This window comes from Arthrobacter sp. P1_B9, from assembly GCF_056406495.1.
Window position 1 is genome coordinate 56,239 of record NZ_JBFUAA010000009.1, and the last position, 56,571, is coordinate 112,809.

Annotated in this window: 51 protein-coding genes and 1 pseudogene (2 of these 52 cut by a window edge); 29 read left to right on the forward strand and 23 right to left on the reverse strand. The window is 66.8% G+C overall.

Annotated features, from left to right (window positions below):
- The 4 genes in view from AC1D1A_RS13685 to AC1D1A_RS13700 are tightly spaced (at most 5 nt apart) and all read right to left on the reverse strand, a layout consistent with a single transcriptional unit that may run on beyond the window.
- A protein-coding gene (locus tag AC1D1A_RS13685) for a sulfate/molybdate ABC transporter ATP-binding protein (RefSeq protein ID WP_476947936.1) crosses the window boundary here: on the reverse strand, nt 1–517 show its 5' portion. It extends 533 nt beyond the left edge of the window; the window shows 517 of its 1,050 coding nt (coding positions 1–517); the start codon lies at nt 515–517; the stop codon falls past the left edge of the window.
- Nucleotides 514–1,335: an ABC transporter permease gene (locus tag AC1D1A_RS13690; protein WP_476858115.1), complete on the reverse strand. Its 822-nt coding sequence runs from the start codon at nt 1,333–1,335 to the stop codon at nt 514–516. Before AC1D1A_RS13690 ends, AC1D1A_RS13685 begins: the two co-directional genes overlap by 4 nt.
- Before the next feature lie 5 nt (nt 1,336–1,340).
- A complete protein-coding gene (modA, locus tag AC1D1A_RS13695) occupies nt 1,341–2,159 on the reverse strand; it encodes a molybdate ABC transporter substrate-binding protein (protein WP_476858114.1) in 819 nt (272 codons plus the stop codon).
- Nucleotides 2,156–2,566 carry a TOBE domain-containing protein gene (locus AC1D1A_RS13700; protein WP_476858113.1) on the reverse strand — a complete coding sequence of 137 codons (411 nt, stop codon included), beginning with the start codon at nt 2,564–2,566 and terminating at the stop codon, nt 2,156–2,158. Before AC1D1A_RS13700 ends, modA begins: the two co-directional genes overlap by 4 nt.
- 263 nt (nt 2,567–2,829) lie before the next feature.
- Here AC1D1A_RS13700 and AC1D1A_RS13705 point away from each other — a divergent pair, with 263 nt between their 5' ends.
- Nucleotides 2,830–3,414, forward strand: coding sequence for a hypothetical protein (locus tag AC1D1A_RS13705; protein WP_476858112.1), 585 nt, complete (start codon nt 2,830–2,832; stop codon nt 3,412–3,414).
- Between the two features lie 141 nt (nt 3,415–3,555).
- On the opposite strand, the gene AC1D1A_RS13710 is transcribed toward AC1D1A_RS13705, so the two are convergent.
- From AC1D1A_RS13710 to AC1D1A_RS13730, 5 genes are all read right to left on the reverse strand, one after another.
- Nucleotides 3,556–4,677 carry an NAD(P)/FAD-dependent oxidoreductase gene (locus tag AC1D1A_RS13710; protein ID WP_476858111.1) on the reverse strand — a complete coding sequence of 374 codons (1,122 nt, stop codon included), beginning with the start codon at nt 4,675–4,677 and terminating at the stop codon, nt 3,556–3,558.
- Between the two features lie 68 nt (nt 4,678–4,745).
- Complete coding sequence (locus tag AC1D1A_RS13715) at nt 4,746–5,801, reverse strand: Gfo/Idh/MocA family protein (RefSeq protein ID WP_476858110.1); 1,056 nt, start codon at nt 5,799–5,801, stop codon at nt 4,746–4,748.
- Nucleotides 5,801–6,607 (reverse strand): amino acid ABC transporter ATP-binding protein, encoded by an 807-nt coding sequence (locus AC1D1A_RS13720; RefSeq protein WP_476858109.1) that lies wholly within the window; start codon nt 6,605–6,607, stop codon nt 5,801–5,803. The genes AC1D1A_RS13715 and AC1D1A_RS13720 overlap by 1 nt, the downstream gene beginning before the upstream one ends.
- A complete protein-coding gene (locus AC1D1A_RS13725) occupies nt 6,604–7,392 on the reverse strand; it encodes an amino acid ABC transporter permease (RefSeq protein ID WP_018775513.1) in 789 nt (262 codons plus the stop codon). Before AC1D1A_RS13725 ends, AC1D1A_RS13720 begins: the two co-directional genes overlap by 4 nt.
- 142 nt (nt 7,393–7,534) lie before the next feature.
- The gene (locus AC1D1A_RS13730; RefSeq protein WP_223913949.1) at nt 7,535–8,380 is read right to left on the reverse strand and encodes an ABC transporter substrate-binding protein; all 846 of its coding nucleotides are present in this window, start codon (nt 8,378–8,380) and stop codon (nt 7,535–7,537) included.
- Nucleotides 8,381–8,585: 205 nt separating this feature from the next.
- Here AC1D1A_RS13730 and AC1D1A_RS13735 point away from each other — a divergent pair, with 205 nt between their 5' ends.
- The 3 genes from AC1D1A_RS13735 (at nt 8,586) to AC1D1A_RS13745 (ending at nt 11,715) form a co-directional block, all read left to right on the forward strand.
- Complete coding sequence (locus tag AC1D1A_RS13735; RefSeq protein ID WP_476858108.1) at nt 8,586–9,668, forward strand: LacI family DNA-binding transcriptional regulator; 1,083 nt, start codon at nt 8,586–8,588, stop codon at nt 9,666–9,668.
- Nucleotides 9,669–9,874: 206 nt separating this feature from the next.
- Entirely contained in the window at nt 9,875–11,170 is a 1,296-nt protein-coding gene (locus AC1D1A_RS13740; RefSeq protein WP_230008941.1) for a cation:proton antiporter, read from the forward strand.
- 365 nt (nt 11,171–11,535) lie between these two features.
- Entirely contained in the window at nt 11,536–11,715 is a 180-nt protein-coding gene (locus tag AC1D1A_RS13745) for a hypothetical protein (protein WP_018775517.1), read from the forward strand.
- Nucleotides 11,716–11,798: 83 nt separating this feature from the next.
- On the opposite strand, the gene AC1D1A_RS13750 is transcribed toward AC1D1A_RS13745, so the two are convergent.
- Both AC1D1A_RS13750 and AC1D1A_RS13755 read right to left on the reverse strand, forming a co-directional pair.
- On the reverse strand, nt 11,799–12,770 hold the full coding sequence (locus tag AC1D1A_RS13750) for a PAS domain-containing protein (RefSeq protein WP_476873417.1): 972 nt from the start codon (nt 12,768–12,770) through the stop codon (nt 11,799–11,801).
- Nucleotides 12,767–13,582, reverse strand: coding sequence for an alpha/beta fold hydrolase (locus AC1D1A_RS13755; protein ID WP_476947937.1), 816 nt, complete (start codon nt 13,580–13,582; stop codon nt 12,767–12,769). The genes AC1D1A_RS13750 and AC1D1A_RS13755 overlap by 4 nt, the downstream gene beginning before the upstream one ends.
- A 399-nt stretch (nt 13,583–13,981) precedes the next feature.
- Here AC1D1A_RS13755 and AC1D1A_RS13760 point away from each other — a divergent pair, with 399 nt between their 5' ends.
- Together AC1D1A_RS13760 and AC1D1A_RS13765 are read left to right on the forward strand one after the other, a co-directional pair.
- The gene (locus AC1D1A_RS13760) at nt 13,982–15,241 is read left to right on the forward strand and encodes an NYN domain-containing protein (protein ID WP_476947938.1); all 1,260 of its coding nucleotides are present in this window, start codon (nt 13,982–13,984) and stop codon (nt 15,239–15,241) included.
- Nucleotides 15,242–15,343: 102 nt separating this feature from the next.
- Nucleotides 15,344–15,736, forward strand: a complete 393-nt coding sequence (locus AC1D1A_RS13765; protein ID WP_476873420.1) for a VOC family protein — start codon at nt 15,344–15,346, stop codon at nt 15,734–15,736.
- Between the two features lie 153 nt (nt 15,737–15,889).
- Here the strand turns inward: AC1D1A_RS13765 and AC1D1A_RS13770 are convergent, their stop codons facing one another.
- Nucleotides 15,890–17,065 (reverse strand): zinc-dependent alcohol dehydrogenase, encoded by a 1,176-nt coding sequence (locus tag AC1D1A_RS13770; RefSeq protein ID WP_476947939.1) that lies wholly within the window; start codon nt 17,063–17,065, stop codon nt 15,890–15,892.
- Between the two features lie 497 nt (nt 17,066–17,562).
- Between AC1D1A_RS13770 and AC1D1A_RS13775 the strand changes: the two genes are divergently transcribed.
- Complete coding sequence (locus tag AC1D1A_RS13775; RefSeq protein WP_476947940.1) at nt 17,563–18,039, forward strand: hypothetical protein; 477 nt, start codon at nt 17,563–17,565, stop codon at nt 18,037–18,039.
- A 68-nt stretch (nt 18,040–18,107) separates the two neighbouring features.
- On the opposite strand, the gene AC1D1A_RS13780 is transcribed toward AC1D1A_RS13775, so the two are convergent.
- The 3 genes from AC1D1A_RS13780 to AC1D1A_RS13790 form a co-directional block, all read right to left on the reverse strand.
- Complete coding sequence (locus AC1D1A_RS13780; RefSeq protein ID WP_476947941.1) at nt 18,108–19,112, reverse strand: PDR/VanB family oxidoreductase; 1,005 nt, start codon at nt 19,110–19,112, stop codon at nt 18,108–18,110.
- A gap of 35 nt (nt 19,113–19,147) precedes the next feature.
- Nucleotides 19,148–20,245 carry an aromatic ring-hydroxylating oxygenase subunit alpha gene (locus AC1D1A_RS13785; protein ID WP_028277775.1) on the reverse strand — a complete coding sequence of 366 codons (1,098 nt, stop codon included), beginning with the start codon at nt 20,243–20,245 and terminating at the stop codon, nt 19,148–19,150.
- Between the two features lie 171 nt (nt 20,246–20,416).
- Nucleotides 20,417–20,998, reverse strand: a complete 582-nt coding sequence (locus AC1D1A_RS13790) for a PadR family transcriptional regulator (protein ID WP_476849676.1) — start codon at nt 20,996–20,998, stop codon at nt 20,417–20,419.
- A gap of 267 nt (nt 20,999–21,265) precedes the next feature.
- On the opposite strand from AC1D1A_RS13790, the gene AC1D1A_RS13795 reads away from it, so the two are divergent.
- The gene (locus AC1D1A_RS13795; protein WP_043436471.1) at nt 21,266–22,609 is read left to right on the forward strand and encodes an MFS transporter; all 1,344 of its coding nucleotides are present in this window, start codon (nt 21,266–21,268) and stop codon (nt 22,607–22,609) included.
- 329 nt (nt 22,610–22,938) lie between these two features.
- Here AC1D1A_RS13795 and AC1D1A_RS13800 read toward each other — a convergent pair whose 3' ends face one another.
- Together AC1D1A_RS13800 and AC1D1A_RS13805 are read right to left on the reverse strand one after the other, a co-directional pair.
- Nucleotides 22,939–23,421 (reverse strand): hypothetical protein, encoded by a 483-nt coding sequence (locus tag AC1D1A_RS13800; protein WP_476947942.1) that lies wholly within the window; start codon nt 23,419–23,421, stop codon nt 22,939–22,941.
- Between the two features lie 178 nt (nt 23,422–23,599).
- Nucleotides 23,600–24,379, reverse strand: coding sequence for an SDR family NAD(P)-dependent oxidoreductase (locus AC1D1A_RS13805; protein WP_476947943.1), 780 nt, complete (start codon nt 24,377–24,379; stop codon nt 23,600–23,602).
- Nucleotides 24,380–24,462: 83 nt separating this feature from the next.
- Here AC1D1A_RS13805 and AC1D1A_RS13810 point away from each other — a divergent pair, with 83 nt between their 5' ends.
- Together AC1D1A_RS13810 and AC1D1A_RS13815 are read left to right on the forward strand one after the other, a co-directional pair.
- Nucleotides 24,463–25,080: a TetR family transcriptional regulator gene (locus AC1D1A_RS13810; RefSeq protein WP_476947944.1), complete on the forward strand. Its 618-nt coding sequence runs from the start codon at nt 24,463–24,465 to the stop codon at nt 25,078–25,080.
- A 102-nt stretch (nt 25,081–25,182) separates the two neighbouring features.
- Nucleotides 25,183–25,851, forward strand: a complete 669-nt coding sequence (locus tag AC1D1A_RS13815) for an alpha/beta fold hydrolase (protein ID WP_476849681.1) — start codon at nt 25,183–25,185, stop codon at nt 25,849–25,851.
- Between the two features lie 16 nt (nt 25,852–25,867).
- On the opposite strand, the gene AC1D1A_RS13820 is transcribed toward AC1D1A_RS13815, so the two are convergent.
- The 3 genes from AC1D1A_RS13820 to AC1D1A_RS13830 are packed head-to-tail and all read right to left on the reverse strand — an operon-like array spanning nt 25,868 to nt 29,519.
- Nucleotides 25,868–27,745 carry a cytochrome b/b6 domain-containing protein gene (locus AC1D1A_RS13820; protein WP_476947945.1) on the reverse strand — a complete coding sequence of 626 codons (1,878 nt, stop codon included), beginning with the start codon at nt 27,743–27,745 and terminating at the stop codon, nt 25,868–25,870.
- A gap of 2 nt (nt 27,746–27,747) precedes the next feature.
- Entirely contained in the window at nt 27,748–28,731 is a 984-nt protein-coding gene (locus AC1D1A_RS13825; protein ID WP_230010901.1) for an electron transfer flavoprotein subunit alpha/FixB family protein, read from the reverse strand.
- Nucleotides 28,732–28,742: 11 nt separating this feature from the next.
- Nucleotides 28,743–29,519, reverse strand: coding sequence for an electron transfer flavoprotein subunit beta/FixA family protein (locus AC1D1A_RS13830; RefSeq protein WP_476857587.1), 777 nt, complete (start codon nt 29,517–29,519; stop codon nt 28,743–28,745).
- 226 nt (nt 29,520–29,745) lie between these two features.
- On the opposite strand from AC1D1A_RS13830, the gene AC1D1A_RS13835 reads away from it, so the two are divergent.
- The 10 genes from AC1D1A_RS13835 (at nt 29,746) to AC1D1A_RS13880 (ending at nt 40,319) form a co-directional block, all read left to right on the forward strand.
- The gene (locus AC1D1A_RS13835) at nt 29,746–30,768 is read left to right on the forward strand and encodes a LacI family DNA-binding transcriptional regulator (RefSeq protein WP_476947946.1); all 1,023 of its coding nucleotides are present in this window, start codon (nt 29,746–29,748) and stop codon (nt 30,766–30,768) included.
- Between the two features lie 143 nt (nt 30,769–30,911).
- On the forward strand, nt 30,912–32,207 hold the full coding sequence (locus tag AC1D1A_RS13840; protein WP_476871411.1) for a sugar ABC transporter substrate-binding protein: 1,296 nt from the start codon (nt 30,912–30,914) through the stop codon (nt 32,205–32,207).
- 83 nt (nt 32,208–32,290) lie between these two features.
- Nucleotides 32,291–33,250, forward strand: coding sequence for a carbohydrate ABC transporter permease (locus AC1D1A_RS13845; protein WP_476947947.1), 960 nt, complete (start codon nt 32,291–32,293; stop codon nt 33,248–33,250).
- A gap of 1 nt (nt 33,251) precedes the next feature.
- Nucleotides 33,252–34,139 carry a carbohydrate ABC transporter permease gene (locus AC1D1A_RS13850; protein WP_439954127.1) on the forward strand — a complete coding sequence of 296 codons (888 nt, stop codon included), beginning with the start codon at nt 33,252–33,254 and terminating at the stop codon, nt 34,137–34,139.
- A gap of 36 nt (nt 34,140–34,175) precedes the next feature.
- Nucleotides 34,176–35,723, forward strand: coding sequence for a glycoside hydrolase family 32 protein (locus AC1D1A_RS13855; protein WP_476947948.1), 1,548 nt, complete (start codon nt 34,176–34,178; stop codon nt 35,721–35,723).
- A 174-nt stretch (nt 35,724–35,897) separates the two neighbouring features.
- On the forward strand, nt 35,898–36,905 hold the full coding sequence (locus AC1D1A_RS13860; protein WP_476947949.1) for a DUF6454 family protein: 1,008 nt from the start codon (nt 35,898–35,900) through the stop codon (nt 36,903–36,905).
- 81 nt (nt 36,906–36,986) lie between these two features.
- Nucleotides 36,987–38,696, forward strand: a complete 1,710-nt coding sequence (locus AC1D1A_RS13865; protein WP_476947950.1) for a phospholipase C — start codon at nt 36,987–36,989, stop codon at nt 38,694–38,696.
- A gap of 207 nt (nt 38,697–38,903) precedes the next feature.
- The gene (locus tag AC1D1A_RS13870) at nt 38,904–39,317 is read left to right on the forward strand and encodes a hypothetical protein (RefSeq protein WP_476947951.1); all 414 of its coding nucleotides are present in this window, start codon (nt 38,904–38,906) and stop codon (nt 39,315–39,317) included.
- Between the two features lies 1 nt (nt 39,318).
- Entirely contained in the window at nt 39,319–39,714 is a 396-nt protein-coding gene (locus AC1D1A_RS13875) for a PEP-utilizing enzyme (RefSeq protein ID WP_476947952.1), read from the forward strand.
- 20 nt (nt 39,715–39,734) lie between these two features.
- Nucleotides 39,735–40,319: a hypothetical protein gene (locus AC1D1A_RS13880; protein WP_476947953.1), complete on the forward strand. Its 585-nt coding sequence runs from the start codon at nt 39,735–39,737 to the stop codon at nt 40,317–40,319.
- 40 nt (nt 40,320–40,359) lie between these two features.
- Here AC1D1A_RS13880 and AC1D1A_RS13885 read toward each other — a convergent pair whose 3' ends face one another.
- Nucleotides 40,360–41,817: an MFS transporter gene (locus AC1D1A_RS13885; protein WP_476857596.1), complete on the reverse strand. Its 1,458-nt coding sequence runs from the start codon at nt 41,815–41,817 to the stop codon at nt 40,360–40,362.
- 293 nt (nt 41,818–42,110) lie between these two features.
- Here AC1D1A_RS13885 and AC1D1A_RS13890 point away from each other — a divergent pair, with 293 nt between their 5' ends.
- The 4 genes and pseudogenes from AC1D1A_RS13890 to AC1D1A_RS13905 all read left to right on the forward strand — a co-directional run bounded on the left by AC1D1A_RS13890 (nt 42,111) and on the right by AC1D1A_RS13905 (nt 47,800).
- Complete coding sequence (locus AC1D1A_RS13890; protein WP_476947954.1) at nt 42,111–43,871, forward strand: zinc ribbon domain-containing protein; 1,761 nt, start codon at nt 42,111–42,113, stop codon at nt 43,869–43,871.
- Between the two features lie 3 nt (nt 43,872–43,874).
- Nucleotides 43,875–45,524, forward strand: coding sequence for a serine/threonine-protein kinase (locus AC1D1A_RS13895; RefSeq protein ID WP_476857598.1), 1,650 nt, complete (start codon nt 43,875–43,877; stop codon nt 45,522–45,524).
- A gap of 11 nt (nt 45,525–45,535) precedes the next feature.
- Nucleotides 45,536–45,742: pseudogene (locus AC1D1A_RS13900) on the forward strand (FHA domain-containing protein); the annotation flags it as partial.
- A gap of 147 nt (nt 45,743–45,889) precedes the next feature.
- Nucleotides 45,890–47,800 (forward strand): ATP-binding cassette domain-containing protein, encoded by a 1,911-nt coding sequence (locus AC1D1A_RS13905; protein WP_476948002.1) that lies wholly within the window; start codon nt 45,890–45,892, stop codon nt 47,798–47,800.
- A 69-nt stretch (nt 47,801–47,869) separates the two neighbouring features.
- On the opposite strand, the gene AC1D1A_RS13910 is transcribed toward AC1D1A_RS13905, so the two are convergent.
- Together AC1D1A_RS13910 and AC1D1A_RS13915 are read right to left on the reverse strand one after the other, a co-directional pair.
- A complete protein-coding gene (locus AC1D1A_RS13910) occupies nt 47,870–49,873 on the reverse strand; it encodes a vWA domain-containing protein (RefSeq protein ID WP_476947955.1) in 2,004 nt (667 codons plus the stop codon).
- A gap of 25 nt (nt 49,874–49,898) precedes the next feature.
- Nucleotides 49,899–51,287 (reverse strand): sigma 54-interacting transcriptional regulator, encoded by a 1,389-nt coding sequence (locus AC1D1A_RS13915; protein WP_476849697.1) that lies wholly within the window; start codon nt 51,285–51,287, stop codon nt 49,899–49,901.
- A gap of 148 nt (nt 51,288–51,435) precedes the next feature.
- Between AC1D1A_RS13915 and AC1D1A_RS13920 the strand changes: the two genes are divergently transcribed.
- The 5 genes from AC1D1A_RS13920 to AC1D1A_RS13940 all read left to right on the forward strand — a co-directional run.
- The gene (locus AC1D1A_RS13920; RefSeq protein WP_476849698.1) at nt 51,436–52,110 is read left to right on the forward strand and encodes an MSMEG_4193 family putative phosphomutase; all 675 of its coding nucleotides are present in this window, start codon (nt 51,436–51,438) and stop codon (nt 52,108–52,110) included.
- Nucleotides 52,111–52,153: 43 nt separating this feature from the next.
- Entirely contained in the window at nt 52,154–52,855 is a 702-nt protein-coding gene (locus tag AC1D1A_RS13925) for an SCO1664 family protein (protein ID WP_476947956.1), read from the forward strand.
- A 151-nt stretch (nt 52,856–53,006) separates the two neighbouring features.
- Entirely contained in the window at nt 53,007–54,497 is a 1,491-nt protein-coding gene (gene pdxR / locus AC1D1A_RS13930) for a MocR-like pyridoxine biosynthesis transcription factor PdxR (protein ID WP_476857603.1), read from the forward strand.
- 66 nt (nt 54,498–54,563) lie between these two features.
- Nucleotides 54,564–55,694, forward strand: a complete 1,131-nt coding sequence (locus AC1D1A_RS13935) for a sugar phosphate isomerase/epimerase family protein (RefSeq protein WP_476947957.1) — start codon at nt 54,564–54,566, stop codon at nt 55,692–55,694.
- On the forward strand, nt 55,691–56,571 hold the 5' portion of the coding sequence (locus AC1D1A_RS13940) for an MFS transporter (RefSeq protein ID WP_476947958.1). It continues 442 nt past the right edge of the window; 881 of the gene's 1,323 nt are visible here — the first part of the coding sequence; its start codon is at nt 55,691–55,693; the stop codon falls past the right edge of the window. The genes AC1D1A_RS13935 and AC1D1A_RS13940 overlap by 4 nt, the downstream gene beginning before the upstream one ends.

Consider the following 56,571-nt stretch of genomic DNA (forward strand, 5'->3'; position numbering starts at 1 on the left):
GCGGGGCGGCATGGATGTCGAGCGCGGCCATGGGCTCGTCGAGGAGCAGCAGGTCGGGGTCGGCGGCGAGGGCGCGGGCCACGGCCACCCGCTGGGCCTGTCCGCCGGAGAGCTGTCCGGGGCGCCGCGAGGCGAGGGAGCCGGCGTCGACTTCGGTGAGCCAGTGCATGGCCGTTTCGCGGGCCGCGGCGCTGGAGGCGCCGGCGCTGCGTGGCCCGAACGCGACGTTGTCCAGTGCGCTGAGGTGCGGAAACAGGAGGGCTTCCTGGGCCAGCAGCGCCGTGCCCCGGGTGTGCGGGGCGCGCCAGATGTTGGTGTCCGCGCTCAGGTCGAAGAGGACTTTTTCGCCGATCATGGCTTTGCCGGCATCGGGGCGCAGCAGGCCCGAGATGATCGAGAGGAGCGTCGATTTACCGGCCCCGTTGGGCCCGAGGATGGCGATTGTCTCGGCCGGTCCGAGGCTGAAGGAGACCTCGAAGCCCCGCGCGGCAAGGGTTGCGTCCAGCTGAAAGGTCACCGGAGTGCTCCTTCCGGTGCCACGCCAAGGCGCGGGCGCCGGTAGGAGAGCCCGACGACGGCCACCGCCACGGCGACCAGCAGGAGGGAGAGCGCGACGGCGGCGTCGGCGTCGGTTTCTCGCTGCAGATAGATTTCCAGCGGCAGGGTGCGGGTGACGCCCTGCAGGCTGCCGGCGAAGGTCAGGGTGGCACCGAATTCGCCCAGGCTGCGGGCGAAGGACAGAACGGCGCCGGAGGCCAGGCCGGGGAGCACCAGCGGGATGGTCACCCGGCGCAGCACCGTGCCCGGGCGCGCCCCGAGGGTCGCGGCGACCGCCTCGTACTTGTTGCCGGCGGTGCGCAGGGCGCCTTCGAGGCTGACCACCAGGAACGGCAGGGCAACGTACGTCTGGGCGAGGACGACCGCGGTGGTGGAGAAGGCGATCTGGATTCCGGCCAGTTCCAGGCTTTTGCCCAGCAGTCCCTGGCGGCCGAAGGTGTAGAGCAAGGCGATGCCTCCCACCACGGGGGGCAGGACCAGCGGCAGCAGGACGAAGGCCCGGAGCAGGCGCTGGCCCGGGAACGGGCTTCGGGCCAGGATGAGTGCGAGCGGCACGCCGAGGACGATGCAGGAGGCGGTGCTCGCCGCGGAGGTACGCAGGCTCAGGCCGAGCGCGGTGAGTGAGGATTCGGAGGTGATCAGCGGGATGAACTGGGACCAGTTGACCTTGGCGACCATTGCAACCAGCGGCAGCAGGACGAAGAGTGCCCCTGCTGCCGCGATGGCGTAAATCCATGCCGGGATGCCTGTGTACCCGGTGCCGCTGCGCCTGTGCATGCCGTTTACGGGGTGCCGAATCCGGCGTCGCTCAGCACCGTCTTGCCCTCGCCGCCGGTGACCGCGGCGATGAAGGCAGCGGCGAGCTCCTTGTTCTTACTCGTGCCGACGGTGGCGATCGGGTAGGTGTTTACGGCCTGTTCCGACTCGGCGAAGGGGATGCCTTTGACCTTGTCGCCGGCGTTCCTGACATCCGTGACATAGACCAGCCCGGCGTCGGCCTCACCCGAGGTGACCTTGCCCAGGACATCCGTGACGGACGATTCCTCGCTGACCGGCGCCAGGGTGGTGCCGGTGGCTTTTTCGACGGTCTCGGCAGCGGCGCCGCAGGGAACCTGCGGTGCGCAGACCACCACCTTCACACCCGGTTTGGCGAGGTCGGCGAAGGAGCTGATCGATGCCGGGTTGGACGGCGGAACCGCGATCTCCAGGACGTTCGTGGCGAAGTTGGCCGGGGCGCCGTCGATCAGTTCCGCATCGGTCAGCTTGGTCATGTTCTTGGTGTCGGCGGAGGCAAAGACGTCGGCCGGGGCGCCCTGGGTGATCTGCGTGACCAGGTCCGAGGAGCCGGCAAAGTTCAAAGTGATTTTGGTGCCGGGGTTCTTCGCCTCGAAGTCGCTGGCCAGCTTGGTGAAGGTCGATTTCAGCGAGGCCGCGGCGTACACGGTGATCGCTCCGGACAGCGTGGGGGTCTCACTGGCCCCGGCGCTGGAGTTGGAACCGGTTCCGGCTGCCCGGGGCGTGCCGGCGGCACAGCCCGCCACGCCCGCGGCCAGGGCGCCGGCCGCCAGCAGTGCGGTGACGTGCTTGCGGGCAGTCCTCATATGATGCTCTTTCCGTGGGGCGTTTCGATGATGACGGTGGTGGCTTTGACCACGGCGGTCGCCACGGATCCAAGCTCCAGGCCCAGTTCCCGGACGGCTTCGCTGCTCATCAGGGACACGACGCGGAAGGGCCCGCACTGCAGCTCAACCTGTGCCATGACTTTGTCAGCGGTGATGCCCGTGACCAGGCCGACGAACCGGTTGCGGGCGGAGCGGCCTATCTTGGTGGGGTCATCGGGAAGCTGTGCCTGGTCGCGGGCCAGGTGGGCAAGTTCCAGGCCGTCCACGGCCAGCCGGCCGGAGTCATCCTTGACCGGGGTCAGGATCCCATTCTCGGTCCAGCGCCGGACGGTGTCGTCACTGACCCCGAGAAATCGTGCTGCTTCGGAGATGCGGATTTTCGGCATGACTCCATAATCACCTATTTGCGGCAATTATGGGGAAACTGATCCGCAAATCAGTAAAGAATCCTCGTTTGGGGTCATCCGAAGTGCAGCCGGGTCCGGCCCCCGGGATCCTCGAACTCAAGGCGCATTTCAGGCCGGCCGGTGGCGCCGCCGCCGGGCGCCGCCCGCTGGGTGGCCACCAGGAGCGACGGCGGGTCGATTTTCCCGCCGCCCGGGACGATAATCGGAGGTGACCGGACAGCTTCTGCCGAGAGGAGCCGGCCGTGGCACCCACCACCCTGCTGGCAGGATTCAGATCTGCGATCGCCGCCCTCACGTTGGGGGTGCTGCTGCTGACCGGAACCGGCTGCTCCTCCGACAACCCCGCGGAAACCACGAAGATCACGCCGGCGACCAACGGGATCAACACCGTGGTCGGTCCGATGAAGCTGGCGGACATGCTCATCCTCTCCCACGGAGCGGACCAGCCCGGACGGATCATGGGCACCGTATTCAACACGTCCGCCAAAGACGCGGTTGTCACCATCTCCGGCGCTTCCGGATCGACGGTATCGATTCCGGTCAAGGCCAACGGCGAAACGTCTTTGGCCCAGCCTCCGGCCATGATGCTGGACCCCACCACGGGATCCCCCGGGTCCCTGGTCACGGTCCGGGTGAGCGAGGACTCCACAGGTAAGTCGGCCGAGCTGCAGCTTCCGGTCCTCGACTCCACGCTGCCCGAATACCAGTCGTACATGCCCGCGACGCCCGGATCCGGGACCGCCTCCGCCAGCCCGTCACCCACGCTGCCCGGGAACACCACCGCTCCATCCGGGACCGGGTCCCCCAGCCCCTCCCCCAGTCCGTAGCCCGAAGCCCGGCCCCAAGCGCCCGACAACCATGGATCTGGCCCCAAAGGCGGCCCCGCCGGCGCAGGAGCAGGACGGGGCTTAGGCAGGCAGGGCCGGTGAACGCCGTCCCTGCCTGCCTGGCAGTCTCGGTGGCTCTGGCTAGGAGAAGCGTCCCGGCCGGAAGGTGGCCAGCATCGGGTGCTTCGTGCCGGTCATGATCTCGCCCGCGAGAAGTTCTCCTGCGATGAGGCCCAGCGTGGCCCCCGAGTGTGTGAAGGCCACGAAGCAGCCGGGCACCTGGCCGAGTTCGCCGAGGACCGGTTCGCCGTCGCCCGGGATGGGCTTGTAGCCGATCTTCCAGGAGGCCGGTTTGAGGTCGGGGTTGCCGCCGATGAGCTTGGATGCTTCATCGGCGAGTTCCTGGACCACGTCATCGGGGATGCTGAAGGAGCCGTCGGCGTGTTCGGCGATGTGCCCTTCATACCAGTCGTGGTCCAGGGCAAGGGTGTTTCCGGGGTTGGGCCGGACGGCGGCCCGGGGGGTGTTCAGCACGGCCTTCAGCTCGTGCTCGACGGGTTTGGTCAGCACCAGCATGGAGACCGGGGATCCGTTGGGGATCTCGACGCCGAGGGAGGCGACGACGGCGGGAGTTGCGGCACCGCATGCCACGAGGACAGCGTCTGACTCGTGGGTTTCGCCTGCGGCCGTCTCGACGCCGGTGGCCCGGCCGCCGTCGACCGTCACGGACACCTTGCCGGCGTTGAGTACGAGTTCACCGCCCAAGGCGTGGAACTCCTCCATCAGGAAGTCCACCAGATCGGGCAGGCTGACCCAGCCCTCACCGGGATTGAAGATGGCGTTCTCCGGAACTTCGGCCGGATCGATGCCGGGGGTGGCTGAAGAAACCCGTCCGGGCGTCAGAAGCTTCGAGTCATAGCCGATGGATTTCTCGTAGCGGTGGCGGGCTTCCGTGGCGGCTTCCTGGCCGGCGGGATTCCACATGAGGCCACCGCCGAACTGCAGCCAGTCCCGGCCGGGGTCCGCGGCGAAGAGCGTGCGGTAGCGGTCCACGCCGGCGACCCGGAGCTGGTGGTACGGTGTGGACCGTTCTCCGGCGGAGTTCAGCCAGGAGAGCGAGCGGCCGGTGGCCTCGCTGGCGAGGCCGTGTTCGGTCAGGAGGATGACGGAGGCGCCGTCGCGGAGCAGGTGGACGGCCGTGGAGACGCCGAGGATGCCGCCGCCGATGACGGCGATGCGCTTGGTTGAGGGCGTGGAGGACATGGGTCTGCCTTTCCTAAAGTAGAGGTATCTGGGGTGTCCGTGAGGGGCACTGGGAGCCGGTGTGCGGGCTATGCGAAGGCGCGGATATTTTGGATGACGCTCAGGACGTCGAGGGACTCTTCGGGGTCGACCGGAAGTGGGCCCTTGCCACGGAGGGCAGTCGCGAGCTCTGCATAGAACAGCGGATAGGCGCCGGGTTCAGATGCGACTGGCCGCAGGTCTCCGTCGACACCCACGGTCCCCCAATGGGTTTGGGGTTCGACGCCGTAGCCCGGCTCCGTGGGTATCGTTCCGGCCGCGAGGGCCGGTTCCTGGCCGTCCAGGCCCCACTTCGTGTAGCCGGACTGGGAGCCCAGGACGTGGAAGCGTGGGCCGACCTGCGCCGTCATGCCGTTCATCCACAACCGTGAGCGGACCCCGGATTCGTGGAGCAGGGACACGAAGGCCTCGGTGTCGGCACCGGCCGGATCCGGGCCGCGGTTCGCCGTTTCGCCGTAGCTTTCGGTCACCGGGCCAAAGAGCTGGATGGCCTGGTCGATCAGGTGGGCACCGAGGTCGTTGAGGATGCCGCCGCCATCGGGCACGGCGGCGGTGTCCCGCCAGTTTCCGAAGCCCTCCGGCCGCCACCATTCGAAGCGCGACTCGAAGCTGCGGACCTCGCCCAGCGCTCCTTCCCCGATAAGCTTCTGAAGCGTCAGGAAATCGGCGTCCCAGCGCCGGTTCTGAAATACCGTGAGCTGCACGCCGGCGTCGGCCGCCCGGGAGATGAGCTCCTGCCCCTGGCCCGGCGTGGTGACGAACGGTTTGTCCACCACCACGTGGAGGCCATGGGCGATGGCCGTTGCGGCGAGGTCGAAGTGGGTCAGCGGTGGCGTTCCGAGGACCACCAGATCGAGGTCACCGGACAGCGCAAACAGGTCCTCCGGCGTCGGGACGATCCGGGTGTCCGGGTAGAGCCTTGCCGCCTCCGAGGCGCGGTCCTGATCCGCCGTGACGATCACGTCCAGCGAGTAGTTGGCATCCGCCGCGATCAGCGGTGCGTGGAAGACTTTGCCCGAGATGCCGAACCCCACGACGGCGGTGCGGATGGGTGCTGCCGCGGTGTTTCCCTTCAGGGTCTCCATCAGAGCACTTCCGAGAGGAATCGCTGGAGGCGTTCGCTTTGCGGGTTGTCGAAGAGGTCGGCGGGCGTGCCGGACTCGACGACCTCGCCTTCGTCCATGAAGACAACCTGGTCGGCGACTTTGCGGGCAAAACCCATCTCGTGCGTGACCACCAGCATGGTCATGCCGCGGCGGCCCAGGCCTGCCATGAGGTTCAGCACGCCCTTGACCAGTTCCGGGTCCAGGGCGCTGGTGGCCTCGTCGAAGAGCATGACTTCCGGTTCCATGGCCAGGGCTCGGGCAATCGCGACGCGCTGCTGCTGTCCGCCGGAGAGGTCGCGGGGGCGGTGGTCGGCGCGTTCGGCAAGACCGACCTCGGCTAGGCGGCGCCGGGCGCGTTCCCTGGCTTCGGCCTTGGGCATGCCCTTGACGCTCCAGAGGGCCAGCGCCACGTTCTCGAGGGCGGTGTGGTCCGGGAAGAGGTTGAAGTGCTGGAACACCATGCCGATGCGGCTGCGCAGGAGGTCCGGTTTGACCTGCAGGGCGCTCTCGCCGGCCAGGAGCACGTCCCCGCTCTTGGGTTCGTGAAGCCGGTTGACGCCGCGCAGGAGAGTGGATTTGCCGGAGCCGGAGGGCCCGATGATGCAGGTGGTGGTGCCCGGGGCGACGTTGAGGCTGACATTGCGGAGCACCTCGACGTCGCCGTAGGCCATGGTCAGGTTCTTCAGTTCCAGGCTGGAGCCGTGGAACGTCTCGATGTCCGGGACTGATTCTTTGGCATTGCTGGCGGTGTTGGTGCTGCTTGCGGTGTTGCTGGCGAGGCTCATGTGTTGCTCCCGGTGGTCAGCGGTGAAGCCGCGGCGAGTTCTTTGACTTCCTTGAGACCGCTGCTGGGTGCGGCGGGGCGGCGTCGGCCGGTGCGGAAGCGGTTATCGAAGTAATTGACCAGATGGGTCAGCGGAACCGTGATCAGCAGGTAGAAGATGCCGGCCATGACCAGGGGCGAGAGGTTGCCGGAAAGCACGGCGGCGTCCTGGCCCACGCGGAAGAGCTCGCGTTCCGTGACCAGCAGGCCCAGGAAATAAACCAGCGAGGAGTCCTTGACGATCGCGATGAACTGGTTCACCAGCGCTGGCAGGACCCGGCGGACTCCTTGCGGAACCACCACCAGGGCCATGGACTTCGCGTAGCTCATGCCCAGCGCGCGGCAGGCCTCACCCTGGCCTTTGTCCACGCTCTGGATACCGGCGCGGAAGATCTCCCCGATGTAGGCGCTGGCGATCAGGCTCAGGGCGATGATCCCCAGGGGGTAGGGCGAGGGACCGAAGATCGATTGGCTGAAGCGGGCGAAACCCTGGCCGATCAGCAGGATGGTCAGGATGGCGGGGAGTCCGCGGAAGAGGTCCGTGTAAATCCGGGCCGGAACCCGAAGCCACCGCGAGGGAGATATCCCCATCACGGCGACGACCATGCCGAGGGCAACGCCGATGATGGTCGCCGCAACGGAGATGATGAGGGTATTGAGGAGACCGACTCCCAGAAGCTGGGGCAGGACCTCGGCCATTGCGCCGAAGTCGAAGAAGGTGCGGGTGATGGTGCTTAACCAGTCCATGGTTGCTCTCAGACGTAGATAGCTTGTGGAACCCGGCGGGCCGCGCAGTGCGGCCCGCCCGGTCAGGTGGCAGCCGGGCTATGTGCCGACGTGCCGATGGTTCGGTGCCTGTTGGTTGCCGGCCGCTTACTTGCTGGGCCGTTTACTTGCTCGGCGCAGGCGTTGCCGTCTGCTCAGCTTTCGGCAGGTACTGCTCGGGCATCGGGGAGCCCGGGAACCACTTCTGGTAGAGCTTCTTCCAGGTGCCGTCCTCCATGGCTGCGGCAAGGCCCTTATTGAGGGCGTCCTTGAAAGCGGTCTTGCCCTTGGCCACGGCGAAGCCGGCGGGAGCGTCGAAGGACGGGATGTCCGCGGCGCTGATCAGCCCGTACTGCGTTTCATAGGCCTTGGCGGCCTCGTAGTCCAGGAAGTGTGCATCAACGGATCCACTGTTGACGGCGGCGATCGCGGTGTTGTTGTCCGGGAAGCGCACCAGGCTCGCGGAGGTGAAGTTCTTGACCGCGTAAGCCTCCTGCAGCGTTCCCTGCACGACGCCGAGACGCTTTCCGCCGAGGCCGTCGGCGCCGGTGATGCCCGAGGTTTTCGTGGTGATGACGGTCAAGTAGCCGGCCAGGTAGCCATCGGAGAAGTCGACGGTTTGTTTGCGCTTGTCAGTGATGCCGATCGCCGCAACGCCGGCGTCGAACTGGCCGTTGGAGACGGCCGCGAGCAGCCCGGAGAAGTCCTGTCCGGTGAAGACGACCTTGTCCACTCCGGCGCGGTGGGCGACGTCTTTGAAGAGCTCGACGTCGAAGCCGGTGAAGTTACCCTGGGCGTCGGCAAAGGTATAGGGCTTCGAATCACCCAGGCTGGCAACGCGGATGGTGCCGGCTTCAATCAGGCCGTAGGGGTTGTCCGCCGGCGAGGACGAGGCGGATGAGCTGCCTCCGCAGCCGGAGAGTGCCAGGACCGCGGCAACAGCAGCGGCGATGAGCGCCCCGGGGCGCATTTTGTTTCCTGTGTTCACAGCGTTTCCAATCGTGGGGGTGAGCAGCGGGGCAGGCAGGCAGTGGGCCCCGTGGAGTGGGACTTTATCGATGGAAGTCTTGCTGAGTCCGGTCTCAGTCCCTAGGATTGAGACCGGACTCACATCGATTGCTAGAAATGTAATCGAAGCCACATCAGGCGTCAAGGGTCCGCTACGAAAGGCCGTAATGAATAGTGATGCTTCCCGGCGCCGCGATGTCACTGTCGCCGACGTCGCCAAAGCAGCCCAGGTTTCCAAGGCCCAGGCCGCCCGCGCCCTGGGCAACTACGGGGCCGTGAGCGACGACGTGCGTGAGCGGGTGCTGGCTGCCGCCGAGGAACTGGAGTACCGGCCCAACGAGCTCGCCCGCAGCATGAACACCGGGAAATCGCACACCATCGGGGTGGTGGTCGGCGACATCGAAAACCCCCATTTCGGCCTGGCCACGCGGGGCATTACGGATACCGCCAAGCGGAGTGGATTCAATGTCATCCTGATCAATACGGACGAGGATACCGAGGCGGAAATCGACGCCGTCAGGGTGCTCCTCGACAAGCGCGTTGACGGCCTGATCGTGGCACCCGCGTCTTCCGTGGAAACGCAACATTTACGGCGCGTTTACGAATCCGGCCGTCCGCTGGTCCTTTTGGACCGCAAGGCGCCAGGGCTCGACGTCGACACCGTGGCGGTGGACATGGAGGAAATCTCCCATGAATCCACCAGCTATTTGCTCAAGTCCGGCCACCGGAGGATCGCCTTCGTCTCCACGCTGAAAACAGCCGGGCCGTACCACGACGGCATGCAGCTGGACTCGTCCCAGATCTCGGACCGGCGCGACGGCATGAAACGCGCATTCGAGGAGGCGGGGCTGGACCTGCCCGTCGATCTGATCCGCCTCAACGCCGGCGACGACGAGTCCATCAAGAAGATCACCCGCGAGCTGGTGCAGCGCCCTGACCCGGCGACGGCGATCATCGCCTCCGACGGGCTGATCGGCCTCAGCGTGGTGGAAGCGATCCACGAGCTCGGCCTCTCCATTCCGGGTGATGTCTCCTTCCTCATGTATGACGACTTCGCCTGGACGCGCCTGACCACGCCCCCGCTCACGGTTATCGCCCAGCCTGTCTACGACATGGGCGTAGCGGCCGCGTCAGCCCTGATCCGGCAGATCGAAGGCCGCAAGGCACCGGCGGCCGCACCGACATTCACGGCCGCACTGATCCGCCGCGGCTCGGTCGCGGCCCCGCGGGCGGCCCGCGAGCACACTTAGTCCGCTTGCGGGCGCCATTGGGCGCCTCGACCCAAAGGACAGGGCTTAGTTCTCTGGCGCGGTCCCGGGCCGGCGGATTCACTGAACTGCAGGGGAACGTTTGGTGCAATCGGCGGAGGGAGCGTGATCCCTGTGGGCGGACCCATCCGACTGCTGGAATCGGGCCGCCCTCACGCTGCGCCCACGGAAACGGGCGCCGATCCGCCATGGAGCTGACGGTCATTGTCCTCATCACCGCCCTCCTGTTCGCGTGGGCGCTGGTGTCGGCGCGGCTGCAGCAGGCGGACCTGACCGCTCCTATTGTGTTCACCGCTGTCGGCGCAGCCCTGGCCTGGTCCGGGCTGGTTAGTGGCCCGTCGCCCTTGGCGAGTATCACCCCGGTTGTCGAGGTCACCCTGGTGTGGGTGCTCTTCTCCGACGCCGCCCGCTTGCCGCTCCAGCAATTGCGCCAAGACGTGAGCCGCTACGTGCGGCTGCTGGGAGTCGGTCTGCCGCTGACGATTGTGTTCGGGTGGGCCCTGGCCGCTTGGTTCTTTCCCCAGTTCGGGTTCTGGCTGGCCCTCCTCGTCGGTGCTGCGCTTGCCCCTACCGACGCCGCACTCGGAATACCCGTGGTGACGAATCCGGCGGTGCCGTCGCGGATCCGCCAGCTGATCACGGTCGAAAGCGGCCTCAACGACGGCATCGCCACCCCGGTCGTCATGCTCGCCATCGCCGGCGCGGCCGCCGCAGCAGGCCTGGAGAGCGCCGAAGGCCCAGGCAGCGCGGCCATGGAGCTGCTCATCGGCGCCGGTGTCGGCGCAGCGGCCGGCGCCGCGGGAGGGTGGCTGCTCCAGCTGGCCCGCCGGCGCGGGACCGCAACCGAGGATTTCGCCGGCATCGGCGTCCTGGCCCTGAGCCTGCTCTCCTACAGCGCCGCACTCGCGGTGGGCGGCAACGGCTTCGTCGCCGCGTTCTGCGCCGGGCTGGCGTTCGGCACCTGCGCCGGGGAACGGGGGCCGGCCGAACTGGCTTTCGTTGAGCAGATGAGCGGCCTGGTGTCCCTGCTCGTGTGGCTGGCCTTCGGAGCCATCACCGTGCCGATCATGCTGGAGCACTCCCTCCCCCTGACCATCGCGTATGCCGTGCTCAGCCTCACGGTGGTGCGGATGCTGCCGGTGGCGCTGGCCTCAATTGGCGCCGGCCTCGACCGGAAAACCGTCCTGTTCGTGGGCTGGTTCGGCCCGCGCGGACTGGCGTCGCTCGTGTTCGCGCTGCTGGCGCTGGAAGCCCTTGGACCATTGTCCGATCAGGCTGTGGCCGTCATTGCCGCCACCGTACTGCTCAGCGTCCTGGCCCACGGCTTCAGCGCCGCACCGTTGGCTGCCCGCTACGGACGGGCCGCTGCCGCAGCGGGACCGGAGCCCGGCGGACCGGTGCCGGTCTCTCCGGCCCCCGCCCGGGGGCTGAGCCGCATGCACATCCACCCTCCGCATTTTCGGTCGAAGCGGTCCCGTCCCTAGACCGCACTGAACCGTCCGCGCCGGACTCGGGTGCCGTCGTCGCCGTCCACGTTCCGGCACAGCGGCTGTGATGAGTCTCACGCGCAAATTTCGCCATCTGGCTTGAGCCTCCCGCGCGGCGCTGTGCACTATGGAAAGGCAAGGCAGGGACTGCGACGTTCCTGCCGGTGCAGCCTGACGAATTTCTGCGACGTTCCGCGTCCGCAGTAAACGCCGGGCACCCATCCTGGTGGACGCAATGAGGCCAAACCGGTGAGCTCGCAGAGCTGCCCACGGTCTCAGGCGTTCCTGGTTTGGCCCCTACGGCGGCTCCGCATCGGTGCGGCAGCCGGACATCCGGATTCATGAAATGGAAGCACTGAACAATGACGTTTGAAACTGCCAACTCTGTAACCCACAAGCTCTGGGACCGCTCCACCATGCACCACGAGCTGGACGCGCTGGTCCACGAGCTCTCCGAGCGCCACAACACAGCCAAGAGCAACATCGCGGTCCACGCCAGCGGCCCGAACACCTTCACCCTCAGCCTGAACCACGGCGCCTAAAGCCCGGGTTCCAGGCAGCAAAGCCAAACGACGACGGCGGGAGCCGCCTCCCGCCGTCGTCGTTTGGCGTTTAAGCCCGCGGATCAACCGGCGCCCACGGCCCCGCGCATTTCCGTCTTGACCCGGTACATGTCCTGATCTGCGGCCAGCAGCAGGGCCGTGGCCAGTTCTTTGTGCGCGGCCGGATCAGCGTCCGCCGGGACAGCCGTTTCCGCCTGGCCAACGGACATGCCCAGCCGGAGCTCGCTCCCCGCGATGGTGATGGCGCCGGCCAGGCAGCTCCGGACGCGCTCCGCAACCGCCTCGAGCTCCGCCGCGTGCTCCAGCCGAGGGATCAGGACAACGAACTCGTCCCCGCTGTAGCGTGTGACGGTGTCCGCGCCGCGCACGGCCTGGGAGAGCATCAGCGCCACGTGTTCCAGGACCTGGTCGCCGGCCGCGTGGCCCAGGGTGTCGTTGACCTGCTTGAACTTATTGACGTCGCAAAAGAGCACGCCGACGCGGTTCCGCTGTTCGCCGGCGCTGGCCAGGGCCCCCAGCAGGTTTTCCTCGAGGTGCCGCCGGTTCGGTAGGCCGGTCAGCGGGTCATGCAGCGCCCGATGGTGGGCTTCCCGCAGGAGCGCGGCGCGGTCCGCCTCGGCATCCTCGAGTTGCCGGTGAGCGCTGGCCAGTTCGCGCTCATACCGCCGCCGCTCGGGGGCAGCGAAAAAGATCATCAAATCCCTCGGTTCTGCCCCGTCCACGGTCCGGGTGACGGACAGCAGGACGGGCCTGCGCTGCCCGTCCTGTCCCAACAGCTCGATCGAGAGTTCGGCGAGGTGCCCGTCGCGTTCCAGCTTCGGCCCGGCGTGCGTCCGGTACATCAGCCTGTCCCCGGCCGGCATGAGGTCCAGGAGGCGGGTGCCGTCGAGGCCGCCTTCGGGGATTCCGGTCCAGGCGCACAAGGTGGCGTTCGCGGCCAGGATGGTCCCGTCGGTACCGGCAACGATGTAGCCGGCGGGCGCCTGGTGGAAGAGTTGCCCGTAGTCGACGGCCGTGGTGCTGGTCCGGGTCATGCCGGCTTCAGGAATTCGAGGATGGCGGCAGACGTTTCCGCCGGCGCGCTGCTTTGCGGGAAGTGGCCTGTGGCCGCAAGCCGGACCAGGGTGCTGTTCGGGAGCGCGTGGTGCAGGTAGGTTCCCACGTGGTCCGGCGTGACGACGTCGTCGGTGCTTTGCAGGACCAGCACCGGGATGGTGACCTCGCCGAGCAGGTGCCGGACATCGGAAAGGAACGCCACCCGGGCAAAGTCACGGGCAACCCGGGGGCTGATCCGCCCGAAGCTGCCCTGGATCTCATGCTCCAGTTCGGGAGCGTGCGGCGTATTCATGTAGACGGGGGCCATCGACTCGGCCCAGACCACATAGTTGGCATCCAGGGATTCGAAGACGTCGTCGATGTCCTGCCGGGTGAACCCTCCCACGTAGCCGTCCTCGGGGTGGTCAAGATAGCTCGGCGAGGCCGTGACCAGCACGAGCCGGCCGAACCTGCGCCCTGCATCCCGGGCGGCCGCGCTGACGGCCATCATCGACCCGACGCTGTGGCCGATGAGGGTCACGTCCTGCAGGTCGAGTTCGCCGCAGACTTCCACCAGGTCATCTACGTAGGCGTCAAGGGCGGAGTAGGTGGCCGAATCGTAGGCGGACTGGTCGGAGCCGCCGGAGCCCACATGGTCCAGCAGAACCACCCGGTAGCGGTCGGTGAACCGGGGCAGAATCTTGCCCCACATGCTCTGGTCGGTGCCGAACCCGTGGGCGAACACCAGCGCCGGGCCGTCTTCTGGCCCATGCACCTGGACGTTGTTGCGCGCTGCCGCACCGGACATCATCGGCCAACCTGCTCTTCCAATTCACACATGGACCCACCTATCGAGACCGACGGCTGCACAATTCGTCCGGGCCTCGGGCCCAGAAAAATCCGTCCGGCGCCTGCAGGCGCCGCCCCACGAAAATTCCCATATTACAAGGATGTGTTTCGACGACGTGGATCCATCTTAGTCCGGTGGGCTGCGGGCCCGGACATGCGTCTTCGCAGGTCACGCGGGGTTTCTGGCGTGGATGCTTACAGTCGAAAACTGGCCGTAGCAAGCTGTTCCTGCGCGCGCGGCCGATCCCGGATACACGTATGGACCTCCTGTTCCCGCCATGAGGTCCGGCACACGGCGGCAACTGGGCAACCAAGCGGGCACCCCTGGCACGCGCCGCCCTCCTGCTGGCACACTGAGCCGATGAGTGATCCCCTCCCCCAGTCCCGGCGGCCTGGCATCCGTGCCGCGATGTTCGTAGACTTCGACAACGTCTATACCGGCCTGATGGCCTTGGACCCGGCGGCCGCGAAGAGGTTCGCCGAGGACCCCAAGCACTGGACGGAGGCGCTGGCCGCCGGCGGCGCGGGCGACGAATCCCGGCGCTTCCTGATCCGCAACTGCTACCTCAATCCGGTGATCTACTCCAAGTACCGGCCGTACTGGACCCGCGCGGGCTTCCGGGTGATCGACTGCCCCTCCCTGACCCAGCGGGGCAAGTCCAGCACCGATATCAACCTGGTGCTGGAAGCAATGGATGCCCTGGCCGGCGCGGCACATATTGAGGAGTTCTTCGTCGCGTCTGCCGACGCCGACTTCACGTCGCTGGTCCAGCGGTTCCGGGCGGCCGACCGCATGACCACCGTCATCGCTGCCGGCGCCGTGGCGTTCGCGTACCGGGAGATGGCCGACAGCGTGGTGGAGTCCCACGATTTCGTGGCAATCCTCAACGGGACCGCGGCCGGCATCCCCCGCATGGTCCCGTCCGCCGGACTTGGCACCCCGCTCCGCACCGCCCAGGGCACTCCCGGGTCCGCGACGTCGGCCGCCGACGAGGTCCGGGCCCTGGTGCAGGCCGCGCCGGGTCCGGTCACGGGAGCGGTCGCGGCGCACCGGGCCCTGACCGCGGACCCGTCGCTGAAGACCGATTGGGGCGGGCACGGCAAGTTCGGGGCCTGGATCGCCCAGATCGGCCAGGGCATCCAATACTCGTCCACGCCGTCGCCCGGCTGGGTGTGGGACGCGAAGCGGTTTTCCCCGGAGCCCTCCTCGCTGGCCTCCGACGCCCGGCCCGCGATCGAGGAGCAGGTCACCCGGGTCACGGACGTTCCGGCGCTGTCGGCAGAACAGTTCAGACAGGTCTTCCTGTCCCTGGCGGCGAAGCTGCGCGACCATTCGGGCAACCGCAGCGAATTGGCACGCTCCGTCCGGGACGACTGCGTGGCGGCCGGGCAGCCAGTGTCCCGCTCTGCCGTCAACTTCGTGATCCAGGGCGTGGTGTACGCCGGCGGCTCCCTCGCAGAGGACATCTCAGCGGCGGAACTCGCTGCCGCGTGGACCAGAAACGTGGAAGAGCTGTGCCGGCTGGCCCTCATGGAGTTCGACGACGCCGAAAAGCTCGCGCTCCGGCGCTGGGCCGGCGGCGGGCTGCTGGAGTCCGGCCCCGGCGGCTCCCGGGCGTAGCGAACCTCCCGCCGTCGTGGGCTTGCGCCGGGTGCCAAACCGATCCACAGTGTGATCTATCGACATCGGGTACTCCCAAACGAATTCGGAAAGGAGCTGGAAATGCCCAACGACCTTACGGAGCTGGTCAGCGTCCGGTACATGGTGGCCGACGTCGATGCCGCGGTCGACTTCTATACAACCCATCTCGGATTCACCGTCAGGATGAGCGCCGCGCCGGCGTTCGCAGACGTCACCCGCGGCCGGTTGCGGCTCCTCCTGAGCGGGCCGGCCAGCTCGGCAGGCCGTCCCATGCCGGACGGCACGGTGCCCGTCCCGGGAGGCTGGAACCGCATTCACCTCATCGTGGGCGATATCGCGGCCGAAGTGGAGCGGTTGCGCGCCACGGGCGTCTCGTTCCGGAACGACATTGTCAAGGGCCCGGGCGGACAGCAGATCCTGCTGGAGGACCCGTCCGGGAACGTTGTCGAGTTGTTCCAGCCCGCCGGCGAATAGCGGCCGTTTAACACACAAGCGGACGACGGAGGGATTTCTTTTCACCGAGGTCGCCTAGCTGGGCTCCCGTTCCTGTCTAATGGGGAGCCCAGCTGCGCTTGGGTCCGGCTGACGGAAGACCTGAGGAGATCTCCCGGAGCGGGGACATCTTCGCTACGGCTTCAGGACCACCTTGATGCAGCCGTCTTCCTTTTTCTGGAAGATCTCGTAGGCGGCCGCGGCACCGTCGAGGTCGACCTCGTGAGTCTTCAGGTCCATGACGCCGAGCGGGTCTGCGGAATCTTCCACGAGCGGGAGCAGCTCGTCCGTCCACCGGCGGACGTTGCACTGGCCCATCCGGAGTTGGATCTGCTTGTCGAACATGCTCAGCAGGGGCATGGGGCTCGCTGTACCCCCGTACACCCCGCTTAGCGAAACGGTGCCTCCCCGGCGCACGGAGTCGATCGCTGCATGGAGGACCGTCATGCGGTCTACGCCCGCAGTCTCCATGGCCTTCCTTGCCAAGGCATCCGGCAAGAGCCCCACTGCATTCTGTGCAAAGGCGCCGACGGGCGAATTGTGCGCTTCCATGCCGACGGCGTCGACGACCGCGTCGGGGCCCCTTCCATCCGTCATATCGCGAAGCTGGTCACTGACGTCCTTTGTGAAATCGATCGTTTCCACCCCGTGCCGCTCGGCCATGCGGCGGCGTTCCGGAACCGGCTCGATGGCGATGACGCGCTGACCCAGGTGTCGACCGACGCGGCTGGCGAACTGCCCCACCGGGCCGAGCCCAAAGACGGCCAGGGTGCCGCCGGCGGGGACGTCGGCGTATTTCACTCCCTGCCAGGCGGTGGGAAGAATATCGGAGAGGTAGAGGTACCGCTCATCGGGCAGTTCGTGCCCGACCTTTATCGGCCCGTAGTCGGCGTGGGGCACGCGCAGGTATTCCGCCTGCCCACCGGGGACCGAACCGTAGAGCTCGGAGAACCCGAACAGGCTCGCCCCGCTGTTGTGGGCATGGACCTGGGTGGTTTCACACTGGGACTGCAGCCCCTGTTTGCACATCCAGCAATGGCCGCAGGAGATGTTGAAGGGGATGACCACCCTGTCGCCCGGCTTGAGGTTCCTGACCTCGGAGCCGACCTCCTCCACGACGCCCATGGGTTCGTGCCCCAGGATGTCGCCGGCCTTCATATAGGGGCCAAGGACCTCGTACAGGTGGAGGTCCGAGCCGCATATGGCCGATGAGGTGATCCTGACGATGGCGTCCGTCCCCTTCTCAATGACCGGATCCGGAACCATCTCCACGCTGACCGACCGCTTTCCCTGCCAGGTAAGTGCCCTCATATTCGCTCCTTCAGTCGCAACCAAATTAGTAAGTCTACTGACCAATAAGATCATTCCTTGTTCGCGCCCGGATGGGAAGGAGCGTCGGTCTGAGTCCTACGAGCCCGGCGACTTAGATGGTCGGACCGCATCAACCAATTTGATCCAGGTCCCGGAAGAGGACTGAAAGTTTCATCCGCTGCAATTTTCTTGTCGGGCTGCTGTTTTACCCTGGACGCAGCCCGGGAAAGCTCATAGCCGGGACTGAGGTCGGCCCGGCTGGCGATGAGCTCGTTCGAAGGGCGGGAGCCCGCGGCTGAGGGCAGGATGCGGCCACGGCCTGGCCGCCCTGGCCGCCCGCCCCAAATAGCCGCCCGGCGGCTCGGCGGCACCTTCGCGCAAAGCGGACGACGGCGGGACTCCCGGCCGTCGTCCGCTGCGTTTGGCCACCCCGGTTTCGCTCCGATCTGGGCTGCCGCAGCCGCACGCTCACTGCTGTCGCATGGGAGTATTCACCTATGACTATCGATAATGATGCTGCCAACCTCCCGGCGCAATTGGACTCTCGCGGCACAGACGACTCGATCGAAGTCAGCCGTGGCTGGGACCACATCGGGGCCATCATTGTCGATGCGACCCTGCAGCGGCGACAGAACTACCACGCGACCGTCAGGCCGCGCGTTGTCGCTCTGGTCGGGGCATGGCCTGATGCCGCCACGACCAGTGGATTCCGGCGGCGCCTCGATACCGGGGCGCTTTCCGAAGTTATCAGCTGGCCGTCCCCTGGCCGTCTCGCCCAGGTAGAGGACATGACGCGCGTGTTCGAGAGCCAGGGCATCGAGACTGTAGTCGAACTCCGAGGAGCACTTGGTGACGACGCCAGCAGAGCCGTTCTCCGGGAGGCTCTTGGGGCCGTGCGGCATGTCAGTTCCAAAACGCTCGATTACATTGACACCCTTTGCGGAGTGTCAACGGGCGGGGCCGTCGAAGAGTAAAAAGCGGGGAGCGGTCCAGGTTCGCCAGCGGACTCCAGGTCCACCCCGAGCGGCGGAGCTGTGGGCACTCAAACGTCGATTGTGACAATGGCACAGGAGGCTGCCGAGTCTGCACGGGCGCCGGATTTTAAGCTGACGGCCCGGGAGACGCAGCAGCACATCTTGGTTGCGGAATGCTGCTGGCGTTCGCTGTAGAAGACATCGCGGTGGTCGATAGAGCCCCGCAGGCCGAACAAACGCACTTCACACAGTCCGCATTCGCCCTTGCGGCAGTCGAACATCATGTCGACGCCGGCGTCCTCGAGCGCTTCCAGCATGGACTTTCCGGCGAGGACGGTTGCCTCGACGCCCAGGCGGGGCACGCGCACCACGAACTCCTCGGGGTCGAACCAGCCGCTGTTGCCAAAGGTCTCGTAGCGGAGGTTTGTCACGTTGAGCGCCCGGGCATCCCAGCCCCGTTTGACGGCGTCCATGAGCCGGATGGGGCCGCACATGTACAACTCAGTGTCCGGCTCAATCGTGGCCAGCAGCTCATCTACGTTGAGTGCTGTGCCTTCATCGTCCACGTGGACTCGCAGCGCGTCGCCATGCAGCTGCTCCAATTGCGCCAGGTAGGCCATGGCGGGGCGGCTGCGGCCGGCGTACACGAAGGTGTAGTCGGCCTTGATGTTTCGGAGCACCCGGGCCATGTTGATCATGGCGGTGATGCCGATCCCGCCAGCCAGCAGTACGTAGCGCGGAGCGCCGATCCGCAGAGGGAAATTCTGCAGCGGCTGCGTGATCTCCAGCCGGTCGCCTTGCTCTAGGGCCTGCATGAAGTGGGAGCCGCCCCGGGATTGAGGGGCCCTGAAGACGCTGATCGCCACACGTCGGCCGTCCCCGCTCGAATCGACGATGGAGTAGGAGCGCCTGTGCTGCTCGCCGTTGATCGAGACCATCACGTCAATGTGTGAGCCCGGCTCGGCTTTCATGGGCCTGGACTGTTCCAGGACCAGGCGCCGGGTCTTTGCGGTAATGTCCTCCGCCTCGACCACAGTGCCGATCTGCCAGACTTCGATGTTCGTTGCAGCCATGTCTTCTTCTAACTTCCTGGGATCGGGCGATCCGGTCAGGCGGTGGGGATCAGTCGGCCTTCGGCGGCGAGTTGTCGCTCTATCAGCCGTCGCACCCACATGCCGCCCGCGTCGATGTTGAGGTTGTAGAACTCGTAGTCCGGGTTGGCGTCGATAGCATTCTGCTGGGCCGCCAGCATTTCTTCGTCCTCGCCGAACACGCCGTGTACGCCGTTGCGCAGCTGGGTGGTGATCAGCTGGCTTTCCAGCCGGTAGTTGCGCATGAAGGCCCAGAAGTAGTGGCATGTTTTGGCGCTTTCCGGCGAAATCGTGTTCATCACGAAGCCGTTGACGCCCTGGCTGCGGTCGCCTTCGGGGGCGCCAGTGCCCGCCTTGGCTACTCCGACGTCGATGTTGATGGTCGAGGGCGACTGGAAGGTGATGATCTGCCAGCGGTCAACCCGCCCTTCGAAACCCGGGAACTTGTCCCGCATGTTTTTGAGCCAGAACGGCGGAGCCTCGATGTCGAGCATCCAGCGCGATACCGTGACGGTGTTGTCGTCATGGGTCACGACGAAATCGGACTCACTCAGCTCGTCCTGGCCGATCGAGGAAGAGTGGACGAATTCCTCATGGGTGAGGTCCATCAGGTTGTCCAGAACGAGCTGGTAGTTGCACGGCGCCAAGATGGTCTCGCCATCACCGGCCCAATCATCCGAGCTCATTTGGTGCATGTCCGGGATAAGGGCCGGATCCGCGAGGGTGGCATCCCCCAGCCACACCCACACATAGCGGTAGCGCTCGATCACGGGGAAAGACGGTACGGTGGCGCTGGGATTAATGGTTTCCTGGGCGGGCATGGAGACACAGCGGCCGGCGGAGTTGTAGATAATGCCGTGGTACGGGCACTGGATTTGGTCCTTGCCGAGGGTCTTGCCCATGGACAGCGGGGCTAGGCGGTGCCAGCAGGCGTCCGCCAGCGCCACTGCCTTGCCATCCTCGGTGCGGTACAGGGCGAGCGGGCGGTCCGCAATCCGGCGCGACATCGGCTTGCGGGTTACCTCGTGGTCCCACGCGGCGACATACCAGGCGTTAAGCGGATAACCAAGCACTTTGTTCGTTGTAGAGCTCATGGACTGCATCAGCGCGGTCATGATCGATCCTTCCCCTCACGGTATACCTATGCTCATAGGTAGTGGCTTGGATCACAGCATAACTATGTTGATAGGTAGTGGCAAGGCCCCCCAGCTGCCCCCATAAGCGAACCGCAGAAGGGGACGGCAAAAGGCCCGGACACCCGGGCGGGCGTCCGGGCCTTTCGGCACTCAAGACTCGAGCTTGTCTATCAGTTCCAGGCCGCGCCTGGCCCACTCGATCTCCGCTTTGGCGCGTTCGATCATGCCTTCATAGGTGAAGATTTTGTAGCCGGCAATCTTGGCCCGGTCCTCCTCAGGCGCGGCCTCGAGGCGGCGCGCAAGCGTGGGGTTGCTCCGGTCTTCCAAGGCGGCAACCATGTCCTGCCATTGCTGCGCGCGGGAGGAGTGATAGGCAATATGGGCGCGCATCTGCGCTCGCGCGGCTTCGGGGTCGGCCCACTCAAGGTAGGCCGCCTTAAGATGGATCGGGTCACGCTCCCGGGCGTAGTCCAGGGTGGTATTCATCCATGCCCGGAAAGCCTCGACTCCTTCCGGAGTGATGTGATAGCGCTTCTTTTTGCCTTTCTTGCCCCAGGGCTCTTCCACTCCGCTCAGCAGGCCATCCTTTTCCATTCGCCGGAGTTCGGGATAGATCTGCGAGTCCGGTGCGTGCCAGACGTAGCCGACGGATTGTTCAAAGTGCTTGAAAACGTCATAGCCCGTGAGGGGCTGAGACGTCAGCAGCGCAAGCAGGGCATAACGCAAACTCACCCGTCACCGATCCTCTCCGTCAGGGCGCCCTGCTGCCGATGCCTTGCGGCAGGGCCGGGCGCCGCCTCCATTAAACCCCTTGTCAACTAACTACGTTCATAGTTATGCTGTGTCCCGCGCCACATTTACCTATCAGTATAGATAGTTTCCCGGCTGCCAGCCTTCAACGACGAGGCCCGGCCTCCGCCTCCAGAAGAGCCACCAGATCTTCTGCACCTCAGTTTCAGCATCTGCCCGGACCGTCCGTGGCCTCTAGAAAGTAGTCCCATGCAACTTCAAGAACGCATCGACGCGTCCCGTATGTCTCTGTATCAATGGCTGATCGTGGGCCTGTGCATCGTCCTAAACGCCCTCGATGGCTTCGATGTGCTGGCCATGGCCTTCACCGCCAACAGCGTGACCCGGGACTTCGGCCTTAGCGGCGCCGAACTGGGTATCCTGCTAAGCGCCGGACTGGTCGGGATGGCCATCGGCTCGCTGGGTCTCGCGCCCTTTGCCGATGTCATCGGGCGCCGGCCCATGGTCCTGATTTCGGTCGGTCTCGCAACTGCCGGGATGCTGCTGGCCTCCGTAGCGCACTCTGCCGTGGAACTCGGGATTTGGCGCGTGGTCACGGGCCTCGGTATCGGCGGGATACTCGCCTGCACAAATGTCATCGCCAGCGAGTACTCCTCCAAGCGCTGGCGCGGGCTGGCCATCAGCATCTACACCGCGGGATATGGCATCGGGGCAACGCTCGGCGGCGCAGCGGCGGTGACTCTGCAGGCCAGCTTCGGCTGGCGTTCTGTGTTTCTATTCGGCGGCATCTGCACTGCCGCCGTCTTCGTACTGCTCGCTGTCCTTCTGCCCGAGTCTGTGGACTTCCTCGCTAACCGGCGTCCCCGCAATGTCTTGGACCGCCTGAACAGGATCGCGCGCAAGATCGGACAGCCCGCCGTCACCGAACTGCCCGCAGTGGCGGCCAAGAATGATCGCAGGAACAAGGTCTCCGAACTGTTCACAGCCGGCAACCGCCGCTCCACCTGGCTCGTCTGGCTTGCCTTCTTTGCCACCATGTTCGGTTTCTACTTCGTGAACAGCTGGACCCCGCGGCTCCTCGTCACGGCCGGCATGACCGAAAGCCAGGGAGTCGTCGGCGGGCTGATGCTGACCTTAGGCGGCACCTTCGGGTCGTTGCTCTATGGACTGCTGACCATCCGCTGGAACAGCCGGAAGGTGATGGTCATCTTCGCCGTCCTGTCGGCGGCCACCATGGTGATGTTCATTTCCACCGCGGGTATGCTGGTCCTCGCCTTCGTCGCGGGCGGCGTTGTCGGCATGCTCATCAACGGCTGCATCGCGGGCATGTACACAATTACCCCGGCGCTCTATGGCGCTTCCGTCCGGAGCACCGGCGTGGGCTGGGCCATCGGGATAGGCCGCGTTGGTGCCATCGTCGCTCCGCTCATCACCGGAGCCCTGCTCGACGCGCATTGGACAGCGTCCATGCTGTACATGGGCGTCGGCGTAGTAGTCCTGGTGGCAGGCGGCGCAGTCGCGGCAATGCGGCCATCCCAGCAAGATGGCGACGCCCTAATCGACGGAGAGAAGGAACTAGCTCTGCCTGCATAATCCAGGGTCAATGTGCGAGGCTCAGACGGCCGTAGGCGATGTTGTTCCGGATGCTCCCGCCGAATCAGACGGCAGCACAACGCTATGCGCCTCAACGCCGACGAAACCAGACCCACACAGTGCGGACGACGGCGGGACTTCCCGCCGTCGTCCGCTCCTCCCTGCTGAACCCACAGCACATGACTCTGCGGCCCGCCATCCCTTGAACGCGTCGACGGTCTTGTAGCTAACCCGGTGGGGGGAGAGCGCCATAGGTATTTGCCAGCGCATGAGGATTGACGGGCCTGTCCGCGTCGGACGCGGATGGCTCCCAGGTGTCGTAGGGTCCCTCAGGTCTGGTCCTCTGTGGAGGCGGCGCGCAGGTCGGGGTCCACGCCCCTGGTTCGCTGCGTATCCACGGACGGCACCGGCTCGTTATCCGCACGGTGAAAATAGAGCCAGGCCGCGACTCCCGCGCTCACCGCGACGGCCGCCACTCCGGCAATCACCCAGGCCTTCCCGGACGCCGTCCGCCGCGACTTAGCCCGCGCGGGTGCCGTGACAACACTCGGTGCAACCCGTTTCAGGCCCTCTTGAACACGGGGAGCCAGAGTTTCCACTCCACCGGCGAGGTCGTCAGCGAGCCGCCGTAGTCCGGTCTGGATCCTCGGAGACGCAGATTCAATCCCGGCATCGAGCCCGGCCACCACTCTTTTCAATGCCGCCTCGACTCCGGGAGTGGCCCACTCCCTCCCCTCGGTGAGCTGAGAGATGAGATTCTCTGAAAGATGGCGGATCTGGTCGGCCTGGTTCTTGGGTGTTGCCGTGCGCATTAGTGCCTCCTCGATGTGGTGGATGCCCATAGCCTACGGCGGTCGGCACCGTAGAAACAGGCCCTTCCGGCCGCAGCCACCACGAATGCCCGGGTTCCTCGGTGCGCTCCCTTCCTACAGGAAGGCGGACGACGGCGGGACTTCCCGCCGTCGTCCGCCTGCCGTTTGGTGAGGTGCTTTACAGCGCGGACCAGCCGCCGTCGGAGGCGAGGATGGCGCCGTTGATGTTGGTGCCGTCGTCGCTGAGCAGGAACGTGATGGACGCGGCGAGCTGCGCGGCGGTGGCGGGCGTCGGGACGGTGGCCTGCATCAGCGGGCCGAGGCGTTCGGCCGCGAGCTGGGACCCCCAGTTGGCCACGATGTTGGTGATGGTGGGGCCGGGGGCCACGGCGTTGAAGCGCAGGCCCTTCGGCCCGTACATCACGGCCGAGTTCTTGGTCAGGCCGACGACGGCGTGCTTGGACGCGGTGTAGGCGGCGCCGGCGGCGGACCCGCGCAGGCCGGCCTCGGAGGCGACGTTGACCACGGAGCCGGTGCCTGCGTCCAGCATCAGCGGCACCACCGCGCGGGTGAGGCGCATGAGGGCGGTGACGTTGATCCGGAAGACGCGGTCCCAGAGCTCGTCGTCCACCTCGTGGATCGGGGCGAAGTTGTCCATGATCCCGGCAACGTTCGCCAGCGCGTCGATGCGTCCGCCGGCGGCAGCGACGACGGCGGCCACGGTCTCCTCGGTGGAGATGTCGCCGGCCACCGGGACCAGGTCCAGGCCGGCGTTCTCGGCCACGAGGTCATCCAGGCGTTCCTTGCTGATGTCGGCGGCGATGACGCGGCCGCCTTCCCTGGCGATGCGCAGGGCGGTGGCCTGGCCGATGCCGGAGGCGGCACCGGTGACGATGACGGTCTTGCCGGCGAACCGGCCGGCGGTGGTGGCTTCCTGCCATGAAGCTTCGTTGCCCATGATGTCCTTCCAGACGTTGCTGACGGTGATGCCGCCCAGCTTATGACACTCTGTGTCATTATGTAAGGGTGAATACTGGTGGGATGCCTTCGGATGCTGTGACCACCGCTGTCCCGCGCTCCGCCGGGCGGCCGGTGACGATTGATCCCGACGCCGTGGCCGCCATCGCGCTGCGGCTGTTCGCCGAGCGCGGCTACGAGCAGACCTCCATGGAGGACATCGCCCGCGAGGCCGGGATCGGGCGCAAGAGCCTGTACCGCTACTTCGCCAGCAAGGCCGAGCTCGTCTGGGGCGGCATGGAACCGGTCATCGAGGCCTCGGGCCGGGTTCTGGATTCGGCCCGCGTTGACGGCGCGGCCGACGGCGGCCTCCTGGCGGGGCTGCGCTACGCGGCGGTTGCCGGCGTTGCTGTCCTGCCCGACCTGGCACTCACGCGCGGCCGGCTGCGGCTGATCGCCGAGCACCCCGAGCTGGCCAGCCGGAGCTACGAGTCCCTGGCGCCGCAGCGCGAGCGGACCAGGGCCTACCTGGTGTCAGCGGGAGTCCGCGAGGATGTCGCGGGGTATCTGTGTGCCGCGCTGATCGGCGCGACGTTCGAGGCCTGGATGCAGTGGGCCGCCGGGACGGACCCGGACCCGGTGCCGTATCTGGTGGCAGCGGTGGGGGTATTGCGGGTGCCGGAGTCGACGCGGGCGGGGTGACAATGGGGAGATGAGATCCGCATCGAACCGAAGACGGCCGAACGGCCGCCGCCTGCCGGTCCGGACCCGGGGTCCCGCCGTCGTGGTTTGGCTGGTGCTGCGGTGAGCAGATTCGTCCTGATCCCCGGAGCGGGCGGCGCGGCCTGGTACTGGAGCCGCATCGTTCCGCTGCTGCAGGGGGCCGGCCACGAAGCCGTCGCTGTCGATCTGCCCGGCGACGATGAAAGCGCCGGGCTGCCCGAGTACGCGCGCCTGGTGCTCGAAGCCGTCGGTGGACGCCAGGACGTGGTGCTCGTTGCGCAGTCGCTGGGTGGCTTCACCGCCCCGCTCGTGTGCGAAAAAGCCCCCGTCGCCGGGCTTGTCCTCGTGAATGCGATGATCCCCGTACCGGGCGAGACTCCCGGCGCATGGTGGGGAAACACCGGCTGGGCTGCGGCGCAGCAAAGCGCGGCCCAGGCCCACGGGTACAGTGCCGAGTTCGACACGGACACCTATTTCCTGCACGACGTTCCGCCGGAAGTGGCCGCGGAAGGCGAACCGCATCAACGCCCCGAAGCAGAGGCGGTGTTCGAATCGGTCTGCACGTTCACGGCCTGGCCCGGGATCCCGACCCGCGTCCTGGCCGGAGAGGGAGACCGCTTCTTTCCGCTGGACTTCCAACAGCGGCTCGCCCGCGAACGCCTCGGCATAGAGCCCGACGTCCTGCCCGGCGGCCATCTCCTCGCCCTGGCAAATCCCGACGGTGTGGCCGATTACCTGCTGCGCCGCTGAACGTGGGAATTCCGGCCTAGCGGCTGCTCACCTGGCCGAACAGTTTCGCGATGGGCGCGAGCACCAGCGGGCGGGCGGCGTACCATCCGGCCGCCGTGATGGCGATGGCGGCCGCGAAGAGCCAGAACCCGGCCCAGTTCACCACGTCGGTGCCGCCGAACATGTGGTTCAGGTTGCGCAGCGCACCGGTCGCGAACACGAGGAACACGTGGACGAGAATGAACAGCACGAAAAACAGCATGGTCGGGAAGTGCACCGCGCGCGCAAGCTCTAACGGGTAGACCTTGTTCAGCGTTTTCGCGTTCTTCGGCCAGAACTCGCTCATGCGCGCACCCGTGATCGCAGCGACGGGGGCCGCGATGAAGACCACCACGAAGTACATGATCTGCTGCAGGCTGTTGTAGTTCACCCAGCCGGTCTCAACGGGCCAGTCGAGTGTCATGTACTGCAGGAGCGCGGAGAGCGCGTTCGGGACGGCCTCCCAACTGCTCGGCACGATCCTCATCCAGCGGCCGGAGGCAAACAGCAGCACCACAAAGATGAGCCCGTTGGCCAGCCACAAAATGTCGAGCGACTGGTGCAGCCACAGGTTGATGCTGATCTTCTTGCCACCGCGCTTCGGCGTCCAGTACGCCGGCGGCTTCTGCTGCGTGCGTACCTGATAGCCGGAGCGAATGATGAGCACCATCAGGAAGATGTTCAGGAAGTGCGCCCACTGTGCCCACCATGGGAAGCCGGGCTCCACCGTATCGGGCAGGTCATAAGCGCCGGGGTATCTCTCAAGGAACTCGGGCACGCCCGGCAGCGTCGTCACGCCGCGCGCGGCGAGCACAAGAATCGCTGCGGCGGCCACTCCGCCGACGCCGAAGAGCACGACGAGCTTGATCCACTGGCCCAGGGTACGTGAGCCGTAGAGCCTTGCCTCGGCCTTGGGCTTCACGGGCTTTTCGACGGCGGCGGGCCGTGCCGCAGGTGCCGGGGCGGCGGGCCGTGCCGCGGGCGCTAGGGCGGTCGTGGCCGCGGGTGCCGCGACGAGGGCAGGCTGTGCCACCGGTGCCGGGGCGGTGACGGCGGGCGGTGCTTCGGGCGCCGGGACGGCGGCGGCCGCGGGTGCGGGTGCGGGTGCGGGTGCGGGTGCACTCGACGCCGAGGGCTCCGTCTCGACGTCGGCCTTCACCACGCTGGCAGCCGGGGCAGGGACAGCGTCGGCAACGCGTTCGGGATGTGTCTGCACCGCAGGGGCGGCAGCGACCGCCGGAGCAAGCCCAGCCGGCGGCCACGGCTCGCCACCGGGAACACGGGGAAGCCCGCGACGCAGCGAGGCGGTTCCGGTCGTCCGTGTGGCAGGCGCGGCTGCCGGAGCAGCTGCAGGCGCCGCCGCCGCCGGCATTGCTGCTTTCTCAGCAGCACCAGCCACGGCAGCATCTGCGGCCACATCTACGGCAGATGCCGCCGTGGCGCCGATGGCCGGAGCCCCGGACAGAGCCGCCACCGGTACCGGAGCTTCTCCCGCTGGCGGCCAAGGTTCACCGCCCGGCACGCGCGGCAGGCCGCGGCGAAGCTGCCGCGCCACCGCGGCGCCTGGAATCACCGCCGGGACCGGCGCGGACAGCGCCGCACCCGGCGCCGTTTCCTGGACAGCAGCCGGGGCGGAGGGCGCGGCGGCAGCGGGGGCGGAGGGCGCGGCGGCAGCGGCCGATTCCACCCCGGAAACTGACGTCGACAGATCGGCCGCTTCTGCCGCTTCTGCCCCTTCTGCCGCTTCTGCCGCTTCTGCCGCTTCTACCGCTCCCGCCGCGGCAATGCTGGCGGGCGCCTGGCCCGCTGGAGGCCAGGGTTCGCCACCTTCGACGCGCGGCAGGCCCCGCCGGATGGACCGAGACAGAGTTGCCATCGCTACTTCTTCCGGGCCTCAAGTGCGCTAATGAGCTGGGGAACAACCTTGAAGACGTCGCCGACCACACCGTAGTCCGCGACCTCGAAGATCGGCGCGTCCCCGTCCTTGTTGATGGCGACGATCATCTTCGCGGTCTGCATGCCGGCCCGGTGCTGGATCGCGCCGGAAATGCCCAGCGCGACATACAGCTGTGGTGACACGGAAACCCCGGTCTGGCCGACCTGATGCGACGTCGGGACGTAGCCGGCATCCACCGCGGCGCGCGACGCACCAACGGCGGCACCGAGGGTATCGGCGAGCTGTCCAACGAGTGCGAACTGTTCTTCCGAGCCGAGGCCGCGGCCACCGGCGACAACCTTCGCGGCACCACGCAGCTCCGGCCTCGAAGTGGCAGCAGGCGCCTCCTCGAAGGAGTCGATCCGCGCGGCCGGTTTCGCGGAGCTTGTCACGGCCAAGGTCTCGGACTCTTGCGGCTGAGCCGCCGCCCGCGCCTCGATGGAGCCCTGGCGGACCGTAATCACCGGCGCCCCAAACGTGGACGTCGACGTCACGTTGTAGGCGCCGCCGTAGACGGAGTGCTGTGCCACGACGCCCTCGTCATCACGGGACACACCGACCGCATCGGAGGAAATCGCCGCACGCGAACGGGCAGCGTAACGTCCGGCGAGGTCGCGCCCGTTCAGGGAATGCGAAATCAGGATGGCGTCCGGCTGCACCTGCTCCACGGCGGCGGCAAGCGCGTCAACGCCCGGCACCCCAAGCACGGAAGGATCCGGACTCTCCGCGATGAGTGCGCGCGCGGCACCAAGGGCCGCGGCCTCCGCGGCGGCGGCGCTCCCGGCGCCGGGTGAGGCAAGCACCAATGCAACCGGGGTGCCAACGGCAGCGGCGGCACCGAAGAGCCCGGCCGCAGCCTTCTCGAGTTCACCGGATGCCCGGGCTTCCACGACAACGAGGATTGCGTCACGAGGGAATTCAGTCATGTCGTTGATCCTTAGGCCAGTCGGTTTTCGATCAGGAACTCAGCGAGCTTCTCGCCGGCATCACCCTCGTCGATGATCTTCACGCCCGCCGCGCGCGGGGGCCTCTCCGCAACGGTCAGCATGATCGAACGCGCCGCCTCCGGATTGTCGGCCGTGACCCCGAGGTCCGCGAGGGTCAGGACCTCAAGGGGCTTCTTCTTCGCGGCCATAATGCCTTTGAAGTTCGGGAAGCGCGCCTCGGGAAGTGCCTCGGTAATGGATATCACCGCGGGCAGGTTGGCTGAGACCTTCTGCACGCCGGAGTCAACGGCCCTGGAGCCAGACACCGCACCGTCGCTGATCTCGACGGAGCTGAGGCCGGTGGCATGCGGCACGTCAAGCAATTCTGCAAGCATCGCGGGAATCATGCCGCCGGATCCGTCAGTGGAGACGTTGCCGGTGATCACCAGGTCAAACCCCATGCGGCGGATCGCTGCGGCGAGGGTTTCAGCGGTAAGTCCAAGATCCGCACCCCGGAGCGCCTCGTCAGAGACGTGGGTGGCGCTTCCCGCGCCCATCGCAAGCCCCTTGCGGATGGTTGCCGTCGCACCTTCGGGGGCGAGGGAAAGAATCGCGACCTCAGTGCCCTCGTTCGCGTCGGCGTGCGTCAGTGCCAGCTCCAGGGCCCGCTCACCGATCTCATCAATGACTGCCTCGCTGACTCCTCGATCGGCGAGGCCGGTTTCAAGGTTCAGTTTTCGGTCCCCGTACGTGTCGGGGACCTCCTTTACTAGGACGATAATCTTCATCGATGGCTCTTCCTGTGGCGGCTTGTCCCTGGAGAGGAGACATTGTCGAACCCATCGAGTCTACGAAACTAGTGCCCTTTCCGACTGACAGAGCCCGTGTCGTGACGTGAAGTGCCTCGCCATGGGACCGGGATCAAGGTAAAGCCGGACGTCCCGTTGACAACTGCAAAACGTTTTGTGTAACGTGTCTCACACCAGATACAAAACGTTTTGCAAAGGGAAGTCAATGACGACAAGAGTGGGAATACGCGACGTGGCCAAGGCCGCCGGGGTCTCCGTCACCACGGTGTCGCATGCCCTGAACGACGCCACGAGCTTCCGGGTGAAGGCAGCGACGCAGCAACTCGTCCGGGACGTGGCCAGGGATCTTGGGTACGCCCCGAACAAGATGGCCAGCGGACTGCGCAACCAGCGCTCCCAGATCCTTGGCCTGGTCAGTGACGAAATCACCACCACCCCCTTTGCAGGCGCCATGATCCGCGGGGCGCAGGACGCCGCCTACGACCGCGGCTACGTGGTGATGGTGGTCAACTCGGGCCTGGACAGCGAGCTGGAAACCCGTGAAATCAACATGCTGCGGCAGCACCAGGTGGACGGCGTGGTCTACGCCAGGATGTACCACCAAAGCGTGCAGGTCCCCGCAGAACTGGAGGGCCTTCCCACCGTGCTGCTGGATTCCACCACTGACGACAAGTCCATTTCCTCGGTTACCCCCGACGAGGTGGGCGCCGCCGAGACGGCCGTTGAAGCAATCATCCAAGCGGGCCACACCCGGATCGGGATGCTCAACAACATCGACGACATCCCCGCCACGCACGGCCGCAGGGAAGGCTTCCTCAACGCTCTCCGGCGGCACGGCCTGCAGCACGACCCCCGCCACCTCGTGATCGGCCAGCCCGAAACCACGGGAGGCCGCGAGGCCGCCCTGGGCCTGCTCGGTCAGCCCGACCGCCCCACAGCCCTGTTCTGCTTCAGTGACAGGGTTGCCATGGGCGCCTACCAGGCGGCCACCGCATTGGGGCTGCGCATTCCGGAGGACGTGTCCATTGTGGGAATCGACAATCTCGAAATCATCGCGGACGCCCTTTGGCCGGGGCTCACCACCGTCGCCCTTCCCCACTACGAAATGGGCAGTTGGGCGGTCCACCGAATCCTGGACGACATCGAAAATCCCGGCACACCCGCAGTCCAGACGCAACTGGACTGCCCCCTGATTGAGCGGGGGTCGCTCGGGCCGCCGCCAAGTTAGCCGATTGCCGGCATCACCACACCGTTCCACTGCTCCGCCGCCCGGGGACCGCAATAAGAAGGGACGCAGCCGTTGCACCGGCCGCGTCCCGAAGGACCCGGGGCAATCTCCCACGCCCAAATTCAGCAGAAAGATTGACCATCATGAACAAGCGATTCACCCGGATCCTCGCCACCAGTGTAGCTGCGGCGGCACTTGTCGGCTCCCTGGGCGCCTGCGGCAAGGGCAGCGCCTCTGCCCCGTCCGCCGGCTCCAATGAGATCACCATGTGGACCCACAACGCGGGCAACGCCGAAGAACTCAAGGCGGTTGAAAACATCGTCGATTCCTACAACAAGAGCGCCGGTGCCAAGGCCAAGATCAAGGTCCAGGCGTTCCCGCAGGACTCCTACAACGACTCCGTGGTCTCGGCCGCGGCCGCCGGAAAGCTCCCCTGCATTGTTGACATCGATGGCCCCAATGTTCCCAACTGGGCCTGGGCGAAGTACCTGACACCCCTGAAACTCGACGCGGATGTTTCCAAGAACCTGCCGAGCACGGTGGCCAAATGGGAGGGCGAGACCTACGCCGTTGGCACCTATGACGTCGCACTGGCGATGCTCGCACGCGCCTCTGACCTCAAGGCAGCCGGTATCCGCGTCGCCACGGTCGAAAAGCCGTGGACCAAGGACGAGTTCCAGGACGCGCTGACCAAGCTCAAGGCGCTGGGCAAGTGGGAATACCCGCTGGACATGGGTACCGCCGGAACCGGCGAATGGCTGCCCTACGCCTACTCCCCGTTCCTGCAGTCCTTCGGTGGGGACCTGATCAACCGCGACGGGTTCCAGTCGGCAGACGGCGTCCTCAATGGCGACAAGGCCATCGAGTGGGCCCAGTGGTTCCGCGGCCTTGCCGACCAGGGCTTCATGGCGAAGAAGAGCGGCAAGGACTCCACCCAGGACTTCCTCAACAACAAGAGCGGCCTTCTCTACACCGGCTCCTGGGCCGCGGACAAGGCACGCGCAGCGGTAGGTAAGGACCTCGTGGTCATGCCGTCCGTGGACCTCGGGACCGGCCCCAAGATCGGCGGCGCCTCCTGGCAGTGGGGCGTGACCAGCGGCTGCAACAACTCCGCGGCAGCCATGGACTACCTGTCCTACTCGCTGAAGCCGGAAAACCTGGCCGCGGTGGCGAAGGCAACGGGCACCATCCCGGCCACCGACGAGGCCGCTGCCCTGATCCCCGCGTTCGCCAAAGGCGGCACAAACCGGATCTTCATGGAACTTTCCCGCAACTACGCGGTGATGCGCCCCGAAACCCCGGCCTATCCCTTCATCGCCACCGAATACGGCAAGGCTGTCCAGGACATCCTGGCCGGCGCCGACCCCAAGACGGCGCTGGACAAGTCGGTCAAGGCCATCGACGCCAACATCAAGTCCAACGGCGGCTACAAGAACTAGCCGGCTGCCAAACGGTACTTTCGACGGCGGTGCGCAACCGCCGTCGAAAGTACCTCAGGCCCTGACTGTCGACGGAGAAAACCATGACAACCACCCAACTCCCCTCCCCCGGCCGCCGTCTGGCGGACCCGGCCCCGGCCGCACCGCCCAGCAAACCGCGTCGCCGGCCGCGCCACCTTCGCGAACAGATCAGCGGGTGGGGCATGATCGCCCCGGCCGCGGTCCTCCTGCTCGCCTTCGTCTTTCTCCCGGCGATCCTGGGCTTCGGCCTGGCATTCACGAACGCCAGGCTTGTTTCCCCGCGGCCCGTCGAGTTTGTCGGCACGGACAACTTCGCGCGGCTCTTCGCGGATCCCGTGTTCTGGCGCTCACTGCTGAACGTCAGCTACTTCGCCGTCGTGGTGGTGCCCGTCCAGTCCGGACTCGCCCTGGCGATGGCCCTCCTGATCAACAAGAAGTTCCGCGGCGTGAACTTCTTCCGCACCATCTACTTCCTTCCCGTGGTGACGTCCATGGTGGTGGTGTCCCTGCTGTGGATGTTCATGTACCGCAAGGACGGCCTGATCAATGAGTTGCTGTCGGCGGCCAGTTTCGGCCTCATCAACGGCCCGGACTGGCTCAACGATCCCACCACCGCCATGCCGGCCATCATTGCCCTGTCCATCTGGCAGGCCGCAGGCTTCCACATGATCATCTGGCTCGCAGGCCTGCAAAGCATTTCCGGGGAACTCTACGAGGCCGCCCAACTCGACGGGGCCAGCCGCTGGCACCAGTTCCGCTTCGTGACCTGGCCCGGCCTCACCCACACCCGCACCCTGGTCCTGGTGACCATCACCATCCAGGCGCTGGGGCTCTTCGACCAGGTCAGCGTCATGACCCAGGGCGGGCCCCTCGATTCCACCACCACCATCATCTACGAGGCGGTGCGCTCCGGCTTCAAGCAGCAGGAGACCTCCTACGCCTCGGCCATCTCGCTCGTGTTCTTCGTGCTCGTCCTGCTGATCTCCGCAGTGCAGCGCTACCTGACCCGAGAGAAGGACTGACGTGAAACAGACACTCATTTCCAAGGGTCTCGGCAATGCCGCGACCACGGCGGTCCGCCTCCTGTTCGCCGCCGTCGCCGCCTTCCCCATCGTGTTCATGATGGTGTCCTCGCTCAAGCCGGACCAGCAGATCTTCGGCGACATGTCCTCGGTGGCGGCGTTCCTGCCGGTCGGCAACATTTCGCTGGACAACTACGCGGCCGTGTTCGACCGGGTGCCGGCCGCCCGCTTCCTGATGAACTCCATCGGCATTTCCGCGGTCACGGTGGTGCTAGGCATCTTCATCAACAGCCTATGCGCGTTTGCCCTGTCCCGGATGGAGGTCCGCGGCAAGCGCGTGGTGTTCACCGCGATCCTCGCCACCCTCATCGTGCCCTTCCAGACGCTGGCGCTGCCGCTGGTGTGGTGGGTCAACCAGCTGCCGTACTTTGAGCTCAACGGGTTCAGCCTCGAGATCTCGAAGGGCTGGCTGGACACCTACCAGGTCCAGATCATCCCGTTCATCGCGAACGCGTTCTCCATCTACCTGTTCCACCAGTACTTCGAGTCCATCCCGAAGGAACTGGACGAGGCCGCCCGGATCGACGGCGCGGGCTGGTTCACCATCTACCGCAAGGTGGTCATGCCGCTCGCGGGACCGGCGACCGCCACCGTGGCCATCCTGACCTTCCTGCCCGCCTGGAACTCCTACCTCTGGCCGCTCATGGTGGTCCAGTCCGAGGAACTCCGCCCGGTGATGATCGGCATCCAGTACTTCTTCCAGCTCAACGTCTCCTGGGGCGAGGTGATGGCTTACGCGTCCCTCATCACCATTCCCGTGGTGGTCCTTTTCATCGCGTTCCAGCGATCATTCATCAACAGCATCGCCTCCAGCGGCGTCAAGGGCTGACCAGCCTCCTCACGCGAAAGCCTGCAAAGAACCCTCATGAAAACACTCACAGAACTCGACTGCCAGTACCGGCCAAAGTGGCACTACTCAGCGGAGCGCAACTGGCTCAACGACCCCAACGGGCTGGTCTACGCCAACGGCATCTACCACCTCTTCTACCAGCACAACCCGCACGGCGAGGAGTGGGGCAACATGTCTTGGGGCCACGCCACCTCCACAGACCTGCAGCACTGGGACGAACAACCCGTGGCCATCGCCTGCGATGAGCAGGAGGCCATCTTTTCCGGCTCCGCGGTGGTCGATGTCCACAACACCAGCGGCTTCGGCGTCGGAGGCGTGCCCCCGCTCGTGGCCATCTACACCAGCGCGTACTCGCCCGCCTCACCGCTAGCCGGACGGCAGGCTCAGTCCCTCGCCTTCAGCACGGACGACGGCGCCACCTGGACCAAGTACGCCGGGAACCCGGTACTGGACCGCGCCTCCGCGGACTTCCGCGACCCCAAGGTCTTTTGGCACGACGGCGCCGCCGGCAGCTACTGGGTGATGGTCGCCGTCGAGGCGGTCCACCACGAGGTGGTCCTTTACAAGTCGGCTGACCTGTTGGCCTGGGAGTACCTGAGCACCTTCGGCCCGGCGAACGCCACGGAAGGGGTGTGGGAATGCCCGGACCTGTTCGAACTGCCGGTGGACGGCGACGCGTCCAACACCCGGTGGGTCCTGGTGGTCAACCTGAGCCCCGGCGGCATCGCCGGCGGATCGGGCGGCCAGTACTTCATCGGAACCTTCGACGGCGTGACGTTCCGTTCCGAAACCACCGTCACCGACGGCGTGCAGGCCGACGACAGCCGGATGGCCGACTACGGGTGGCTCGACTGGGGCCGGGACTACTACGCGGCCGTGTCGTTCAGCAACGTCCCGGACGGACGGCGGCTCATGATCGGCTGGATGAACAACTGGCAGTACGCCGCCTCAACGCCCTCGGACGGCTGGCGCAGCGCGATGTCCCTGGTCCGCGAGGTCAGGCTGGTGTGCCGCGGCGGCCGCCCGGTGCTGGTGCAGGAGGCGGTGGACCCGTTCCACACCCACGGTACCGAGGTGTTCGCGCTGGACCGGCAGCCGTTGGCGGACGGGGTGACCTGGCTTCCGGCCGAGGCCTGCGGTGATGTGCTGCGAATCGATGCGGACTTCGAGCCCGGCACCGCCGGCAGGGTGGGTCTGGTGCTCCGGGCCGGCATCGAATCGGGCGGGGAATCCGGCTCCAGGTCCGGGCCCGGAGCCGGAGCCGGAGCGCGCACTGTCCTGGCCTACGACTGCCGCACGGCGGAGCTCAGCCTGGACCGGACCGGATCCGGCAACGTGGGGTTCCACGAGTCGTTCCCGTCGGTGGAGCGCGTTGCCGTGTCCTTGGAGGACGGCCGGCTAAGGCTCCGGGTCTTCCTGGACCGCTGCTCGGTCGAGGTCTTCGCGCAGGACGGCCTGGCCACCATCACCGATCTGGTCTTTCCCGCGAACTCCGGCACCGCCGTCGGGCTGCTGGCCGAAGGCGAGGGCGGCACCCTGGCGGGCCTCGCCGTCCTCGCCTGAGCGGCTGAAAGGGCCCAAAGCCAGCGACGGCGGGGGGCAGATCCGTGTCGAAACGAAGCCGGTCCGCCGGACCGCTGCCGGCCATCTGCCGTTCACCTGCCCGTATCGGGGCTTAATTACCGGGAAGTAACGTTGCGATCTCTTGTTGAGATCCAACCTTTGAGAGGCTCCCGAATGAGCACGACTCACACCCGAGGCATCCTCACGGCCGCCGCAGCAATCGTCCTGGCCGCGTCCGCAATCAGCATCACCGCGGCCGCCCAGGCCGCAGACAACCCCACCGGCGCCGGCAACCACGGTGACAGGAACACGGCCCTGGCCGACGCCTTCAACGGCGTTGACAGGAACACGAACTGGCAGCAGACGTCGAAGCTGAAGCTGAATTTCCCGACGTACCACACGGAGGGAATCGCCTACAGCCAGGACCACATCTTCCTCTCGGCCGTTCAGATCATCGAACCGACCGTGAAGTTCCCGATCCCGCAAAACGGCTTCGACCGCACCCCCGGCAAGGGCGTCGGCCACCTGTTCGTCATGGACAAGTCCGGCGCCCTGCAAAAGGACATCGTCCTGGGAGAGGGCGACATGTACCACCCCGGCGGCATCGACTTCGACGGCACCAACGTCTGGATCCCCGTGGCCCAGTACCGGCCGGACAGCAGCGCCATCATCTACCGAGTCGACGCGACCACCCTGGAAGTGCACAAGCAGTTCGAGGTGAAGGACCACTTCGGCGGCATCGTGATGGACAAGCAGACCGGCCACCTGGTCGGCAACACCTGGGGCTCGCGCCGCTTCGCCGAATGGGATCTGCAGGGCAGGCAGCTCTCGACCTGGCAGAACCCGAACTACTTCATCGACTACCAGGACTGCCAGTACGTGGCCAACTCCCGGATGCTCTGCAGCGGGATCACCAACCTCCCGCAGACCCCGGCGGCCGGCGGCACCGGCGCCACCTACGAACTCGGCGGCATGGCGATGATCGACCTCAAATCCCGCAGCGTAATCCGCGATGTCCCCTTCCAGCAGTGGTCCACCGCAGGCCATGTGGCCACGCGCAACCCGTTCAAAATGACGGCCGACGGCGGGCACCTCACCATGAAGGTGGCCCCCGACAACGGCGAGGAAGGCAACGGCACCGAAATCCTCACCTACGAGGCCACCGTCACGCCGGCCAAGTAACGCGGGCCGGTCACCCAAGCAGCATACGAATGCCTGCCATCAGCCGCCGGCATCCCTGAACACCAACGATTGGCTACCCCCATGCCTCATCCAGCACAACGATTCACCCGGAAGCGGGTCGCCGCCACGGGCGCGGCAGCCCTGGCCGCCTCGGCACTGACAGCCGGAATGTTCGGTATCGGCGCAGGTCCGGCCTCCGCCGGTGAAAACCACAACGGTACCGCGACGCCAATCAAGCACGTGGTGGTGATCTTCCAGGAGAACGTTTCCTTCGACCACTACTTCGCCACCTACCCCAAGGCCGCCAATCTCCCGGGTGAAACCCAGCAGGGCACCGGCACCGCGACGGCCTCCTTCGCCGCCGCCAAAAACACCCCCAAGGACATCAACACTCTGGCCACCGCCGGCCTCCTGGCACCGAACAACCCCAACTCTGCGCAGCCTGCCCGGCTCTCGCCGGCGCAGGCCGTCACCTGCGACCAGGACCACGGATACACCGCCGAGCAGAAGGCATACAACGGCGGGGCGATGGACAAGTTCGTCGAGTTCACCAGCCGCGACGCCTGCGGCACCAACCAGTACGGCCGCCCCGGCCTCACCATGGACTACTACGACGGCAACACCGTCACCGGCATCTGGAACTACGCCCAGAACTACTCCATGAGCGACAACCACTTCAGCACTGTCTTCGGACCCTCCACACCCGGGGCGCTGAATCTGGTATCCGGCCAGACCCACGGGGCCACCGCGTACACCGCCGCAGGACAACCTGTGGCCACCCCGGCGGCCGGCAGCAGTGCTGTCAGCCTGCCGGATGCGAACGGCGTCGGCACCGTCATCAACGACCCGGACCCGGTCCACGACGACTGCTCGAACAGCAGCCACGCCAAAACCGGCAACCTGGCCGGCATGAGCGGCAGGAACATCGGCGACCTGCTCAACGCCAAGGGCACGTCCTGGGGCTGGTTCCAGGGCGGTTTCACGCCGACCACCGCCGCGACCGCGGACTCCCCGGCGTCGTGCCTGTCCAGCCACACGAACGCCGCCGGCGCCAGCGTGGTTGACTACTCCCCTCACCACCAGCCGTTCCAGTACTACGCCTCCACCGCCAACCCGCACCACCTGGCACCGGCGTCCGACGCGGAAATCGGCCACAACGGACAGGCGAACCACCAGTACGACCTCACCGCGTTCAACAAGGTGGTCAACACCGACAACATGCCCGCCGTGTCCTTCCTGAAAGCGGGAATGTTCCAGGACGGCCACGCCGCCTACTCTGACCCGATCGACGAGCAGAACTTCATCACCAGCACCGTGAACCAGATCCAGAAATCCCGGAACTGGGACAACACTGCCGTGGTGCTTGCCTACGACGACTCGGACGGCTGGTACGACCACGTCGCCGCCAAGGCAAAGAACTCCTCCAACACCGCCGACGACGACGCCTGGTGCCAGCACGCCGCAGCCAGCGGCGTCCCGATGGCCGGCGGCTACGCTGACCGCTGCGGCCCCGGCCCGCGCCAGCCGCTGGTAGTCATTTCCCCCTACGCGAAGAAGAACTTTGTGGACCACACCCAGACCGACCAGGCGTCGATCCTGCGCTTCATCGAGGACAACTGGCACACCGGCCGTATCGGCGACGCCTCCGCCGACGCCACCGCCGGGTCGGTGAACGCCATGTTCAACTTCGGCAGACAGCGCAACGACCAGGTCCTGCTCAACGAACAGTCCGGCGCCGTCGCCTCCACCGAACACGGCAACAACAACTCCCACAACAACTCCGGAAAGTAAACACCTGCAACAGCACGGTCCTGGACCGCCGGCAAAACACCCCCCTTGGAACGCCACCCGGCTAACAGCCGGGTGGCGTTCCTGTCCGCGCCGCCTCAACGACTCGTCCTCCACCCGCGGCATCAACAGTTTGTTGACAACAGGATGTTGATGCCAGAAGCTGGTGGTGTTGAGGGGTGCCGAGCCGACGGGAAAATGGAGTCTGGAATGAACGAGACCGACGGGACCCGTCCGGGCGGCGACGCTGCGGAGGCTCAGCGCCAAAGCCAGGCCACGCGGATGTTGCTGGACCGGGGCGCTTCCGAACTGCCGCCCCGGCCCTGGCTCGGTGAGCGGCAGCCCCCTTCAGCGAGTGACCTGATCCAGCACGTCCTGTGGCGGTCCAACGGGACCGGCCGCGGAGAGCCGGTGGATGGTCTGGACGTGCGGGCCGCCCTCACTCTTGTGTCAGCCGCGCGGGCAGAGATGGATGGCCTGGAAACGGCACTCCTGTTCCTGGCGCGGGCCGAGGGGCTGACCTGGCCCCAGATTGCCCAGAGCCTTGGGCTCCGCTCGGCGCAGGCCGCGCAGCAGAGACTGGATCGGCTGTCCGGCAGGCCCGAGACGGGTGTGGTGGGCTGACGTGGAATTCACTCCTCAGGCCAGTGCCGGAAGGGAAGGCCGCGATCCCGCCGGCGCGGTTCTCACCGGCATCGGCGCCAGCCCGGGCACCGCCTGCGGGACGGCCCGGACCGTTCACAGCGTCGACGAATTCTCCGCGGTGGCCCCCGGCGACGTTTTGGTCTGCCGCACCACTGACCCCGCCTGGACGCCGCTGTTCGGGATCGCCGCCGCCGTCATCACAGAAACGGGCGGGATGCTCTCGCACGCCGCCATCGTGGCCCGCGAACAGGGCATCCCCGCCGTTCTGGGGGTGGCCGGCGCCCTGACCCGCATCACGGACGGAACGACGCTCGTGGTCGACGGAACCCACGGAACCGTCCACGCGAAACCGGCAGGTCGCGTGGCAGGTCCATGATGGGCCCGCAGCAGCCATCCATGCTGCTCACCCTCCACGCCCTGAGGCTGCTCGGCTTCGCTGACACTGAGTCAGTTGCCGCCCGGTTTGGCCAGGATCCGCACGACGTCGAACGGCTCCTCATTTACGCCGGCGCGAACGGGTGGGCGTCGCGCTCCTCATTCGGCGGAAACCGGGGCTGGTCCCTGACCGTGGCCGGCAGGACTGAAAACGAACGGCTCCTGGCCGAGGAGCTGGACAGCGTGGGCGGCCAGGCAGCAGTCACCGCCGTGCACGCGAAGTTTGCACCGCTGAACGCAGGAGTCGTGGCCGCCTGCAGCAAACTCCAACTCCGCTGGCTCGCCGAGGGAAGTCAGTCCAACGATGGGATCGACGAGCCAACACAGCAAACCTTCACCCAGGCATTGGCGTCCTTGAGCGATCTGGAAGTCCGCCTGACCGCTGTGTTGCCGCGGTTCAGCGGATACGCGGAACGCCTCGAGCTGGCAGTGGAAAACGCAGCCACGGAGCCAGCGTGGCTCACCGCCACAGACCGCGACTCCTTCCACCGCATCTGGTTCGAATTGCACGAAGATCTCATGGCCACCCTCGGCATCCGGCGATGAACGCCCCAGCACGACCCCAAAAGTGACAGCGGAACCGCGGTCAACCGGTGCTGGATGACCCGCGCGCGGCGGCTTGGACCTGTGTGACGGGTTTGGTGGCGGGCATGCCGAGCACGGCGATGACGGTGAGGACGGCGGCGATCATGACGGCCAGGAACACGGCGGACGAGGCCGCCACGATGGTGTGGGGATCCGTGTCGCCGTGCGGGGTGCCGGCGTAGACAGCGTTCGCTATCGCACCGAAAACGGCGACGCCGATGGAGCTGCCGATGGATCGGGCGAAAAGGTTGGTGCCCGTGACCACGCCGCGCTCGTTCCATTCGACGCTCGTCTGGGCGGCGATCAGGGTTGGGGTCGCGACCAGGCCGAGTCCGAGCCCGACGATGAAGCAGCTGACGGCGACCAGCGCAACGTTGGGGACGGAGGCCGTGACGGCCAGGACTGCTGTGCCGATGACGGTGACCGTGATGCCGATCAGGGCAGTGTTCCGGAACCCGATGCGCAGATACAGGCGGCCCGATTGGGAGGCACTGATCGGCCAGCCGATGGTCAGCGCTGCCAGGGCGAGTCCGGCCACGATCGGGGAGGTCGAGAGGGCTCCCACGAGGAACGTGGGAACGTACGAAGTGATGCCCAGCATGACCGCTCCGACCCCGAAGGCGACCATCGCCGTCGTCGCCAGCAGCCGCCGGGAAACCACCCACGGCGGCAGCACCGGCTCCGCCGCCCTCCGTTCGACGAGAATAAACGCGACGAACAGGAGGGCACCGCCGGCGAACACTGCGTCGCTGATGGCGGAGTCCCAGGCCCAGGCCTGGCCGCCCTCGAGGGCCCCGAGAATGAGCAGGGTGAGCGACACGGTGAGCAGCCCCGCGCCGAGATAGTCGACCCGGTGCTTTACGGGCTCGATGTTCTCGTGGAAGGACCGGACCAGCATCCATCCGGCCACCAGGCACAGCGGGATGTTTACAAGGAAAATGCCGCGCCAGATGCCGAGTGAGGCAAACACTCCCCCGAGCGTCGGACCCACCACTGAGGAGACCGCCCACACGCTCGCCAGGTAGCCCTGCACCTTTGCCCGCTCGGCGAGGGTGTAGATATCGCCGGCGATGGTGATGGCCATCGGCTGGACTGCGCCCGCGCCCAGGCCCTGTACCACGCGGAAGGCGATGAGGACCGGCATGCTCCAGGCGACTCCGCACAGGATCGAGCCGAGCAGGAACAGGCCGATTCCGATCAGCATGATCGGCTTGCGGCCGATGGTGTCCGAGAGCTTCGCGTAGACCGGGACGGACACGGCCTGCGCCAGCAGATAGGCGGAGAACAGCCACGGGAACGACGTGAACCCGCCTATGTCGTGCACGATCGCGGGCACGGCTGTCGCCACCACGGTCGCGTCGATCGCCACCAGGCCGGTGGAGAGCATCAGGGCGATGAGGACGGGTCCGCGTTTGGAGCGGAAACCGACTCCCTCGGCAGGCATGGTGGTCACGTGCATCACTCCCATCGGCGCCCGAAGCGCGGTGCGTGAACCGGTTACGGCCCCGACAACATAACTTCCCCGTTCGACAAATTAGTCCCGGTCCAAGATCTTGCAGCCCGGGCAGACGGGAGATTGACCGGCTTGTCCCTTCAAATGGCGTTCCACCGCGGCTTCCTGATCTGTGAACTATTCCGAAGAACTCCGATGACACAAATGATCAGAAGGCTTAGCATTATGGCGGGGGACGGGCTGATCAAACCCACAGGCGTATCCGCGTGACGGTCTCATATTCGACCAGAGGATCCGCCATGAACCAAAAGCGAATTGCCGCCACCGTCTTCTGTTCCCGCCTCACGTCTCGCGACACGGGCATGGCCGTCGTCATGTATCTGTTCATGGCAAAGCTTTGGATGATGCACAGGCGCATTTCCGGCTTCCTGGTCTTTCTCGTCGGCGTCGCCGCTGCACTGACGCTGACATCGGCGGCCAGTCCTATGCCTACTCCATCCGCCACATTGAAGAGCGATGCCGAGGGGTCCAAGGCTGCTCTCGTGCGAATCGACCTCCTTGCCATCGCGGAGATCGCCCATATTGACCACAGCACAGGCGAGGTGGTGATCTCCCGTGGCCGGTCCACAGTGCCGCTCGGTTCCGCTACCGGCGTGGTCGTTTCAGCAGACGGGATTGTGGCGACCACTTGGGAGAATCTTGCCGTCGACGAGGGCGCTGTGGCCGCTTACAGCGCGAACGAGCTCTTCGCCAAAGTGATCGGAGTGCCGATCGTTGGAAACGGCGGGAATCCGCTGCGGCGAGGCTCGACGCCTGATCGATACTGGGCGGCGCACCTGCAGCACTGCTACGACCAGGTGGAGCACTGTATCGTCTTTCGCGTCCCCCAGTACCGGGTGCACACTTACACGGCGGAGCCTGCGACCGTCATGGCCGAGCTGCTCAACCACCCGACCGGGCCCAAGGACATCGCGTTGCTCAGGATCAGTGGCGGCGGTGGCGCGCCGACAGCCACGCTGGCCGCGCCGGCCGCAGCACCAGGTGCGAATCCCGTACTGGTCGGCTTCACCGAGGATCCGAGCCCTAAGGCGGGACCGGCGCAGATTCCGGTGGCGGTGGACACCGCCGCGGGCCGAATCCGCTCTAGTCAGGACCTTGCCGGGCCACTCGAAGCCGGCGTGTCCGGCGGCCCCGTGCTGGACGGGGCAACCGGCCAGGTCCTCGGCCTGATGGGGCCCCGCCAGCCAGACGGCCAGGGCACTCTGGTGCCGGCCGCGTCCATTCAAGCAGCTATGGCCGCGGCGGGCGTTGAGGCCTCCCCATCGAAGTTCGATGCTGTATTCCGGCGGGGCATCGATCACCTCTCATCGGGCATGGGCGGATCGGCCGAGAGCGCACTCGAAGAGTCCTTGACCTACTTCGATTCCGCCTTGGCGACAAGTTATCTTGAGCAGGCCCGAAAGATGAGTAGCGAGCACCCGATGGGAGACCAGGCGACCGCCGCCGCAGACGCTGGCAAGGACGGCCCCCTGCAGGCTGCCCTCCTGCCCGGCTTCGCCGGATTCCTGCTCCTGGCCGGAATCCTGGCCGTACTGGTCCTGCGTCGCGGCAGGGCGTCAGCCGCTCGGGGCGTCCGCGGGGCCCCGCCTCGCCCCGCTGACCGTTCAAGCTCAAAGGGTGCCGAAGGGAGACCTGTTGCCCCTCTGAAACCCCAAACCGGCGATAGCCAGACCGCAATGACCCGGGCTGCGCGCGCTGATGAAGATCAGGTCCTGCGACAGCAGGCCGGACACGGCGGGACGGGCCCCGTGCGCACCGAAGCAGCCGGGCACAAGAGTTCTCCTCCCTCGCAATCTCCGGCATCTGGCGGGCGAGGTCAGCCGGCTTCGGGGGCGACCGGGGACGTAAATACGGGCCTGAATGGTGGCGAAACCCGCACGGCCGGACCGCTGGCACCCCGCTCCGCGGAGAGACAGGGCAGGACGTTTTGTTCCCAGTGCGGCAGATCAGTGCGCCCCGGAGCGCGGTTCTGCTCCAGCTGCGGTTACCCGGTCGGGTGAACCGTGGAGCCCGTTCAGGATTACCTCTATCCCGGGGCAGAATTCGCGGGTTACCAAATCCAGTCCTTGGTCGCCCGCGGCGGCATGGGAGTCGTTTACCGGGCGTTGGATGTGCAGCTCGGCCGACCCGTCGCACTCAAGCTCCTGGCCCCGGAACTTGCAGCCAACGAGAAGTTCCGTCAGCGGTTTGTCCGTGAGTCCCGGCTCGCCGCCTCGGTGGACCACCCCAACATCTTGCCGATCTACGCTGCCGGGGAATGGTCGGGACTGCTCTACATCGCCATGCGCTTTGTGCACGGCACTGATCTCAAAGCAGAACTTGACGCACGCGGCCCTCTCCCGCTGACCGAGGCCCTGGGCATTCTTTCCCACACGGCCGCGGCCCTGGACGCCGCGCACGGGGCGGGCCTTGTCCACCGGGACGTCAAGCCCGGCAACATACTGCTCTCTGACGACCTGGCAAACGGCCACCGGCTCGTCTACCTCACGGACTTCGGTCTCACAAAGCGCACCACCTCCGCCACGGGCGTGACGACGGCCGGTCACTTCCTCGGCACCTTGGACTACGTCGCACCCGAGCAGATCCGCGGCGGGACCATCGATAGTCGGGCCGATGTGTACGCGCTGGCGTGCGTGGCCTACACGCTGTTCGCAGGCCACCCGCCGTTCGATCATGACGACGACTCGGCCCAGCTGTGGGCGCACATGACCGAGGAGCCGCCGCGCCTCACCTTGGAACGGCCGGAGGTCCCTCCTGCAATGGAGGCTGCCATCGTCAAAGGCATGGCGAAACAACCCGAGGACCGGCCCCCAACATGCGGCGCCCTCGTTACCATGATGTCCGGCGGCCCGCCTGGCAAGGTTGTTCCAGCGCAGCCCCGACGCGCGGGGAAACACGCGGTCCCGCCCCGCGCCACTACACCCGGCAAGGACAACGACGGCGGCGCTCCGGTGGAAGCAGGGACCCTCGCCCGCGCGGGCGGGAATGCCCACTTGGGCGGACGATCCACCGGGTCCCGGGGTAGGCGCGCTGATCGGCGGCCGGCCCGGGCCGCGCGGCTGGCTGTGCTAGGCGGGGCGCTCCTCCTCCTAATCCTCGCCATCCTCGCCGGCGCGCTGCTCCCGCCGATGCTGTCTGGAGAAAAGTACGTAACCTTTCGCGCGGATGGCGTCCCGTACACCCTCGATGTCCCGCAGAGCTGGACCGCCCGAACTCACGAAGCGGGCGACAGCACCGTCAGTGTGCTCTCGGACGCGGACCTGACCGCGCTTTTCGCCGACGAGCCGGACGCTCCGGCTGCGGCGGCCCGAACGGCCAGCGCCCCGGAGAAAGTCGCCGGACTCGCCATCTACCACCGGCCCGCCGGGCTGACCAATCAATCCCCGACCGCCCGCGTCCGCACGGCGGAAGCGCTCCTGCCCGGCCGGGACGCGCATCTGGTGGACCGCGGGCCAGCTACCGTCGGGGAGGTTAAGGGGCAGGCCATGGAGGGGACGATCCCCCTCTCATCCGCCGTCACGCTGCAGGTCCGGGTCTTCGTCGTTGAGACCGATCCGGTCCAACTCCTGGTCTTTTTCGCCCCCTCGTCGCTGTTCGAGCAGCGCACGGAAACTTTCGATCACGTCGTCGGTTCTCTACGCCTGACGAAGTAAGGAAGGTCGCCATGCCGGACCAAGTGCCACCCCCGGACGGAACTGCGCTTTTCGTGCGCGCAAACGGCCGTGAGTGGAGCTTTCCGCCGCAGCAGACAGTTCAGGTTGGTCGGGATCCTGGCGCCGATGTCCCTATCGATGACGATCGTGTCAGCCGCGAACACGTCCGGCTCTGGCACAGCGAAGGCAGATGGTGGGCGGCAGATCAGGCAAGCCGCAACGGCACCTGGGACATGGAGTCGGACCGTGTGCTGGACGGCCCGGTGCCGCTACTCACCGGCGGACTTCGGCTCCGTCTTGGCGCTATGGACGGACCCGAGGTGCTCCTCAGGCCCCACCCGCCCGGACAGCCGGTGAGGCCACGCGTGCTCACTCTCGGGCGGTCGCACTCGTGCGACGTTGTGGTGGATGACCCCCTCGCGTCCCGGAGTCACGCCGTGGTCGAGGTCGGCGAAGCCGCCGTCCTGCGCGACGCCGGCAGCTTCAATGGAACATTCCTCAACGGAGAACGCGTCCACGGTGACGCCCTGCTCTCAATCGGTGACCTCATCGGTATCGGATCGAGCACTTTACTCTGGGACGGCGCCACCGCGGCCATGCCGCCACCGCAACGTCCCGCGTTCAGCGCCCGGCACCTGGAGGTCACCACCAAGACCGGAGCCCACCTGATGGACGATGTGTCCATCACCGTCCCGGCCGGGACGCTCGTGGCGGTCATAGGGCCTTCCGGCGCTGGCAAATCCACCCTCCTGGGCGCCCTTACCGGGCTGCGCCCGGCCACTCGCGGGCACGTCAGCTGGAACGGGCGGGACCTCTACGCCGAGTACGCCCAGCTCCGGTTCCTGGTGGGCTTGGTTCCCCAGGAGGACATCCTCCACCGGCAACTCACCGTCCGCCGCGCGCTCCATTTCGCAGCTCAATTGCGACTGCCCCCAGACACTAGCTCCGCAGAGCGCGACGAACGGGTCAATCAAGTCGTCGCCGAGGTCGATCTGACCAACCAAATCGACCAGCGCATCGATTCCCTCTCCGGGGGGCAACGAAAGCGGACCTCGATCGCCCTCGAGCTGCTCACAGCGCCCCAGCTGCTCTTTTTGGACGAGCCTACCTCCGGGCTCGACCCCGGCCTGGACAAGCAGGTCATGGGCAGCTTGCGCTCACTCGCCGACGCCGGCCGCGTCGTGCTGGTGGTCACCCACAGCGTCCTGGCCCTGGACGAATGCGACCGTGTGCTGGTCCTCGCCCGCGGCGGACGCGTGGCGTTCTTTGGACCACCGGCCGAAGTACTCCCATTCTTCGGTGTGGACAACTACCCTGCGGCGTTTGCGGCACTCGAGGACCCGACGTGGGTGGGCAAATACGCCCAATCGCCTGCTCGTGACGCGTACATAGGAAGGACCGCTTCAGCCAACGTGCCCGTACCTGTGGGCGACGCGCCCCCTCCGCCCCGCGCGGCCCCGCTGCGCCAGTTGTGGACGCTGATGCGGCGCAACGCCGCCGTCGTCGCCGCAGACCGCCTCTTCGTCGTCCTCCTTGTCGGCATGCCGATGCTGCTCGCCCTGATGGCGCACGCCTTCCCCGGCGAGGCCGGGCTGTCCATGCGGGAGGCCGGGGGCGATCTGTATCAGGTCCAACAGCGGCTCATTGTCCTGGTGGTCGGAGCAGCGCTCATGGGAACAGCCCTCACGGTGCGCGAACTGGTCGCGGAACGGCCCATCTACCGGCGGGAACAGGCCGTTGGCCTCTCCCCTACGGCTTACCTGCTCGGCAAGTTTGTGGTGCTTGGCGCCTTGGTCGCAATCCAGTGCATCCTGTTCACCGTGATGGCTCTCCTCGGTCTGCCGGGACCGGACGATGCCTTGGTACTCGGCAATGGGCACCTGGAGATTGCGGTGGCTGTGGCAGCGGTTGGCGTCGCCATGACCGCCGCCGCGCTGGTGATCTCGGCTGCCGCGACATCGACTGAACAAACCATGCCTGCGCTCGTCGCCTTGGTGATGGCTCAATTGGTCCTTTGCGGTGGGCTGTTCGCTATCCAAGGCCGCGCCGGACTTGAGGAGGTGTCGTGGCTGCTCCCTGCACGTTTTGGCTACGCGGCTGCGGCGGCCACTGTCGGGCTCCAGAAACCGCCAGCACCCGAAGTGGACACGCTCTACGACCCGACAGCCGAGCAATGGCTCACAGACACCGGGTTCCTCGGAATTCAAGCCGTCGCGTTCCTCGCACTGGCCTATTGGGCGTTGCACCATTCTGTCAACCGAAACCCTTGGCGGTGAGATCGAACTGCGGTCAAACCCCGACGGCGTGGCCAATTACCCCGCCAGTGGTGGAGAGTCGCCGCGGATCTATTGGGCCCAGTCGGCGTCGTCGTAGGGGCGTCCGCGGAAGTGGGCGCGGAGGTATTCGCCCACCACGGCAGCGCCCAGGTCTCCGGCCTCGGGCGCCACCACGCGGCCGTCGATGCGGCGGGCCATCCGCTGGACGAAACGTTCCAGGGAAGGGTCGTCGCCGAGCCGGAAGAACGTGGCCTGCGTGCCGGCGCGGGCCAGGCGGTCCAGTTCGGCGACCGTGACGCGGATGGTCTCCGGGTCCGGCGGCCAGCAGAACCAGGACTCGCCGTCGGCCAGCAGGTGCGCGGTGGGTTCGCCGTCGGTCACCACGAGGAGGACGGGCTGCATCGACGGGTGCTGACGGAAGAACCGGCCGGCCAGCAGCAGGCCGTGGTGCAGGTTGGTTCCCTGCTCCCGCAGGGCCGGCAGGGCCGTGAGCTCGCCAATGTCCATGGTCTGCGCGTAGCGGCCGAACGTGATCAGCTGCAGCCGGTCGCCGCGGAACCGGGTTGAGACGAGGTGGTGCAGGGCGAGGGCGGTGCGTTTCATGGGCACCCAGCGTCCCTCGGCGGCCATCGAGAAGGACACGTCCGCAAGCAGGACGACGGCGGCCTGCGTGCGCGCCTCCGTCTCCGTGACTTCGATGTCGCCCACGGCGAGGCGCAGTCCGCGGCCCGGGTCACCGCCGTCGGCGATCGTGCGGCGGATCGCGTTGGTGATGGTGCGGGTGACGTCCCACGGTTCGGCGTCGCCGAACTCCCATTGGCGGCTGGAGCCGGTCTGCTCCCCGGCCGCCCCGGCAACCCGCGTGTCCCGGCGGCCCTGCCGGCCGGAGAGCTGCTTGGCGGTGTCCCGCAACAGCGACCTGCCGAGCCGCCGCATGGCCTGCGGGGACAGCCGGAGATCGCCGTCGGCGCCGCGCTGGAGGAAACCGCCGTCCTGCATTGCCCGTTCGATCTCCGCGAGGGTGCGGGCCGTCACGGCGGCATTCTGTCCGAGCTGGCGGGCGAGGGCGTCCAGGTCCAGGTCATCGAGGCGTGACCCGCTGTAGGCCTGGGAGAGCTGTTCGGCCAGCTCGTCCAGTTCGGCGATGTCCTGGAGCACGCCGGTGCCGTCGCCGAGTCCGAGTCCTTCCTCGCCCTCGAAGCGTTCGGAGCCGGACCAGTCCTCGCCGGGGCGCAAAGCCTGCAGGTTGGAATCGAGTTGGCCCAGCTGTGCCATAAGCTCGGGCGAGCCGAACGCCTGGGCGGAGAGCCGCATCAGCTCCTCGCGCTGCTTGGCGGACATGGATTGCAGGAGCCGCTGGGCGGCGGCCGCGCGCTGGGCGAGCGCGTCCACCAGCTCCTCGACCGACTGCGGGTTCTCCGGGAAGAACTGGCCGTGCTTGGCCATGAATTCCTGGAAGTCCGCGTCGGTGTCCTCACCGCGGCGGTGTTTGCCGAGGAGCCCGTTGAGGTCCTGCAGCATCTCGGCCACGGCCGCGCGGTCCTCCTCGGTGGCGCCTTCGAGGGCCTCCTTCATGCCGGCGAACCGCTGGTCCAGGAGTTCGCGGCCGAGCAGGTCCTTGATCCGCTCGTAGGCCTCCCGCGCGGTGCTCGACTGCCAGTCATAGGAGGCGAGCTCGTTGACCGCCGCCGCCGTGGAGCGCGGCAGGTTCTGCAGTTGCATCTCCCGGAAGGCGCGGTCGGTGTCGTCCATCATCGCGTCGCGGGCGAGCTGCTTGCGTTCCTCCAGCACCGCAGTCTCAAGCAGCTTCTGGACTTCGCTGAGGGTGCCGTCCAGGTTGTGCCGGCCCAGCAGTTCACTGCGCCGCTGCTGGACGCGGCCGGCGAGCTCGTCGAGGCCTTCCCGGTTCCGGCCGCCGCGGCGCAGGAACTCCCGGAGGGCGTGCCGGGGCGAGTAGCCGGCCATGACGTCCTCGGCGACGGCGTCCAGCGCCTCCGCCAGGTCCACCGGCGGGGCGAGCGGATCCGGTCCTCCCGTGTACCGGCCGTACCTGGACCGGTTGTGAGCGGTCATGAGGCCTCCTTAGCCGTAAAGCTGCCTACCCGTAGATCGTCTCCTCGTCGTCGGACTCCTTGGAGATCCGCCGGGCGAGGTAGAGCCCTTCCAGTGCAAGTTCGACGGCGGCGGCGCGCTGCCCGTCGTTTTCCGCGCCCAGGCGCTCACTGATGTCGTCGTAGAGGCTGGATCCGTTGAGGGACGGCAGGTTGTGGAGGAACTCCCGCGCAGTGACCAGTTCACCGGTGGTGACCGTGGCGTGGCCGTCGAGCGCGGCCACGAGCGGGCCCATGTCCAGGCCGTGGAAGTGGGCCCGCACGGCTTCCGCGGTGGCCATGCGCAGGAGGTGGTCCAGGACGTCCTGTTCCCGGCCTTCCTCGCCGGATTCGAACTCGATCTTCCCGGCGAGGACGTCCACGGCGGCGTCCAGGTCGATGATCCGGGCGACGGCCTCGTCTTCGCCGCGCACGCTGGCCCGGCGCAGGGCCGCCGCGGCAACGGTTTCGGCGCCGGCGATGGCGAACCGCGCGGAAACCCCGGAGGTCTGGTTGACCGCCGGCGACTGCCGCAGCGCCCGGGTGTAGCGGGCCAGGATCTCGAGGATGACGGGCGGGACGCCGGCCACCAGCTGCCCCTCCTGCCGGATGACGGCGACCTCGTCGTCGAGCTCGATCGGGTAGTGGGTGCGGATCTCGGCGCCGAAGCGGTCCCGCAGGGGCGTGATGATCCGGCCGCGGTTCGTGTAGTCCTCCGGGTTGGCGGACGCGACCACCAGGACGTCCAGCGGCAGTCGCAGCACGTAGCCGCGGATCTGGATGTCGCGTTCCTCCATCACGTTGAGCATCGAGACCTGGATCCGCTCGGCCAGGTCGGGCAGCTCGTTGATGGCGATGATTCCGCGGTTGGAGCGCGGGACCAGGCCGTAGTGGATGGTTTCCGGGTCCCCGAGACGGCGTCCCTCGGCCACCCGCATCGGGTCGACGTCGCCGATCAGGTCCGCGACGGAGGTGTCCGGCGTCGCGAGTTTTTCGACGTACCGTTCCGAGCGGTGCCGCCACGCCACCCGAAGCCGGTCCCCCTCGGTGAGGGCCTGGGCGCGGGAGTGCTCCGTGATGGGTTCGTACGGGTGTTCGTTCAGTTCCGAGTCCTCGATCACCGGCGACCACTCGTCCAGCAGCCCGGCCAGGGTGCGCAGGAGCCGCGTCTTGCCCTGGCCCCGTTCGCCCAGCAGGACGACGTCATGCCCGGCGAGCAGGGCCCGCTCGAGCTGGGGCAGGACGGTCCGGCTGAACCCGAACATCCCGGGCCAGGGATCCCGGCCGGCGGCGAGCGCGGCGAGCAGGTTGTCGCGGATTTCGCGGCGCAGGTCCTTGTGGACGTGGCCGGAGGCACGCAGTTCACCAACAGTGAAGATATCGGGGCGATCACTCACTCCTCCACCGTAGACCTCTATCGTGCGGGGAATCGAGGGATTCTTGCAGATTCCTGCGCATTGGGGCGGGGTGCAAGAGAGCCGCCCGGGGTCCCCGGTCCGAGCCTGCGAGGGACGGGGCAGGCGGTGAGCGTTAGGCTGATTCTTGATGACTGCATCAACCGCGCCGAAACCATCTGCCGGGCCCTCACCCGAGCAGCAGGGCACGCTCCTGCTTCTCGTGCGCCACGGGGAGACGCCGACGACGGGCAGGTTGCTGCCGGGGCGGGCACCGGGGCTGCATCTGTCCGACCGGGGCCGGGACCAGGCTGACCGGGTCGCGGAACGGCTCGCGGGACTTCGGGTCGACGGCATCTACTCCTCGCCGCTGGAGCGCACCCGCGAGACGGCGGAGCCGGCGGCATCCCGCACCGGATTGGGCGTAAAGCAAGATGCCGGCCTGCTCGAATGCGACTTCGGCGAGTGGACGGGCGCCTCGCTGGCCGAACTGGCGCGCTTGCGGGCGTGGCAGACAGTCCAGCACAGCCCATCGACCTTCCGTTTCCCGAAGGGCGAGAGCTTCACGGAAATGCAGGCGCGGATTGTTGGAGCGCTTGAGGTGCTGCGCACAGCCCACCCCGGCGGCGTCGTCGTGTGCTTCTCCCACGCCGACCCCATCAAGGCCGCCGTCGCCCACGCCCTGGGCACGCCCCTGGACCTCTTCCAGCGGATCGTCATCAGCCCTGGCTCGGTGTCCGCCATCTCCTATGTGGACGGCCAGGGACCCGCCGTGCTCATGGTGAATTCGACGTCGGAACCCCTCAGCGGGCTGAGGACGCCGTGAATTCGGGACAGGCTGTGGGACCGCCAGTGAAACGGGACAGCCGGTGTCCGGCCGGGAGCTGACCCTGCTCGCCGAGGGCCGCGTCGAGCTGCTCGGACGCATCCCGCGCAGCAGCAACGAGACGTTCCTCGCCCAGGTCTCCTGCGGCGAAGACGCCGCCTATGCGGTCTACAAGCCTGAGGCCGGCGAACGACCGCTGTCCGATTTCGAGCCCGGCCTCTACCGGCGGGAACGCGCCGCCTACCTGCTCAGCGAGTCCCTGGGCTGGGGTTTCGTCCCGCCGACCGTGATCCGCGAGGAAGCCCCGCTGGGGGTCGGGTCGCTGCAGTGGTTCATCGAGTGCGACTTCCGCGAGCACTACTTCACGCTGTTCGAGGACGCCCCAGAGACACACCGCGACCTGGCGCGGATTGCCTTGTTCGACTACGTCGCCAACAACACCGACCGCAAGAGCGGGCACGTGCTGCGCGGTGACGACGGACGGGTCTGGGGCATCGACCACGGACTGTGCTTCTCCGCCGCTTTCAAACTCCGCACCGTGATCTGGGACTTCGCCGGCGAACCTATCCCCGATGCCCTGCTCGAGGACATCGCCCCGCTCGCCGAGGCCGCTCCTCCCGAGGTGGCCGGGCTCCTCGACGACGACGAGGTCACCGCCCTGCAGCGCCGCGTCCAGCGCCTGCTGCACGCCCGGGTCCTGCCGGTTGACCGCACCGGCATGCGCTACCCCTGGCCGCTCGTTTAGGCACCCGCCCGTCCGGGTGGCTCGGATATGCCGCCGGGGACCGCGGCCTGTCCAACGATCCCGCCATCTGGCGCAACGTCCGGACGGACGGCCAGCTAGAATCGGGCCCGTAAAATGGGGCCATGGTGAAATCCGCTCCGCGGTTCGCGGGATGAAGAGCGCTGGTGGCCGACTGCTGGCCGGACTTGAGCTCGACCGCGCAGCGGCTGAGCCTTTGCACCAGCAGCTGTATGCGCAGTTGCGCACCCAGATCCTGACGGGTTCAATGCCGAGCGGAACCCGCTTGCCCTCGACCCGCACACTCGTCACCGAGCTGGGAGTATCGCGGATCACTGTCGTGTCTGCGTTCGAGCAACTCACTGCTGAGGGCTTCCTGCGCTCACGTGCGGGTGACGGCACATACGTCGACACCCTGTGGAGCGATGCCGCCCCGCAGCGGCCGATGTCCCGGCCGCCGCTGTCCGAACGCGGAGCCGCCACCTCTTCGCGGGGCACCGACCTGTTCAGCGAGGCGCCGCACACGTGGGCGCCCGCCGAGACCGAATCGTTCGTTGCCAGCCAGGTTGCGTCCTCGGCTTTCCCCGCGGCGACCTGGAAACGCCTGTTGGGGCGCCATGCCGGGCGCACCGATCCGCTTGCGATCGGGTACAGCGATCCCCACGGCTACCGCCCACTGCGGGAAGCGATCGCGGAATACGTCAACGACGTGAGAGCCCTGGGGTGCACGGCGGACCAGGTGGTCGTCACCTCCGGTGCGCAGCAGGCCTTCAACGTGCTGGCGGTTCTCCTGCTCGACGCCGGCGACCCCGTCGTCGTCGAGGACCCGGGGCACATCTCCGGACGGCTCGCCTTCCAGTCCCAGGGCTGTCCTGTCCGAGGCGTCCCAGTCGACGACGAGGGAGCAGTCCTCCCGGACGACGACGCGGCTCCGGCACGCCTGGCCTGTCTGACCCCCGCGCGGCAGCATCCGCTCGGCATTGCGATGAGCCCGGGGCGAAGGGCGGAGTGGATCGCGTGGGCGCAACGGAACGGGAGCTGGATCGTCGAGGACGACTGCGACAGCGAGCTGCGCTACCGCGGGAAATTCCTCCCCACCCTGTTCGGGCTCGATTTGAGCAGGCAGGTGATCACTGTGGGCTCCTTCAGCAAGGTGCTCGCGCCGTCGATCCGCCTCGGATACTGCGTGCTGCCGGAGGACCTGGTGAAGCCGTTCGCATCCGCATCATCGGTCATTGGGCGCCCGCCCGCGATGGTGCTCCAGATGGCCCTCACGGACTTCCTGTCGGAAGGGCATCTGCACGCCCACCTTCGCCGCACCCGGCGTCTCTACGCGGCACGTCAGGACGCCCTGCTCGAAGCAATCGATCACCAGTTGAGCCACAGGATTGAAGCCGCCCCGGTCGACGCTGGCCTGCACGTCATGGGTTGGCTCCGTGAACCGGTCGACGATATCGAGGTAGCCAGGGGACTGGCCGCGGGCCGGGTGTACACCTACCCCCTCGGCGAGTACCGGCTCACCCGGCAGCTCCCCCCGGCGCTGCTAATCGGGTTCGCCGGCACCGCGGAGGAGCACATGCCGCAGGCTGTCGGCAGGATGGCCGCCGCGTGGGACCGATGGGAGCGCATCGCCGCAGGTTCCTGAATGGACTTAACGACTGTGGCCTTAATGGACCTTTTTTGCGATCCATTACCGGCGTACAAATGATGAGTGACATTCGCCACCACCCCTGACACGCCTCCCGAGGAGCCAACGATGCCCCCTGCCGACGCCCAATTTAAGGCGCTCCTAAGATCCCGCCTCAACCAAGAGGAGATCGACTCCCTGCCCCGCCTGACCGACGAGCTGGCCCGGACCCTGATCGAACGGATCGACCGCGCCCCTCTGTTCGCCCACGCCTACGCCCTCCTTGGCAACCTGACCTACGGCGGGTACGGGCCCGATGACGTGCTCGACTTCGCGCATCGGCACGGCCTGGCCGGCGCCTGCATCCACCTCCTCGACGGCGAGGAGCGGAGCCTGGGCCGGATGAGCGAGAACAGGCTTCGCGAGTTCGCCGACCGCGCGCGCCACCTGGGTCTGGGGATCCACCTCGAAATCAGCACCACCCTGCGCGCGGACGTGGACGAGGTAGTCCGCATCGCGGGGGTCCTCGGCGTCCGGCACATCCGCGTCTACTCGCGCTTCGAGGGCACGCTCTCGCAGGTGATGACACTGATCGAGCAGGACCTGCGCCGGCTCGCCGTGCTCGCAGACGAGCACGATCTGCACTTCTCCTTCGAGCAGCACGAGGAACTGCGCTCCACCGAGATCGCCGAGTTGCTGCGGCGGGTCTCCCATCCGCGCCTGCACGCCATGTTCGATTTCGGGAACATGATCAATGCCTGCGAGCGTCCCATGGATGCCCTCTCCGCGCTCGCGCCGCACATCCTGCAGGTTCACCTGAAAGGGGTCCATGTTCTTCCCGAGGGAGACGGATACGGTCACCGCGGTGTCCTGCAGGGAAGCCCTGAGGACGACTTGCCCGGTGCGCGGATGCTCTTCGAGCTCCTGATGCTCGGCGAGGACGAGCCTCAGGTCATCGCCCTGGCCCTCGAACAGGAAAATCTTTACTACGCTCCCGCCTTCCGCCACGCCGGCGAAGGCGCGGACCCGTTCATCCCGTACCGCGATCTGAGCACTACCGGCATCCCGCCCGGATGGACCCGGGATGAACTGCTCGCTGCAGAACCCGGCTGGGCCGACCACCAGGTGGCCCACGTGAAGGAGCTGCTCGCCTCGCTGCGCGACATCGCCGTCGCGCAGCTCGACACAACGAAGTCCCTGGCAGGTGCACGATGACCACATTGACTCAGACCCCCGGGAAGTCCACGAACCGCGTCGACTGGAGCAAGTGGATCCGCTTCGCTCTGCTCGTCATGGCGGGCGGCACCATCTACAAGCTCGCCAACCTCAAGGACGCGTTCTACGTCCCCATGCAGGAGGCAATGGGCCTCAGCCACACTGAGATCGGCACCCTGCTGAGCGTCAACTCGATGGTCGCGACGGCGCTCTTCATCGTCGGCGGCTACCTCGCCGATCGCTTCTCCACGCGGATCCTCATCCCGCTCGGACTCGTGGGCACCGGAGCGCTGGGCCTGTTCCTCAGCACGTTCCCCGGCTTCAGCACGCTCCTGCTCCTGTTCGCGCTGCTCGCCGTGTGCTCGGACTGCCTGGTCTGGCCCGCGTTGCTGAAGAGCATCCGTCAGCTTGGCGGCTCGAAGGAACAGGGGCGGCTCTTCGGCCTCCTCGAGGGCGGTCGCGGCGTCGTCGACACTGCCGTGGCGTTCTCCGCGCTGGGAATTTTCGTCCTGCTCGGTTCGGGTACCGGCGGATTCCGTGCGGCCATTGCCTTCTACGCCATCATTGACGTCGTCGTCGGCGTGCTGTTGTTCCTGCTGCTTCGCAGTCAGCCAAGCAATCAGACAAGCGAGCAGGCGAGCGAGCAGGCGAGCGAGCAGCCCGTGGCGAAGAAGCAGAAGGCCGGCCTCGGCGAAATCTGGCGTGCCGCGCAGCAGCCGCAGCTGTGGTGGGTGAGCTTCACCGTGTTCATGGTGTACGTCGTGTACTGCGGCCTCACGTATTTCATCCCGTATTTGACCTACGTGTACGGGCTGCCTGTCGCGCTGGTCGGCGCCTACGGCATCATCAACCAGTACGGCCTGAAAATCATCGGTGG

Bases quoted from the DNA above. Each gene is read 5' to 3' on its own strand.
- AC1D1A_RS13690 (WP_476858115.1), bottom strand. From the start codon at position 1,335: ATGCACAGGCGCAGCGGCACCGGGTACACAGGCATCCCGGCATGGATT.
- modA (WP_476858114.1), bottom strand. From the start codon at position 2,159: ATGAGGACTGCCCGCAAGCACGTCACCGCACTGCTGGCGGCCGGCGCC.
- AC1D1A_RS13700 (WP_476858113.1), bottom strand. From the start codon at position 2,566: ATGCCGAAAATCCGCATCTCCGAAGCAGCACGATTTCTCGGGGTCAGT.
- AC1D1A_RS13710 (WP_476858111.1), bottom strand. From the start codon at position 4,677: ATGTCCTCCACGCCCTCAACCAAGCGCATCGCCGTCATCGGCGGCGGC.
- AC1D1A_RS13715 (WP_476858110.1), bottom strand. From the start codon at position 5,801: ATGGAGACCCTGAAGGGAAACACCGCGGCAGCACCCATCCGCACCGCC.
- AC1D1A_RS13720 (WP_476858109.1), bottom strand. From the start codon at position 6,607: ATGAGCCTCGCCAGCAACACCGCAAGCAGCACCAACACCGCCAGCAAT.
- AC1D1A_RS13725 (WP_018775513.1), bottom strand. From the start codon at position 7,392: ATGGACTGGTTAAGCACCATCACCCGCACCTTCTTCGACTTCGGCGCA.
- AC1D1A_RS13730 (WP_223913949.1), bottom strand. From the start codon at position 8,380: ATGCGCCCCGGGGCGCTCATCGCCGCTGCTGTTGCCGCGGTCCTGGCA.
- AC1D1A_RS13735 (WP_476858108.1), top strand. From the start codon at position 8,586: ATGAATAGTGATGCTTCCCGGCGCCGCGATGTCACTGTCGCCGACGTC.
- AC1D1A_RS13740 (WP_230008941.1), top strand. From the start codon at position 9,875: ATGGAGCTGACGGTCATTGTCCTCATCACCGCCCTCCTGTTCGCGTGG.
- AC1D1A_RS13745 (WP_018775517.1), top strand. From the start codon at position 11,536: ATGACGTTTGAAACTGCCAACTCTGTAACCCACAAGCTCTGGGACCGC.
- AC1D1A_RS13750 (WP_476873417.1), bottom strand. From the start codon at position 12,770: ATGACCCGGACCAGCACCACGGCCGTCGACTACGGGCAACTCTTCCAC.
- AC1D1A_RS13755 (WP_476947937.1), bottom strand. From the start codon at position 13,582: ATGATGTCCGGTGCGGCAGCGCGCAACAACGTCCAGGTGCATGGGCCA.
- AC1D1A_RS13760 (WP_476947938.1), top strand. From the start codon at position 13,982: ATGAGTGATCCCCTCCCCCAGTCCCGGCGGCCTGGCATCCGTGCCGCG.
- AC1D1A_RS13765 (WP_476873420.1), top strand. From the start codon at position 15,344: ATGCCCAACGACCTTACGGAGCTGGTCAGCGTCCGGTACATGGTGGCC.
- AC1D1A_RS13770 (WP_476947939.1), bottom strand. From the start codon at position 17,065: ATGAGGGCACTTACCTGGCAGGGAAAGCGGTCGGTCAGCGTGGAGATG.
- AC1D1A_RS13775 (WP_476947940.1), top strand. From the start codon at position 17,563: ATGACTATCGATAATGATGCTGCCAACCTCCCGGCGCAATTGGACTCT.
- AC1D1A_RS13780 (WP_476947941.1), bottom strand. From the start codon at position 19,112: ATGGCTGCAACGAACATCGAAGTCTGGCAGATCGGCACTGTGGTCGAG.
- AC1D1A_RS13785 (WP_028277775.1), bottom strand. From the start codon at position 20,245: ATGACCGCGCTGATGCAGTCCATGAGCTCTACAACGAACAAAGTGCTT.
- AC1D1A_RS13795 (WP_043436471.1), top strand. From the start codon at position 21,266: ATGCAACTTCAAGAACGCATCGACGCGTCCCGTATGTCTCTGTATCAA.
- AC1D1A_RS13800 (WP_476947942.1), bottom strand. From the start codon at position 23,421: ATGCGCACGGCAACACCCAAGAACCAGGCCGACCAGATCCGCCATCTT.
- AC1D1A_RS13805 (WP_476947943.1), bottom strand. From the start codon at position 24,379: ATGGGCAACGAAGCTTCATGGCAGGAAGCCACCACCGCCGGCCGGTTC.
- AC1D1A_RS13810 (WP_476947944.1), top strand. From the start codon at position 24,463: ATGCCTTCGGATGCTGTGACCACCGCTGTCCCGCGCTCCGCCGGGCGG.
- AC1D1A_RS13820 (WP_476947945.1), bottom strand. From the start codon at position 27,745: ATGGCAACTCTGTCTCGGTCCATCCGGCGGGGCCTGCCGCGCGTCGAA.
- AC1D1A_RS13825 (WP_230010901.1), bottom strand. From the start codon at position 28,731: ATGACTGAATTCCCTCGTGACGCAATCCTCGTTGTCGTGGAAGCCCGG.
- AC1D1A_RS13830 (WP_476857587.1), bottom strand. From the start codon at position 29,519: ATGAAGATTATCGTCCTAGTAAAGGAGGTCCCCGACACGTACGGGGAC.
- AC1D1A_RS13835 (WP_476947946.1), top strand. From the start codon at position 29,746: ATGACGACAAGAGTGGGAATACGCGACGTGGCCAAGGCCGCCGGGGTC.
- AC1D1A_RS13840 (WP_476871411.1), top strand. From the start codon at position 30,912: ATGAACAAGCGATTCACCCGGATCCTCGCCACCAGTGTAGCTGCGGCG.
- AC1D1A_RS13845 (WP_476947947.1), top strand. From the start codon at position 32,291: ATGACAACCACCCAACTCCCCTCCCCCGGCCGCCGTCTGGCGGACCCG.
- AC1D1A_RS13855 (WP_476947948.1), top strand. From the start codon at position 34,176: ATGAAAACACTCACAGAACTCGACTGCCAGTACCGGCCAAAGTGGCAC.
- AC1D1A_RS13860 (WP_476947949.1), top strand. From the start codon at position 35,898: ATGAGCACGACTCACACCCGAGGCATCCTCACGGCCGCCGCAGCAATC.
- AC1D1A_RS13865 (WP_476947950.1), top strand. From the start codon at position 36,987: ATGCCTCATCCAGCACAACGATTCACCCGGAAGCGGGTCGCCGCCACG.
- AC1D1A_RS13870 (WP_476947951.1), top strand. From the start codon at position 38,904: ATGAACGAGACCGACGGGACCCGTCCGGGCGGCGACGCTGCGGAGGCT.
- AC1D1A_RS13880 (WP_476947953.1), top strand. From the start codon at position 39,735: ATGCTGCTCACCCTCCACGCCCTGAGGCTGCTCGGCTTCGCTGACACT.
- AC1D1A_RS13885 (WP_476857596.1), bottom strand. From the start codon at position 41,817: ATGCACGTGACCACCATGCCTGCCGAGGGAGTCGGTTTCCGCTCCAAA.
- AC1D1A_RS13890 (WP_476947954.1), top strand. From the start codon at position 42,111: ATGAACCAAAAGCGAATTGCCGCCACCGTCTTCTGTTCCCGCCTCACG.
- AC1D1A_RS13910 (WP_476947955.1), bottom strand. From the start codon at position 49,873: ATGACCGCTCACAACCGGTCCAGGTACGGCCGGTACACGGGAGGACCG.
- AC1D1A_RS13920 (WP_476849698.1), top strand. From the start codon at position 51,436: ATGACTGCATCAACCGCGCCGAAACCATCTGCCGGGCCCTCACCCGAG.
- pdxR (WP_476857603.1), top strand. From the start codon at position 53,007: ATGAAGAGCGCTGGTGGCCGACTGCTGGCCGGACTTGAGCTCGACCGC.